Genomic DNA, 57,671 nt, shown 5'->3' with positions numbered 1-57,671 from the left:
CGGCTGTGCATGTCGAGCGCGGTGGCCGGGCACATGCGCGCGTTTGGCGAGGACGTGGTGCCCGCCAGCTATGCCGACCTCGACGCCGCCGACTTGATCGTGCTGGTCGGGTCGAACACCGCCTGGTGCCATCCGATCGTCTATCAGCGCATCCGCGCGCGTTGCGCGGCGGGCGCGACGCTGGTGGTGATCGACCCGCGTCGCACCGAAACCGCCGAGGAAGCCGACCTGCATCTCGCGATCCGGCCGGGCAGCGACGTCGCGCTGATGAACGGCGCGCTGGCTTGGTGTCGCGAGGCCGGGGCAATCGACGAGCGCTACCTCGCCAATCATGTCGCGGTGCCGGACGTTTTCTGGAAGGCGCTGGGCGACGGGCATGACCTGTGGTCGGTGGCGCGCACCTGCGACCTGCCCGCGGGCGAGCTGCGGCGCTTCTACGAGCTGCTCGCCGCCACGCCGCGCACGGTGACGATGTTCAGCCAGGGGGTGAACCAGTCGCTGGCCGGCACCGATCAGGTCAATGCCATCCTCAACCTCCACCTCGCGACCGGGCGGATCGGCAGGCCCGGCGCCGCGCCCTTCTCGATCACCGGCCAGCCCAACGCGATGGGCGGGCGCGAGGTCGGCGGGCTGGCGACGACGCTGGCGGCGCACCGCGACTTTGCGCCAGAAAACCGCGCAGTCGTGCAACGCTTCTGGGCGTCGCCGACGATCGCGCGCAAGCCGGGGCTGAAGGCGGTCGACCTGTTCCGCGCGCTCGGCGAGGGGCGGATCAAGGCGCTGTGGGTGATGGCGACCAACCCCGCGGTGTCGATGCCTGACGCCGGCCGCGTGCGCGAGGCGCTCGCCGCCTGTCCGTTCGTGGTGGTGTCGGACGTGATCGCGGACACCGATACGGGCGCTTTCGCGCATGTCCGCCTGCCCGCGGCGGCATGGGGCGAGAAGGACGGCACCGTCACCAATTCGGAACGGACGGTCAGCCGGCAGCGCGCGCTGTTCCCGCTCCCCGGCGAGGCGCGACCCGATTGGTGGATCGTGTCGCAGGTCGGGCGGCGGATGGGGTGGAAGTCGGCCTTCGCCTATGACCGCCCTGCCGACATCTGGCGCGAGCATGTGCGGCTGTCGCGCTACGGCGACGATGGCGGGCGCGTGTTCACGCTCCCGACCACAGGCGGCGGCAATGCCGGCTACGACGATCTCGCGCCGTTCCGCTGGGGTGGAACGCCGTTCGCCGACGGCCGCTTTGCGACCCCTGACGGGCGCGCGCGGTTGGTGGCGGTCGTCCAGAAACCGCTCGCCGCGCCGCTGACGAACTGGCCGTTGACGCTCAACACCGGGCGCTATCGCGATCACTGGCATAGTATGACGCGCACCGGGCTCGCACCACGACTGGCGCGGCACCGCGCCGAGCCGCTGGTCGAGGTCCACCCCGACGATGCCGCGCGCTTTGGCATCGCCGACGGTGGGCTGGCGCGCGTCGCGACCCCGCAGGGCGAGAGCGTCTATCGGGCGAGTATCGTCGCCACGCAGCGCGCGGGCGAGCTGTTCGTGCCGATCCACTGGACCGATCGCACGTCGACCGGCGGGCGAACCGGGCTGCTCCCGCGCCCACTCGCCGATCCGCATTCGGGGCAGCCGGGGTTCAAGGCGACCCCCGCCGCGATTGCGCCGGTGGCGACGCGCTGGCGCGGCTTCGCGCTGTTCGCGGGCGAGCCGGCGCGGCGGCCCGACGTGCTGTGGGCGACACGCGTCGCCGTCCCGGCGGGGACGCTGTGGGAACTGGCCGACGATCGCGCGCCCGATGGGCTCGATGCGTTGCTGCCGTCCGGCGAGCGGGTCGAGGCGGTCGATCCGGCGCGCGGCACCCGGCGCGTCGCGGTGCTGGCCAAGGGGCGGTTGGTCGCCGCGCTGTTCATTACCGAGAGCGGCGAGCTGCCGGCGCGCGACTGGCTGATAGAGCAATTGTCCGCATCATCGGCCGCCCCGACCGTGCTCGCGGGCCGCGCGCCGGGCGTCGCGGTCGAGCGCGGCGCGATCGTCTGCGCCTGTTTCGATCTCGGCATGCGGACGATCGTCGCGGCGATCCGCGAGCGGCGGCTGACCGATGTCGCCGCGGTCGGCGCCGCGATCGGCGCCGGCACCAATTGCGGCTCGTGCCGCCCCGCGCTTGCGCGGCTGATCGCCGAGGAGAAGACCGATGCCGCATGACGACTTCCCGCCCGCCAGCGTGTGGCTGGTCGGCGCCGGGCCGGGCGACCCCGAACTGCTGACGCGCAAGGCGGCGCGGCTGATCGCGGCGGCGGACATGATCTTCTACGACGCACTGGTCGGGCCCGCGGTGCTCGACATCGCCGCGCCGGACGCGGAGCGCATCAGCGTCGGCAAGCGCTCGGGCCGCCACTCGAAGGATCAGGCGACGATCGACGCGCTGATCGTCGCGGCGGCGCTGTCCGGACAGCGCGTGGTGCGATTGAAGGGTGGCGATCCCGCGATCTTCGGCCGCACCGCCGAAGAGGTCGCCGCGTGCCGTGCGGCAGGCGTGACGGTCCGGATCTGCCCGGGGATCACCGCGGCGAGCGCGGCCGCCGCAGCGGCGGGCACCGCGCTGACGCTGCGCGGCGAAGCGCGACGGTTGACCTTTGTCACCGCCCATGCGCGCGCCGGCGAAAAGCTCGTTCTCGACTGGGCGGCATTGGCAGCGGAGCAGGGGACGCTGGCGGTCTATATGGGTCGCGCCGCCGCGACGACAGTGGCACAGGGGCTGATCGCGGCGGGGCGCCGCGCCGACACGCCGGTGGCGGTGGTGGTCAACGCCTCGCTTCCCAGCGAGCGGATCATCCGCGGCAAATTGTCGTCGCTGGCGTTTCTGGTCGAGACAATCGGCGAGCGCGACCCGACCATGTTGCTGGTCGGCGAGGCGGTGCGGGCACCGGCGCGCGTCGCGGCGCGGCGTGGGGTCGAAGAGGTGGCGTCGTGAATGGCGCGCGGCGCGCGCTGGCGACGCCGGCGTGCGGCTGGCCGCGCTTTCTGGCCTATGCGGCGCTGTGTTGCGCTGCGTGCCTGCCGGGCATGTACATGCTGTAAAAACGGGCGGCGGGGTGACCCGCCGCCCGGAGAGGATCAGAACGAGAAGCGGACGCCCGCGTCGTAGCGGGGGCCGAAGTTCTGGTAGGTCAACAGCTGGTTGTCGAAGCGGCCGGTGGTGAAATACTTGGCGTTGAACAGGTTGGTGCCCTCGACGAACACCTGCACCGCCGGGGTGACGTTGACCGCGACGCTGCCGTCGAACTGGCCGTAATCGCGCACGAAGATCGGCTCGTTGCCCGACCCGCCCGCCAGCTGGCGCAGGAAGCGTTCGCGGCGGTTGTAGGCGATGCGCGCCGAGATGCCGTACTTTTCGTAGAAGACGGTGCCGTTCTGCGAATTGCCGATCCCTTCCGCCGCGAACGACTGGCCGATCTGGTTGACGTCGAAGTCGCGATTGGTGCTGACGAAGGTGGCGTTGGCCTGCACGCCGAAGCCGCTCAAAACGCCCGGCAACCAGTCGAGCGTATGCACCAGGTTCAGTTCGAGACCCTTGATCTCCAGCGACTGCGCGTTGCGCGGACGCCGCACGCTGAATTCGCCGAAGAACTGCCCACCGACCTGCGTGATCAGGCCACCGGCCGGCAACCGCACGCCCTGCGCATTGCCCGCGTTGAGGATCGGGAGCCGTTCGATCCCGAAGCTCTGGACGATGAAGTCGCTGATCTTCTTATAGAAGACCGCGGCGGACAACGTCGTCGTGCGGGTCGGATACCATTCGACCGACAGATCGGCGTTGTTGGCGCGATACGGCTTCAGCTCGGTATTACCGCCGTTGGCGCTCAGCGTCGCCGGGCGGAGCGTGTCGGTGTTGAAGGTCGGCGCCAGATCGCCGATCGCCGGACGCGTCAGCGTCTGATAGGCCGCCACGCGCGCCTGCAGCTTCGGTGTCAGGTTCAGGCGGACGTTCGCATTGGGCAGGAAGTTGCTGTACGACGACTGACGCGACACCGCCAGGCCGGACGTGCTGTCGAACACCCCGACATAGATCGTCGGATCGGTCGGCGGATTGCCGCCGGTCGGCGTCAGGTCGACCAGCTGCCGCTGCTGCCCGAACGAGCTCAGTTCGGTATATTCGTAGCGCGCGCCGACGTTGACGAACAATGGCATGCTGCCGATGGTCGACTCGAAATCGACGTCGGCATAGCTCGCATAGACCGTCTCCTTGACGCGTGCCGATGGCTGCGGGGTCACCGCATAGCCGTTGGCGCGCGCATAACGCGCCGCGGTCGTCCCGGGCGCCAGCTTCTGCGCGGAGTCGAGCGCCGAGGTGGCGGCCGCACTGGTCAGGAAGTTGAGATAAGCGCGCGGATCGAACGTCAGGAAGGTCAGCGGCACCGACCCGCTCTTCGCGCCGAGCGAGTTCATCGTGAACGACGACAGCAGCGACGGGTCGGCCAGCGTCGGATACCCGCAATAGATACAGCCGACGTCATCCGCCGAGGTGATCGGCACGTTGTTCTTGTCACGCGTGGTGCGCGCAAGCCCGAAGCGGAGCGCCTTGACGATCCCGCCTTCCGGCTTGAACTCGTTGTTCCAGCGGTATTCCGTCACCTTCTCGGTGATGTCGTTGCCGTTGACGCCCGCGATGTGCGTGCGGCCCAGCGCCGGGTTGGTCAGCACGCCCGCGCCGTAGCCGGAGGTCGAGCCGATCCCGCCGTTCTCGGCCTGCTGGAAGCTGTAGGTCGACGGCGAACCGATCACCGCGAAATACGACTTGCCTCCGCCGGCGTTCTTGGCGCGCGACCAGGTGGCGTCCAGCGTCATCTTGAACTGGTCGCTCGGCTTCCACTCGACATTGCCGCCTGCCTCCCACGTCGTCGTCTCGCGCACCGCGCCCGACGAGATGAAGTCGGCATTGCCGTTGGTGGTCAGCGAAGTGATCGTGCGGTTCGAGTCGATCGCCGCCGCCGTATAGCTCGACGGCTCGAACCAGCTGCCCAGCGCGCGGGTCGTCGAGTCGCTCTTGAACTTGTTGTACAGCCCGTCGACCGTGAAGGTCAGCGTGTCGCTGGCCTCATATTGCGCGACCAGCGTCGCACCCAGCCGGGTGCGGGCGTCGCGGGCGTTGCCCACGTCCTGGTTGCGCGGCGCGTAGACGTTGGTGAACAGCGGCGCGCTGGTCGGCCCGACGGTCGTGTTGGGCAGATAACCGCCGTTGCTGACCGAATCGACCGACGCGATGCGCTTCTGGTACGAGATCGAGCCGAGCAGGCCGAGCCGGCCGTCGGCGAACGTGTCGCTCAACAGGCCGAAGAGCTGCGGGGTGAACTTCTCGCTGTTCTTCTCGTACAGCGCCTTGGCGGTGAAGATCCCCTTGAAGCCCTGCAGGTCGAGTGGGCGCGGAGTCTGGATGTTGATCGTCGCGCCGATCCCGCCGCTCTGCAACGGCGCCTGCGCGCTCTTGTAGACCTGCGCACCGCTGATGAGCTCGGCCGGGATCAGGTCGAACGAGAACGAGCGGTTGAAATTGTCCGAGGCGAAGCTGCGGCCGTTGAACAGCACGGTGTTGAATTGCGGACCGAGGCCGCGGACGGTGACCGACTGGCCTTCGCCGTTGTTGCGGTCGATCGCGACGCCCGGAATGCGCTGCAGCGATTCGGCGACGTTGGCGTCGGGGAACTTGCCGAGGTCTTCGGACGAAATCGCGTCGAGGATGCCCGAGGAGTCACGCTTCTGCGCGGCCGCCGAGGCGATGCTGGCGCGGATGCCGGTGACCACGATGTCGTCGGCGGCGGGATCGCTCGAGGCCGCAATGCCGGTGCCCTGCGGCGGTACGCTCTCCTGCGCGAGCGCCGGCGTCGCGACGATCAACGCGCCGATAGCGCAGCCCATCCCCGCCGTGATATGCCGCAAACCGCGAACATGCCGGTATCGAGACGTCATCCTTTTCCTCCCAAATCACCCCGCCTTGAATCTGCGGGTTCGTAGCAACGTCTAGTAATATTATCAGACATCGGCAATATAGATGTTAAACGATTACGCACTTGGCGGGCGGGAGAGGGATTTGCGCAACACTGCCGATGATCCGGAGCGTGCGATCAGCCAGATCGTGGTGGTCGGCGGTGGCTCCGCGGGCTGGATCGCCGCGTGCCGGCTGGCCGCGGCGGCGCGGCGCAGCGGCAGCGACGTCGCCGTCACGCTCGTGGAGTCGGCGAAGGTGCCGACCGTCGGGGTCGGCGAGGGCACCTGGCCGACGATGCGCAACACGCTCGCCAAGATCGGTCTGTCCGAGACGGAGTTCGTGCGCGGCTGCGATGCGGCCTTCAAGCAGGGCGCGCGCTTCGTCGGCTGGGCGGACGGCGCGCCCGGCGACAGCTATTATCACCCGCTGAACCCGCCGGCCGGCGCGCCGGAGGTCGATCTCGCGCCCTATTGGCAGCGCCGGCCGGGCGGGGCGGACTTCGCCGAATGGGTCGATTACCAGGCGACGTTGTGCGACGCCGGACTGGCGCCGAAGGCGATCACCATGCCCGAATATGCGGGCCAGGCGAATTACGCCTACCATCTCGATGCGGGCAAGTTCGCGCGGCTGCTTCATGACCATGCCGTCACGACGCTGGGCGTCACGCATGTCGTTGGCGACATCGCCCGCGCCGAGATGGCCGACAACGGCGATATTGCGAGCGTGGTGCTGGCGGATGGGCGATTGATCGCGGGCGACCTGTTCGTCGACTGCTCGGGTTTCGCCGCCTTGCTGATCGGCGGCGTCTATGACGTACCGTTCCGGTCCTGTCGCGACGTGATGTTTGCCGATCGCGCGGTGGCGATGCAGGTGCCCTATGACGATCCCGACGATCCCGTCACCTGCCACACCGTCGCCACCGCGCAGACCGCGGGCTGGATCTGGGACATCGGGCTGTGGACGCGCCGCGGGATCGGCCATGTCTACAGCAGCGCGCACCAGAGCGACGAGGCGGCGGAGGCAACGCTGCGCCGGTATATCGGCCCGGCCGCGGAGAAGCTGTCGGCGCGGGTGCTGCGCATCGACGCCGGGCATCGCGCGCGCTTCTGGCAGAACAATTGCGTCGCGGTCGGGCTGTCGGCGGGGTTCGTCGAACCGCTCGAGGCGTCGGCGCTGATGCTGATCGAGGCGTCGATGGATGCGATCGCCGATCGCCTGCCGCGGACGCGGGGCGCGGTCGACACCGCTGCGCGCCAGTTCAATGCCGCCTTCACGCACCATTGGGCGCGGATCATCGAATTCCTGAAGCTGCATTATGCGATCACCCGGCGCACCGACAGCGCCTTCTGGCGCGACCATGCCGATCCGGCGACCTGGCCCGACGGGCTTGCGGAGCGCCTCGCCCTATGGCGCGACCATCCGCCCGCCGCGGTCGACTTCGATCATGCGCGCGAGGTGTTCGGCTGGCCCAGCTATCAATATGTGCTGCACGGCATGAACTATCCGACCCGCTATCCGCGTCCCGACGCGACCCCCGACGCCGCGCTCGCGCAGCGATGGATCGCGCGCAACGAGCGGGTGCGCGCCGAAGCGATGCAGCGGCTGCCGAAGCACCGCGATCTGCTGCGCGCGGTGCGCGAACATGGAATGCAGACGGTATGACGCGGCTGCGTGCGCTCGATCCGGCGCGGCACGGCGCGTTGCGCCTCGACCGGGCGCGTGGCGCGGCGGGACGGCGGCTGGTGCCGGTCGGGCGCGGCGAGATCGCACCGCTGGTCGCCGACATGCCGCTGTTGTTTGCCAAGGACGCGCAGACCGGGCGGTTCGAGCCGGTCGCGCTGCTCGGGCTGGTGGAGCCGGTCAATCTCTTCGTCTCGCCAGCGGGTTATCACGCCACAAGCCAGCCGGGCGCGGCGGGGCTGACCGCGCTACGGCTCGACGCAGGAGGCGTTGACGGGCTGGCGGTCGACGAAGCCGATCCGTCGTTGGGCACGACGGGCGAACCGCTGTTCGTCGACGGGCGCGCCGGTCACTGGCGTGCGGCACTGGACGCGGCGCTGTCCGACGTGACCGCCGGGCGCGCGTTGGCGGACGGCTATGCGCGGCGTGGGCTGCTCCGGCGACTTTCGGTGGTGCTCTCGATGGACGACGGGCAGGAGCAGGTGCTCGACGGGCTTTATGGTGTCGCCGAGGAGGCGCTCGCCGCATTGCCGGACGCGGACGTGGTGGCGATGCACCGCGCCGACGAACTCGCCCCGGCGGCGGTGCTGACCGCGTCGCTGGCGCAGGTCGAGCGACTGCGGCAATTGCATAACGCACGGTTTCCACAGCAGATCGCCGCGATCCGGCTGGCGATCGGCGACTGATCTGGCAGGCGTCAGAGGTCTGATCCTCGCGGTGCGCAGCCGGGCCGCGCCCTCTTCAAGGCGGAGGATGAATCGCTGGCGGCGAGCCTCCGCGCCCGCGCCGCATCGCCTGCGCCGACCCGCCAAGGGCAGCCCCATTCGAGGTCCGCTTCCGCCAAGCGGCGGTTATGTCAGGAGAGAATGGTGCTGCCGGTGAGGATTGAACTCACGACCTCAGCCTTACCAAGGATGCGCTCTACCACTGAGCTACGGCAGCACTTCCCACGTCGTCCGCAGGAGCGGGCCTAAGAGCCGAGACGCGCGGCGTTGTCAAGCGCGTTCGGTGGCGGTAGCGGATATTTCCGATGAGCGACCAGGACGAACGCGCCGCGCGGCTGGCCGCGCAACTCAGGGCCAATCTGCGGCGCCGCAAGGAGCAGGCGCGGGGGCAGGCCGAGCCGCTTCCGGATGCGAACGGCGGCGAAAAAGACCGGCCCTGAGCGCGTCGGGTCACGCCGGAAGCGGTGAACAGCGAGATTCGAGCCACGTGCGATCGGCTTCGTCGAGCAACGGGGCCAGTTCGCGCGCGACAATAGCATGGTATTCGTCGACCCAGTGTCGCTCCGACGCCGATAATAGCGCCGTGTCGATCAGGTCGGGATCGAGTGGTGCCAGAGTGAGCGTCTCGAACGCCAGCATCTCCGCCTCGCCGCCCGCGATCGTGCGCGGCACGACCAGCAGCAGGTTCTCGATGCGGATGCCATAGGCGCCGGCCTTGTAATAGCCGGGCTCGTTGGAGAGGATCATGCCGGGGCGCAGCGGCTCGGACGGGCCGGCGCCGGGGTAGCCGGGCTTGGCGATCCGCGCCGGGCCTTCGTGGACCGACAGGAAGCTGCCGACGCCGTGCCCGGTGCCGTGCGCATAGTCGAGCCCCGCCTGCCACAACGCACCGCGCGCGAGCGCGTCGAGCTGCGCGCCGGTGGTGCCGTGCGGGAAGACCGCGGTGGCCAGCGCGATATGCCCCTTGAGCACGCGCGTGTAGCGGTCGCGCATCTCCGGCGTCGGCGCGCCGATCGGGACGACGCGGGTCAGGTCGGTGGTGCCGTCGTCATACTGGCCGCCGGAGTCGATCAGGTAGAGCTGGCCTCGCTCGATCGCGCGGTTCGACTCCTCCGTGACGCGATAGTGCGGGAGCGCGCCGTTCGGGCCGGTGGCGCTGATCGTGTCGAACGACAGGTCGCGCAGCAAGCCGGTCTGTTCGCGGAAGCGGAGCAGTTGCGCGGCGGCGGACAGCTCGGTCTGTCCGCCGCGCGGCGCGGCGTCGGCGATCCAGCGCAGGAAGCGCGTCACCGCCGCACTGTCGCGCAGCGAGGCGGCGCGGTGGCCGGCGATCTCGACCGGGTTCTTGCACGCGCGCGGCACCACGGTCGGGTCGCGCCGCGCCAGCGTCGTGCCGCCGCCGGCCTCGACCGCGTCGAAGATCGCCGCGACGGTGAGCGCCGGATCGATCGCGACCGTCTTGCCGGCGAATTGCGCGAGGGCGTCGGCAAACGCCGTGCGGTCATGAAGCCGTACCGCATTGCCGAGATGCTCGCGCACCGCCCCGCCGAGTTTCTCAGGAGCGACGAACAGGTCGGCGGTGCCGTCGGCATGAACGATCGCGTAGGAAAGCGCGACCGGGGTATGCTCGACATCGCTGCCGCGGACGTTGAACAGCCACGCGATCGAGTCGAGCGCGGCGACGACGAACGCATCGGCGCGCTCCTCCCCCAGCCAGTCGGCGACCGCGGCGCGCTTGGTCGCGGAGGCGACGCCGGCCAGCGCCTCGGGCTGGACGATCAGCGGCGCGGGCGAGGGGACGGGGCGGTCGTGCCAGATCGCGTCGACCGGGTTGGCGGCCACCGCGACGAGCGTCACGTCCTTGCGCGCCAGCGCCGTCCGCCATTCCTCGATCGTGCCGCGCGGGTGCAGCCACGGGTCGTAGCCGATCCGCGCGCCGGCGGGGGCGTGACCGGCGAGCCAGCCGGCGACGCTGTCCTCCGGCACGCCGACATAGTCCCAGTCGGCGGCGTCGACCTGTTCGCGGACCTGGATCGTGTAGCGTCCGTCGGTGAAGATCGCGGCGTGCTCCGCCAGCACCGCCGCGCAGCCCGCCGAGCCCGCGAAGCCGGTCAGCCACGCGAGGCGCTGCGCGTAGCTGCCGACATATTCGCTCATATGTTCGTCGGTCAGCGGGACGATGAAGCCGTCGAGGGCGACGGTGGCGAGCTGCGCGCGCAGCGCGGCAAGGCGGTCGGCGTGGGTCGTCATGATTGGACGAGTGCCATAGCCGTGGGGCGTAGTCACGCGTGCGTCTGCTTTCGTCTTTGCCGCGCAGGCGCTTGCGGAGACGGGAACGGCGGAGGTTGAGCATCCGTCGCCCCTGCGAAGGCAGGGGCCCATGTCTGCGTCGTGCATCGGGCGGTTTGACACAGGTGCGTCGGGTCTCGTGTCAGATCCTTCGCGAGACGCCACAGCCATGGCCCCCTGCCTTCGCAGGGGCGACGGCTTTCTGTGGCAGTCGGGGAGCAAGCGGGGCTCCGGCCCGCGACGGGGGCGCGGGGTCGGCTTCCCGTCGGCGGTGAGCGGGACTTCGCAGCGGTCTTGCGAGGACGGGGATGAAGCAGGTTGAGCATCCGTCGTCCCTGCGAAGGCAGGGGCCTATGTCTCCGTCGTGCGGCGGGGCCGCTTGACACAGGCGCGTCGGGCTTTGTGTCCGAGCCTTTGCGGTACGGCACAGCCATGGACCCCTGCCTTCGCAGGGACGACGGTGAGCTACCGAAAACGCCTCCATCGCCTGACTCTTGAAGCGCGCCGCGCGTGCTGTCATCATGGCGTCACGCCGGGGCGCGAAAGCACGCGGCACGACCAAGCGAGGTAAGGGGGACGTTCTGACGTGTTCCATCCCGACCTGATGCGGCACCCGGACTCCTGTCCGACCCTGGTGCTCAATGCCGATTACACGCCGCTGTCTTACTATCCGCTCAGCATCTGGCCGTGGCAGACTGCGGTAAAGGCGGTATTTCTCGAGCGCGTCGACATCGTCGCGCATTACGAACGCGAGGTGCGCAGCCCCAATCTGACGATGCGGCTGCCGTCGGTGATCGCGCTGCGGCAATTCGTGAAGCCGTCGCAATTTCCGGCGTTCACGCGCTTCAACCTGTTCCTGCGCGATACTTTCGCCTGCCAATATTGCGGCAGCCACGTCCGCGACCTGACCTTCGATCACGTCGTGCCGCGCGCGCAGGGCGGGCGGACGACATGGGAGAATGTCGTCACCGCCTGCGCGCCGTGCAACCTGAAGAAAGGCGGGCGGACCCCGAAGCAGGCGGGAATGCCGCTGCCGATCGAGCCGATCCGCCCGACGAGCTGGCAGTTGCAGGAACATGGCCGTCGCTTTCCGCCGAATTATCTGCATGAGACGTGGCACGACTGGCTATACTGGGACGTAGAGCTGGACGCTTGAGGGAGTTTCGACCGACATGCGGGTGATGGTGGTGGTTGCAGGCGCGCTGGCGCTTGCCGCGTGTTCGCGATCGAAGGAGCCCAGCCCCGAGGAACAGGCGGCGCTCTCCAACTACGTGCCGCCGTTCGTAATGTCGCGGCTCGATTTCGGTGGCGTGGTGGAGCGGCGCTTCCGCCGCTATGACGTCAACAACGACGACAAGCTGACCCGCAACGAAGTGTCGCAGCGGCTGCTGCCGCGGTTCGACGAGATCGATCGCAACAAGGACGGTGCGATCTCGAACGAGGAATGGAGCGCGTGGATGATGGCGCGGTTCGACGCGCAGGACATCAACCACGACGGCACCGTGACCAGCGACGAGCGCGAACGCGCGCGCGAGATGAAGGAAGTCGATCTGCCGACCCCGGCCGAAGAACCCGCCAACGCGACGGCCGCGCACAACTAGCCGAGCGCAACTAAATGTCATCAAACGCGGTGTCCGGGCAGCAATCAGACGTTGACCCGGCCTGTGCGGCAGCGCAGCAAGGCCGCATGAGCACGCTGCCCCCGATCACGAACAATCCCGATGTCCGCTTTCTCGGCCGTGTGCTGGGCGATGTGATCCGCGCCTATGGCGGGGAGAAATTGTACGAGCGGACCGAGGCGATCCGCTCCGCCTCGGTCGAGCGGCATCGCGGCAACCAGCAGGCGTCCGCCGATGCCGAGCTGGGCGCGCTCGATCTCGACGAGACGCTCGATTTCGTGCGTGGCTTCATGCTGTTTTCGATGCTCGCCAATCTCGCCGAGGACCGGCAGGGGATCGCGGCGGAGGAGGGCGCGGACGTCGCGGCGGCGCTCGCGCGGCTGAAGGACGCCGGGGTTGGCGTGGATCGCGTCCGCTCCCTGCTCGAACAGGCGCTGGTCGCGCCGGTGCTGACCGCACACCCGACCGAGGTGCGGCGCAAGAGCATGATCGACCACCGCAACCGTATCGCGCAACTGATGGCGCTGCGCGATCGCGGGGTGGAGACGACGCCGGACGGCGACCAGGTCGACGAGGCGATCGTGCGGCAGGTGGCGCTGCTGTGGCAGACGCGCGTGCTGCGGCGCGAGCGGCTGTACGTGGTCGACGAGGTCGAAACCGCGCTGAGCTATCTGCGCGACGTGTTCCTGCCGGTGCTGCCCGCGCTCTACCAGCGCTGGGACCGCGCGCTGGGCGGGCGGGTGCCGTCGTTCCTGCGCCCCGGAAGCTGGATCGGCGGCGACCGCGACGGCAATCCATTCGTCACCGCCGACTCGCTGCGCACTGCGCTGGCCAAGGCGGCGCAGGCGGTGCTCGGCTTCTACCTCGAACAGCTTCATGCGATGGGCGCGGAGCTGTCGATCTCGGCGCATCATGCGACGGTTGATGCGGGCGTGCAGGCGCTGGCCGATGCGAGCGGCGATGCGTCGGAGACGCGCAGCGACGAGCCGTACCGGCGCGCGCTGTCGGGGATCTATGCGCGGACGGCAGCGACCTATGCGAAGCTGACCGGGCACGCGGCGCCGCGGCCGGGGCCGTTGAAGGGCGAGCCTTATCCCGATCCAAAGGCGCTGCGCGCCGATCTGATCGCGATCGCCAAGCCGCTGTCGGCGGGGGGCGACGGGCTGCTGGGCAGCGGCGGGGCAATCGGGCGGCTGATCCGCGCGGTCGACGTGTTCGGCTTCCACCTCGCGACGCTCGACCTGCGCCAGAACAGCGCGGTGCACGAGCGGGTCGTCGCGGAGATGCTCAAGGTCGCGGGGGTGTGCGACGATTATGCCGCGCTCGACGAGGATGCGCGGGTCATGCTGCTGCGGCAGGAGCTGGCGACGCCGCGCCCGCTGACGACGCGCTTCGCCGATTATTCGGAGGAGACCGCGGGCGAGCTGGCGATCGTGCAGGCCGCAGCGGATGCGCATGCCACCTACGGCGCGGCGGCGATCCGGCAATATATCGTGTCGATGACCAAGTCGGTGTCCGATTTGCTCGAAGTGCATCTGCTGCTGAAAGAAGTCGGGCTGTATCGGCCGGGGCCGCCGGCCAGTGCGGCGATCATGGCGGTGCCGCTGTTCGAGACGATCGAGGATCTCGAGGCCGCGCCGGCGATCATGAGCGAATGGTTCGCGATCCCCGAGGTGCGCGCGATCGCGACGGCGCGCGGGCACCAGGAAGTGATGATCGGCTATTCGGACAGCAACAAGGACGGCGGCTATCTGACCTCGACGTGGCAATTGTCGAAGGCGTCGACCGCGTTGAAGCCGGTGTTCGACAAGGTCGGTGTCGGGATGCAGCTGTTCCACGGGCGCGGCGGCGCGGTCGGGCGTGGCGGCGGGAGCAGCTTTGCGGCGATCCGCGCGCAGCCGCCGGGGACGGTACAGGGGCGTATACGCATCACCGAACAGGGCGAGGTGATCGCGGGCAAGTACGGCACGCGTGAGAGTGCGGCGACCAATCTGGAGGCGATGGCGTCGGCGACGCTGATCGCGAGCCTCGAGCCCGAGGCGCTGTCGAACGGCAACAACGCGACCTTCGCGGGCGCGATGGACCGGCTGTCGGGCGAGGCGTTTCGCGCCTATCGCGGGCTGGTCTACGAGACCGAGGGGTTCCGCACCTTCTTCCGCCAGATGACGCCGATCGCCGAGATTGCGGGGCTCAAGATCGGCAGCCGGCCGGCGAGCCGCAAACAGTCCGACGCGATCGAGGATCTGCGTGCGATCCCGTGGGTGTTCAGCTGGGCGCAGGCGCGGGTGATGCTGCCGGGCTGGTATGGCGTCGGGCAGGCGATCGCGGGGTTCGAGGATCGCGCGTTGCTGCGCGACATGGCGCAGGGCTGGCCGCTGTTCGCCGCGACGCTGGCGAACATGGAGATGGTGCTCGCCAAGTCCGACATGGGGCTGGCGGAGCGTTATGCCGGGCTGGTCGAGGACAAGGGGCTGCGCGACCATGTCTTCGGGCGGATCCGTGATGGCTGGCAGCAGACGCATGACGGGTTGCTCGACGTGACCGGGCAGGCGCATCTGCTGGAGAAGCATCCGGCGCTGGATGCGTCGATCCGGCTGCGGCTGCCCTATATCGAACCGCTCAACCTGTTGCAGATCGAGCTGATGAAGCGCCACCGTGCCGGCGAGGAGGACGGGCGCGTGCGGCAGGGCATCCTGCTGTCGATCAACGCGATCGCGACCGCGTTGCGCAATTCGGGGTAAGCGATCGACTGGCACGCGTGGTGGGTGTTCGCGGGTGCCTCGGTGGTGATGGCGATCATCCCGGGGCCGGGGGTCGCGAGCATCATCGGCTTCGCGTCAGTTCGGGGCGGCGCACCGCGCGCGCCTCGGTCGCGGGGATGGCAGTCGGCAACATGATCGCGACGACCGTCTCCCTGGCGGGCGCGGTGCTGCGCGCGGGCGTTGCAATGGCGGCGATGCGCGCGCCGCGTTAAGCTCCGGGCTCGTTCGTCATTGCGAGCGTAGCGAAGCAATCCAGGGCGTCATGGTGCGGCTGTGGATGGCTTCGCTGCGCTTGCAATGACGAGGATGATGCGGTGATTGCCATTCCGCCCCCACCGTGCGATATATAATCTTATTATTATGAGAGCGGGGGTGTCGATGCTGCTGAACCGTCGTGCGATGATTGGTGCCCTCGCAAGCGCGCCGTTCGCCACACCCGCGCTGGCGGCAAACAGCGACGATCCGTTGCTGTTCACCTATTTCGGCACCGGCAAGGATGAAGCGACCGGCCTGCGGTTTGCGACCAGCGATGACGGGCTGACGTTCCGCACCCTCGGCGGCGGGGCGAGCTATCTGCGTCCCGAGGTCGGCGAAGCGAAGCTGATGCGCGATCCGTTCCTGTTCCGCGACGCCGCCGACGACGCGCTGTGGCATCTGGCGTGGACGACCGCGTGGGAGGGGGTGACGATCGGCCACGCCACCAGCCGCGACCTGCGCCGCTGGTCGCCGCAGGTCGCGCTGCCGGTGATGGCGTCGGTGGCGGGCACGCGCAATTGCTGGGCGCCCGAGGCGATCTGGGACGCGACGGCACGGCATTATGTCGTGTTCTGGTCGAGCACGGTGACGGGGCGCTTTCCGGAAACCGAAGGCACGTCGGAGACCGGCTACAACCATCGCCTCTGGTATGTGAAGACGCGCGACTTCGCTTCGTTCAGCGCGCCGCAGGTGCTGTACGATCCCGGCTTCAGCGTGATCGACGGCACGTTCGCGCAGGGGCCGGGCGGCGCGCTGCACCTCATCGTCAAGGACGAGACGCTGCATCCGCCGCGCAAGCACCTGCGCAGCGTCGCGGCGGCGGCGCCGACCGGGCCGTTCGGGCCGCTGTCCGCACCGTTCACCACGTCATGGGTCGAGGGGCCGATGACCGCGACGGTGCGCGGCGAGACGCTGTGTTACTGGGACGTCTATCTGGAAGGCCGCTGGGGCGCGGCGACGACGCGCGACTTCGTGACGTGGCGGGACGTGAGTGCGGCATTGTCGATGCCGAAGGGCGCGCGGCACGGATCGCTGGCGCGCGTCCCGCGGCGGTTGATCGAGGGTCTGGCGGAAGGACCGGCCTGATCGCCGATTAGGTTAAGCGGTCGATCCGTGTTAAGCTCCTTTATCGTCGGTAGATCGCCCACAAGCGCCGACGGCTGAGAGACGCCCGCGCTCCCGCTTGTCACACGGGAGCCCGCGCATGGACCTCAACTACCTTTTCCACCGGCATCAGGTGTCGATGATGATGGCCGCCGCCGCACGCGGCAGCGAGGCGCGCATGGCGCATGTCCAGCTCGCCGGCCGCTATGCCCGGCAGATCGCCAGCGCGCAGGCCGGGATGGGCGCCGACCGGACGTTCGTCGCCGCATGAGCGACGAACAGCCGCGCGCGACGCGCACCTTCCGCGCCGCGCGGGTCCGCTACGATCCCGATCGCGCCGAGCGGCAGAGCAAGGTGACGCGGCTAGCGATCGAGCGGCTGGGGGCGTCGGCGGCGCTCCCGTTCCTCAACGCCGACCATGAAGGGCTGGGCGCGACGCCGTTGCACCTTGCGGGCGACAGCGTCGAGGCGTGCGCGCGAGTCGAGGCGCTGATCCGGGCGATGGGTTCCGACGCGGAGGTGGCGTGACGCCGCGCGGGCGGCGCGACGGGGCGCGGCGCGCATGGCGGTGAGCGCCCCGGCGCGCGACCAGGCCGCAGTGACGCTGGCGCGCGCGACCGCGTTCCTGCGCACCCAGATCGGCCAGCCATGGCTCGACCAATGCTGGGGCGAGGACGACCGGCTGGTGCGCTCGCGCGTGATCGGCAACTGGATCGGCGAGCTGGACCGGCTGCTGCACGTCTTGCTCGACGCGGCGGCGGATCATGCCGGGCAACCGGTGCGGGCACGCCAGCGCAACACCGGCAGCAAGCTGGTGACCTTCTGCGCCGAGGCGTCGTGGGGTGTCGAGCGGCTCGACGGCATGGCGCGGGCACGTGCGACCTTCCGCTATACGCAAGGGGCGGCGCGCCGTGCCGATGTGCGGGGCGGCAGCCATATGACGGTCGGCTGGTCAGGGCCGGGCGGCACGCTGCGCCGGTTTACGCTGGGCGAGCGGATACACTTGGGCAGTGAGGCGTTGATGGAGGTCTGCGACCTGTACGACGAACTGGCGGCGCAGGTCGTGCGCGTGCCGCCCGTGCAAGCCAAGGGGGTCGGTCATCAAGGAATATGAACGCTTCGAAGCGATCGCCGCGCAACACCGCCGCGATGCGCAGGAAACCACGCTGGATAACGTTCGCGAACGCTGCCAGCGATCCGAGGACGCGTGGCTGAAGATGGCGGCGCAGTCGCGACGCACCGAGCAGCGCCGCGTGGAGCGCGAGGCGAAGGTGGAGCTGGTCGCGGTTGGTTGAGGGAAGGCGATCGGGGGCAACCGGTTTGTCATTGCGCGTGTAGCGAAGCAATCCAGGGCCGGATCACGACGCCCTGGATTGCTTCGCTACGCTCGCAATGACGGTCGCATTTTTCAGGACGGGTGATCCGCCGTAAGCCGACGGAGGTTCTTGCACGCGGAGGCGCGGCGTACGCGGAGATTCATCCTTGCAGGCGCGGTGCTGCTGTTTTTCGAGGGGCATCATCGGCGACATGCGCGACACCTCTGCATGCTCTGCGCCTCAGTGTGACCTAACCACTTCTTCAAACGCCGGGCTTCCACGTCGGTCGGCCTGGGGCGTGATGACATCAACTTGATCCGTCACTGCGAGCGCAGCGAAGCAATCCAGTGTTGGACCAGGACACCTTGGATTGCTTCATTACGCTCGCAATGACGAACGGTATGTTCGACCTGACGTCATCATGATCCATGTAGGGCAGAAGCCGGGCCGCGGATCAAGTCCGGGGCGACGTTAGCCCTCCAGACTCTTCGACGCCTGTTCGAACAGGTCCTTGCTGATCCCCGGCGTCGCGACGATCCGTTCCAGCTCGGCGCGCATTGCCGCCGAGCGGACGGGATCGAAGCGCCGCCAGCGGCCGAGCGGCGGCAACAGCCGCGCCGAGGTCTGCGGGTTGAGCTTGTCGAGCGCCAGCAATTGTTCGGTCAGCCAGCGATAGCCCGCACCGCCCTCGGCATGGAAGGCGCGCTGGTTGACCGCGAACGCGCCGACCAGCGCGCGCGCGCGATTGGGGTTGGCGAGCGTGAAGTCGGGATGCTGCGCCAGTTCGGCGACCAGCGCGGGCGTGTCGTCGCGCGACGACAGTGCCTGCGTCTGGAACCATTTGTCGAGCACCAGCGGATTGTCGGCATAGCGGGTGTAGAATTGGTCGAGCGCGCGCTCGCGCTCGGGCGAATGGCCGCTCACCAGCGTCGATAGCGCACCCTGACGGTCGGTCATGTTGTCGGCCGACTCGAACTGCGCCCATGCCAGCGCCGGGGCGTCGCTCGCGCCGGAGGCGGCAAGATAGCCGAGCGCAACGCTGCGCAGGCGGCGGATGCCCTTGTCCTCGGGCGTATAGGCGTAAGGGCGGCGGAGCGCGGGGTCGCAGGCGGCGCGCCACCGCGCCTCCAGCTCGCGGCCGAGCGTGGCGCGCAGATCCTCGCGCGCGCGAAAGATCGCCTCGGGATCGACGATGCTCAGCTGGTCGCCGATGAAATTCTCCGACGGCAGCAGCACCGCCTCGGCGACGAACGCGCGGTCGAGCGTCGGATCGTCGAGCGTGTCGGCGACCGCATCGACCACCGCGCGCGGATCGGCCTCGCCCTCGACCGCGGCGGCGATCAGCGTGTCGAGCATCAATTGCTGCATCGCCTCGTAGCGCGCGAAGGCATCGTCGTCGTGGCGCGCGAGGAAGGCGAGGTCGGCGGCGCTGCGGTCGCTCTCGACGATCACCGGCGCGGAGAAGCCGCGGTTGAGCGAGACGACCGGGCGTTCGGTGACGGTCTCGAACGTTACGCTGGCGCTGGCGTCGGACAGGATCACGAGCTGCTCGTCGCCGAGCGGCTGGCCGGTGTCGCCGCCGAACAGGCGGATGCGCAACGGGAGCACCTGCGGCTGCTTGACCGGTTGGCCGGGCGTCTCGGGCACCTTCTGCGCGAGGTTGAGCGTCGCACGGCCGCTGCCGGGTTCGTGGACCAGCGAGGCGGAGACGCGCGGGGTGCCGGCCTGGCTGTACCAGAGGCGGAATTGCGTGAGGTCGATGCCGCCGCCCTCTTCCATGCAGGCAACGAAATCCTCGCAGGTCGCGGCGGTGCCGTCGAAGCGGTCGAAATACAGGTCGCAGGCGGCGCGGAAGCGCTGCGGCCCGAGCATCGTCGCCATCATGCGGATCAGCTCCGCGCCCTTGTTGTAGATGGTGGCGGTGTAGAAGTTGCTGATCTCGATATAGCTTTCCGGGCGGACCGGGTGCGCGAGCGGGCCGGAATCCTCCGGAAACTGCGCGGCGCGCAGGCCGCGCACGTCCTCGATGCGCTTGACCGCGGCCGAGCCCTGATCGGCGGAGAAGCCCTGATCGCGGTAGACGGTAAAGCCTTCCTTGAGGCTCAACTGGAACCAGTCGCGGCAGGTGATGCGGTTGCCCGACCAATTGTGGAAATATTCGTGCGCGACCACCGCGGCGATTGCGTCGTAATCGTAATCGGTGGCGGTGTCCGGATCGGCGAGGATGTAGCGGCTGTTGAAGATGTTCAGCCCCTTGTTCTCCATCGCGCCGAAGTTGAAATCGTCGACCGCGACGATGTTGAACACGTCGAGGTCGTATTCGCGGCCATAGACGCGCTCGTCCCACGCCATCGACAGTTTGAGCGCGCCCAGCGCATGGTCGGTCTTGGGCAGATCGGCGCTGCGGACCCAGATGCCGAGTTGTACCTCGCGCCCCGAGCGGGTGGTGAAGGTGCCGCGGTTGACCGCGAGGTCGCCCGCCACCAGCGCGAACAAATACGACGGCTTGGGCCACGGATCGTGCCATTCCGCCCAATGCGTGCCGTCGGCATTGTCGCCCTGCGCGACCGGATCGCCATTGGCGAGCAGCACCGGGAAGCGTGCCTTGTCGGCGGTCATCTTCACCCGGTAGGTCGCGAGCACGTCGGGACGGTCGGGGAACCAGGTGATGCGGCGGAAGCCCTCCGCCTCGCATTGCGTGCAGAGGTTGCCGCCCGAGGCGTAGAGCCCCATCAATTGCGTGTTGCGATCGGGGGCGATCTCGACCTCGGTCTCGACGACATGCGCGTCGCCGGAGAGCGGGACGACGAGCTGCTCGCCCTCGATCCGCCAGTCGTTGATCGCCTGTCCGTCGACCGTCACCGACAGCGGCACCTGACCCGCGCCGTCGAGGCGGAGCGGGGTGTCGTGATCGCCATTGCGGGTCACATCGAGGCGGGCGCGGACGCGGGTCGCGACCGGATCGAGCGCGAAGTCGAGCGCGACCTGCGGCACCAGCCATGCGGGCGGGGTATAATCGCTGCGGCGCGTGGCGGCGGGCGTGACGGGGGTGGTGCGGGCATCGGCCATGGCGCGGACTATGACGAAAACGCGGGCGTGGTTCCATGGGAAAGCCGCGCGATCGTCTCGACGGCAACCATCGTCGCTCGTAAGGTCAGCGATCCTTCCTCTTCCACTCGGGCGTGTCCATGTTTCGTTCGTTCGCTTTCCTGCCGTTGCTCGCGCTTTCCGCCACCACGCTCGCCCAGACCACGCCCGCCGCGCGCAACGCCGCGCTCAATGCGCCGCTGCCCGCCGATCAGGCGGCGATGAAGGCGCATGTGATGTTCCTCGCGTCGGATGCGATGAAGGGGCGCGACGTCGGGTCGCCCGAGTTCGACATCGCCGCGCAATATGTCGCCGCGCAATTCTATGCCGCCGGGCTCAAGCCGATGGGCGACGACGGCGGCTATCTGCAGAAGGTGCCGCTGACCGGCTACAAGATCGCGGGCGAGGGCAAGGCGTCGTGGACCGCGGCGGGCGGTGCCGCGGTGCCGCTGGCGTTCGGCAAGGACTTCACCCCGGCGGCCAATCCGGCGGCGAAGGCGACCAACGTCGCCGCGCCGCTGGTGTTTGTCGGCTATGGGCTGGAAGCGCCGCAATATGGGCTGGACGATTATGCCGGCGTCGACGTGCGCGGCAAGATCGTCGCCTATGTCGGCGGCGCCCCGGCGGGGCTGCCGAGCGAGGTGTCGGCGACCTTCGGCAGCGCGGCGGCGCGGCAGAGCGCGGCGGCCAAGCATGGCGCGGTCGGGGTGATCGCGATCGCCGACGTGCGCAAGGCCGGGCGCGGCGCGCCGTCGTTCGCGTCGGTGACCAAGGGCTATGCCGCCGAGCGGATCACCTGGGCGCAGCCGGACGGCACCGGTAGCGCGAGTGGCGCGCCGCTGCTCGGCACGCTCTCACCGGCGGGTGCGGCGAAGCTGTTCGGGCGCGCGTGGCCGGCGCTCGCCAAGGGCGCGGCGCGCAAGACGCTGAAGGTGCGGCCGGCGACCGCCGCGGGGACGCTGTCGATCGCCAGCGCCACCAATTTCCGCGCGATCCCGAGCAGCAACGTCGTCGGCATGATCCCCGGCAGCGACCCGATGCTCGGCAAGGAGACGGTGGTGCTGTCGGCGCATCTCGACCACGTCGGGGTCGGCAAGGCGGTGAACGGCGACACGATCTACAATGGCGCGCTCGACGACGGGATCGGGATCGCGAGCCTGATCGAGGCGGCGAAGCGCTTCAAGACCGCGACCCCGCCGAAGCGCAGCATTCTCTTCCTCGCGGTGACTGCGGAGGAGAAGGGGCTGGTCGGCAGCGACTATTTCGCGAACCACCCGACCGTGCCGATCGGCGACATCGTCGCCGACGTGAACCTCGACATGCCGATCCTGACCTACAAGTTCGAGGATATGGTGGCGTTCGGCGGCGATCGCTCGACGCTGGGGCCGATCATCGCGCGCGCGGTGGCGGGGATCGGCGTCGGCCTGTCGCCCGATCCGATGCCCGAGCAGGCGATCTTCGTCCGCTCCGACCATTATCGCTTCGTGCAGAAGGGCGTGCCGTCGGTGTTCCTGTGGCCGGGCGAGAAGGGGCCGGGCAAGGCGGCGATCGCGACGTTCATGGACAATTGCTACCACAAGCCGTGCGACGACCTGTCGCAGCCGATCCTGTGGGATCAGGGGGTGCGCTTCGTCGACGCCAATTACCGGATCGCGCGCGAGATCGCCGATGCGCCGCAGCGGCCGGTGTGGAACAAGGGCGATTATTTCGGGCTGCTGTTCGACGGGCCGATCGCGCCGTGAGTTTGCTTGCCAAGCGCGGCACGGCGACCGATGAAGGACGCTGGTCTGGGGAGCGACAGTGACCGACGCGCGTGACATCATCCGCCGCACGACGATCGAGCTGGGGCCGCTGCGGATCACCCGCGAATATCGCTGCGCGCCGCCGGGGCCGCATTATCCATTCTATGAGCCGGCGCGGGTGCGATCGGGCGGCGGCTGGCGCGCGGCCGGGGTGCTGGGCGTGGTGCTGGCGGTGAGCGCGGGCGGGCTGTCGATGGCGGCAACCCGTGCGCCGCCGGTGCGGACGCGGGCCTATGCGGTGAGCGTGCCGGTGCCGCAGCAGGTGATCGCGCCGCCGCCGCCGGTGGTGGAAGCGCGGGCGGTGCGGGCGGTGGTTCCGCGTGCGGTGACCGCGCCGGTGGTCAAGAAGGTAGTGGCCGACGAGGTGCCGCTGGGTAGCGGCAGCCGTACGGCGGCGATCGCGGCGGCGCTGCACAGCGGCGAGGTGCAGGAATGGTATGAGTCGGCCGGGCAGGTGCACGGCTTCGTCGTCGCAGGCGCGGCGGAGGCCGAAGGCGGGCGGACGTGCCGGGCGCTGTCGGTGCTGACGCGCGCGCCGGGTGGGGCGGATCGGGTCGACCAGCGGCGCGAGTGTTTACCGGCGGGGTAGGGCCTCGTCTTTACCGCGAAGGAGAGGTGCTTGCGCGAGGTCAGGGACAGATCGACGGTCAGGATTTCCGCAATCCTCGCCTGCGTTTGACGTGAACATCGCCTCGTTTGTCGCCCCGGACTTGATCCGGGGCCCCGCTTCTTTCTGGCGATCGAGGTAAGAAGCGGGATCCCGGATCAAGTCCGGGATGACGGGAAGTTCTGCGGAGGGGCAGCCTTCGCGGGGATGACGGTGGCGAGAGAAGAAGCGGGGCGACGGACCGCTGGTGCGTCGCCCCGCTGTCTTCGATCAGCGGCCGATGCTGGTGTAGCGGAAGCCGGCCGCCTGCACTTCGGCCGGCGTGTAGATGTTGCGGAGGTCGATCAGGATCGGCTCCTTGAGCAGCGACTTCACGCGCGGCAGGTCGAGCGCGCGGAACTCGTCCCACTCGGTGACGATCGCCAGCGCGTCGGCGCCCTCGATCGCCTGATACGGGCCGTCGCAATATTCGACGTTCTCGAGCACGAGCTTGGCCTGTTCGGTGCCCTCGGGATCGAACGCCTTCACCTTGGCGCCGGCATCCTGCAACGCCTGGATCACCGCGATCGCGGGCGAGTCACGCATGTCGTCGGTGTTCGGCTTGAAGGTCAGCCCCAGCACCGCGATCGTCTTGCCGCGCACGTCGTCGCCCATCGCATGGACGATCTTGCGGCCCATCGCGCGTTTGCGGTTGTCGTTGACCGCGACCACCGCCTCGACGATCCGCTGCGGCGCGTCATAGTCCTGGCTGGTCTTGAGCAGCGCCAGCGTGTCCTTGGGGAAGCACGACCCGCCATAGCCCGGCCCGGCGTGGAGGAACTTCGAGCCGATGCGATTGTCGAGCCCGATCCCGCGGCTGACGTCCTTCACGTCGGCGCCGACCTTCTCGCAGAGGTCCGCAATCTCGTTGATGAAGGTGATCTTGGTCGCCAGGAACGCATTGCCGGCGTATTTGATCAGCTCGGCGGTGCGGCGCGCGGTGACGAGGATCGGCGCGGCGTTGAGGTACAGCGGGCGGTAGACCTGCCGCATCACCTCGGTCGCGCGGTCGTCGCCCGAGCCGATCACGATCCGGTCGGGACGCTTGAAGTCGTCGATCGCCGCGCCCTCGCGCAGGAATTCCGGGTTGGAGACGACGCCGAACTCGGCGTTCGGTGCGGCCTCACGGATGATCCGCTCGACCTCGTCGCCGGTGCCGACCGGCACGGTCGACTTGGTGACGATCACGGTATAGCCGGTCAGCGCCTCGCCGATCTCCTTGGCGGCGGCGTAGACGTAGGACAGATCGGCATGGCCGTCGCCGCGGCGGGTCGGCGTGCCGACGCCGATGAACACCGCGTCCGCGCCCGCGACCGCTTCCTTGAGGTCGGTGGTAAACTTCAGCCGGCCCGCCGCGACGTTGCGCGCGACGAGGTCTTCGAGGCCGGGCTCGTAGATCGGCATCTTGCCGGCCAGCAGCCGGTCGATCTTGCCCTTGTCCTTGTCGACGCAAATCACGTCATGGCCGAAGTCGGCAAAGCATGTGCCTGAAACCAGGCCGACATAGCCCGAACCGATCATGGTAATGCGCAAGACGGACGCTCCCTTGAATGAACCGCCCCCGGGCGGCATCCCAGCCTTGCCCGCTAGCGACTCGACCGCCCGTCTGGCAAGCGTTCAGGTGGTTGCAATTGGCACACGTCCGCTTGCTGCAACCGGAATCGCGGTGGTCCGCGCCGTCGCCACGACGGTCTTGCGCCAGCGGCGGCGGCGCCACGCATTGACCGCCGTGATCGCGGCCGGCCACAGCAGCGTCAGCACGACGTCGGAGATCGTGTCGGACCATGACCATTGCGAACTGGCGGCGAGCCAGTCCATCACCTCGTTCCCCAGTTCGGCGGCGAGCACCATCTGGAGCGCGACGATGCCGCCACGCCGTTGCCGCACCACCAGCAACGTCGCGAGATAGATCGCCATGCCGACATGGACGTGCAGCAGCTCCGCCGATCCGGCGCGGGCGACGATCTGGTCGATCAGCGACTTGTAGAGATGCACGATGTCCATCGGCGTTTTGTGGCGAATATAGGTTGATGAAGCGTGATCGACGGACGCGGGCCGGAACCGCGAACGGTTCCGGAGATTGTCGCGGGTAATGATCGAATCCCCCGCGCAGGTCGGCGTCCTGACCTTTCACCGCTGCATCAATTACGGCTCCTATTGGCAGGCGCGCTGTCTGGTCGAGGGGCTGCGCGCGCTCGGGCATGACGCGCGGCTGCTCGATCATCACAGCGACGCGGTGGTCCGCGCCGAATGGCGGTGCGCGTTGCAGCCGACGCTGCCGGAGCGGACGCACGCCGCCGACCTCGGCGCGTACAAGGCGAAGGCGCGGCGGTTCGTCGAGGCGATCGAGCAGCTGCCGCGCTCGGCAACCTTCGCGCTCGACGATCCGGAAGGGCTCGCACCGCTCGATGCGGTGGTGGTCGGGAGCGACGAGGTGTGGAATTTCCGCCACCCCTGGTATGCCTCGACCCCCTTGTTCTTCGGCGAGGGGCTGCGCGCGCCGCGGCTGGTGTCCTATGCCGCCAGCTTCGGCAACCATGATGCCGCCGACGGGATCGGTGACGTGTGGGTGGAACGGCTGCGGCGCTTCACCGCGATCTCGGTGCGCGATGCCAATGCGCAGGCGCTGGTCGGTGGGGCGCTGGGCGCGACGCCGCCGCTGGTGCTCGATCCGGTGCTGCAGTTCGGCGACCGGGTGCCGCGCGGCGTGCCCGACGCGGACCGCTACGCGCTGGTCTATGGCCATGGCTTTCCCGACTGGCTGGCGGCGGCGATGCGGCGCTGGGCGCGGCGGCATGACGTGCGGCTGCACAGCATCGGCTATCGCAACGACTGGGCCGATACGCAGGAGATCGACGCCGGGCCGGCGGCGTTTGCCGACCGCGTGGCGGGGGCGAGCGCGCTGGTCACCAACTTCTTCCACGGCTGCGTCTTCGCGCTGGTCCACGGCACGCCGTTCGTGACCGCCCCGTCTTCCTACCGCTTCAACAAGGTGCGCGACCTGGCGGCGGCGCTCGACGCGCAGCGGCATATCGTCGCGCCGGAGACGCCCGACGCGCTGTACGACACCTTGCTGACCGCGCCGCATGACGCGCGGATCGGCGAACGGATCGCCACCCTGCGCACGCAGTCGACCGCCTTCCTGGGCGCGGCGCTTGGCTGAGGCGCTGCGCCCGGACGATATCGTCGGCGCGGGGCTGTGCATCGGCTGCGGTGGCTGTGCCGCGGCGATGCGGATGGATCGTGACGGATTGTGGAAGCCCGAACCGGGCACGCCCGGCGGCGCTGATTTCCCGGCACGATGCCCGTTCTCGCCGGACGCGGCGAACGAGGATGTGCTCGCCGCCGAGCGCTTCCCCGCCGCCCCGGCGCACAGCGAGCTGCTCGGGCGGTTCGAATCGACGTGGGTCGGGCATGTCGCGGAGGGCGACGTGCGCGCCAACGGCAGCTCGGGCGGGATGGTGAGCTGGGTCGCGGCGGAGTTGCTGCGCACCGGCGCGGTCGATGCGGTCGCGCATGTCGCGCCGGTCGCCGATCCGGGAGCGGACGGGCGCTTCTTCCGCTACCGGCTATCGCGCGACGGCGAGGAGATCGCGGGGGGCGCCAAGTCGCGTTATTATCCGGTCGAGCTGTCGGCGGTGATCGCGGCGATCCGCGCCACGCCGGGGCGCTACGCCGTGGTGGCGGTGCCGTGCTTCATCAAGGCGCTCAACCTGTTGCGGCGCACCGACCCGGTGATCGCCGAGCGAGTGACGCACCTGCTCGGGCTGTTCTGCGGGCACCAGAAGAGCGCGCGGCTGGTCGACAGCTTCGCGTGGCAGCTCGATACGCCGATCGCGCGGGTGCGCGCGGTCGATTACCGGATCAAGGACGCCACGCGCCCGGCCAATTGGTATCGTGCGCATCTGACGCTCGACGACGGCAGCGCGCGCGCCGAGGATTGGTGGCATCTCGCCGATGGCGACTGGGGCGCGGGGTTCTTCCAGAATCCGGCGTGCGACTGGTGCGACGATGTCGTTGCCGAGACCGCCGATGTCGCGTTCGGCGATGCATGGGTCGAGCCCTATTCCTTGGACGGGCGCGGGACCAACGTGGTGATCGCGCGCTCGCCGGCGGTTCATGCGATGATCGCGGGCGCGGTCGCCGACGGGCGGCTGGCGCTGACCGAGGTCGATGCGGCGTTCGTCGAGCAGACGCAGGCGGCGGGCTTCCGGCATCGTCGCGAGGGACTGGCGTACCGGCTGACATGGCGGCGCGGCGGTGATGCGCTGCGACCGGTAAAGCGCGTCGCGCCCTCGGCGGCACTGCCGGCACGGCGCAAGCTGGTCTACCGGATGCGGCACATGATCGCCCGCGACAGCCACCGGATCGCGCGTGCCGCGCTGCGCAGCGGGCGGCCGTGGCTCTACACGGCGTGGGCGCGCAAGGTGCTGGCTGTGTACCGCGCGGTCGCATGGTCGCACGGGCGGCTGGGCGCGTGGGTCGACCGGGTGCTGCCGGAACGACGGGCACGCTGAGCGCCGACCGTCGCCCCGGGGTCCGGTCCGGGGCGGCGGGGCGGCGTCTTACACCAGAGCGCGGAAGACCGGCTTGCGGCGGCGGCGCAATGCGGCGCCGATCACGCCGAAGCCGGCGAGCATCATCGCCCAGGTCTTCGGCTCCGGCACCGCACCGGTCAGCTTCACATAGTCGTCGGCGCCGACCTTGAAGCTGTAGATCATGGTCGGGATCAGCGTCTTGCCCTTCGGGCACGAGGCGCCGAGCTTGACCTCCGCACTGCCGCCCTTGCCCGCCAGACCGCCGGTGCAGACGTCGAACTGCTCGCCGCTGCCCGATTGCGTGACCGAATAATCGTTGTCGGTGACGACGATCAGCGAATAGCTGCCGTCCGCCAGCCGCGGGCCGAACGAAAAGCCTTCGATCTTCTCGGGGACCGGATAGCCGGCAGCCTTCAACGCGGCGGCGATGTCGAGGAACGGGGTCGCGCTCTTGGCGACCGGGGTGACGCCGGCCGGCAGATCGTTGGTGCCGGCGAGGCTGACGTCCTTGACGTCGGTGGCGTTGGTCAGGTCGACCTCATAGACGCGCTTGTCGCCGACCTGCTTCTTGCCGTTGGGATCGTCGACGCCGAAGCCGCGATTGTCGCGCTCGAGCACCAGCAATTTGTTGTCGCCGACCGCCTGCAACGACGAGACGCCGATCGAGCGACCCTGCTTGTCGGCGTCGAACTGGTTCTTGGTCAGCCCGGCGTTGATCTCGTCGACCGAGGCGAGCTGATAGACATATTGCTTGGTCTGCTTGCCCGAGGCGACGTCGAACTCGACGATGCGGGTGTTGCGGCTGTAGACGCCGTTCGCCGCGCCGTCCGGCGCGCGGCCTTCGTTGACCAGCGGGTCCTGGAGGATCGCATAAGCGGTCTTGCCGTCCTTGCTGACGGTCAACCCCTCGAAGCCGCGATTGTCCTGCCGGCCGTTCACGATCGTGCCCGCACCGCCGACATAATCGACTCCGCCCTTCTGGTCGTGCGGGACGAGGTTGGCGGGCACCTCGAACGCGCGGACGAACTGGCCGTCGGTGCGGAACTCATAGACCGACGGGCCATATTCGTCGGAGACGAGGAAATTGCCGTTCGGCAACCGCGCCAGCCCCTCGGGATCGAACGAGCGGCCGAGGTCGGCGACGCTGCCGTTCAGCAATTGCGGGTTGAGGCCGTTATAATTGTTCGCGCCGTCATGGTAGAGGACGGTGTTGGTCAGCGTGAAGCCGTTGATCCTGCCGCCCGCGTCGATGTCGAGCGTGAAGCCCTGCATCCGCGGGGTGTAGGACAGTACGCCGCCGCCCGGCCCGCGATCGGTGGTGCCCCAGAAGGTGCCGGTGCCGGCGTCGTAGCTGAGGTCCGATCCGAAACCGCCGAGACGATTGTCGCCGACATTGGACAGGCCGGACAGATCGGGACCATTGCCAACCGAGAAGGTCGAGATGAGCGTCACCGCTCCCGCCGACACGGGGGTGAGTGCGGCGATGGCGGCAGCGGTAAGCAAGGCGTAAGGGCGCATCGGGTTAATCTCCTGTTAACCGTTGCGCTGGCGCCTCGCTGTTACGTGGTCGTGACGATCGCGGGACGGTCTGACGACAGAGATGCGCCTGTCCCGCTTTGGAGCGAGCGGGTCAGCGCGCGCTGCGCAGATGCTCCGCCAGCCGCAGGGTCTGCGCGAGCAGCGTCAGCGTCGGATTGGCGAAGCTCGAGGTCGGAAAGCTCGCCGCGCCGGCGATGAACACGCCGCGCGTCCCGAAAAGCTCGGCATTGGCGTCGCACACGCCGTCCGCCGCAGTCGCCGCCATACGCGCGGTGCCGATATGATGACCGCCGACCGGCACCGGATGGTCGCTCCACGCCTGCGCCTCGTCATCGGTCAGCGTGATCGTCGCCAGGCCGCTGCGGTTCACCGCCGCCGCGATCACGCGCACGCCCGCGATCATCCGCGCGCGGTCCGCCGCGGTGCAGCGCCAGTCGATGATCGCGCGGCGCATGCCCGCGCCGTCGATCTCGTTGCCGAGCATCACGCGGCTGTCGCGGTGCGGCTCCTGCTCGCCGTTGAGGTCGAGCGGGTAAACGCCGCCCGGTTCGGCGAGCAGCACGCTCGGCAGCTTGCGCTGCGCGAGGATGCGGCGGCGCGTCCAGTCGAGCGCAAACCCCGCCAGCCGCGGCGCGCCGAGCAGCACGTTGCGGAAATGCGCGGCATGGAACGACGCCGACGAGCCGCCGCGCTGCGCACGCGCGTCATGCTCCAGCGCGGTCATCTTGCGCGCATATTCGGGAACGATCATGTTCTTGGCGAGGTACATCGCCGACAGCACGGGATGGCGGTGCGCGGGGTCGACGATGCTGGGGTGCGCGGGGCGCAGCACCATGTTCGCGAGCCGCTCGCGCCGCTGCGCCTCGGGCGACAGCCACAGATAGCGGCGGCAATAGATGCCGTCGTGCGAGCGGAAATAGTCGAAGCGGTCGTGCCCGGCGGGCGGGTGGAAGGCGATCGAGCCGAGCGTACCCTCCAGATGGCATTGGTAATAGCGCCCGACCAGATCGTGCTCGTTGCCGAGCCCGCAGCCGCGCGCCTCGTCGCTGGCGAGCAGCAGCCGCGCGGTCTCGATCCCGCCCGCGGCGATGACGACGCGCGGTGCGGCGACCGTCACCTTCGCGCCATCGGGCAGGCGCAGGCGGACGCCGCTGGCGACCGCGCCGTCGTCGGCGGTGAGGATCTGGTCTACGGGCGCGTTGGTGAGGACGCGCAGCCGCGGCGCGGCGGCGAGCCGCTTGCGATACCAGCCGCCGAAATCGGTCGGGTGGCTGAACCGCTCGACGCGCTCGGTGATCGCATCGCCGCCGGTGCCGGGAAGCGCGGGATCGGCCTCGCGCGGGTCGGCGGCGGCGGCGGTGACGTCGAGTGCCCCCGCCTCGGCGAGCGCCATCGCTTGCGGGTAGAAGCGCGCGATCTCTTCGTGCGCGATCGGCCAGCGCGCGGCGGGCATCCAGTCGCGCGTCTCGAAATCGATCGGATCGAACGGAATGCAGCGCCCGCCCCATACCGCGCTGGTGCCGCCGAACTGGCGGCGTCGGTACATTTCGCCGGGCGAGTGCGACGCCGGGGAAACCGTCTGCGCGCGCAGGAAATCCTGCCCGGCCTTGTCGAACTTGTCGCCACCGGCCTCGACCAGCATGACGTCCCAGCCGGCATCCTCCAGCGTCAGCGCCAGCGTGATCCCGGCCGGGCCGGCGCCGACGATCACCAGATCGGCCGCGATCCGCGCGGGCAAGGCGGCGCGGCGCGCGTCGACGATCATCGCGCCGATCCCCGTGCGATCGCAGCGAGTGCGCGCAGATGCTCGGGTTTGCCGGTGCCGACCACGGTGCAATCGACCGTGGGATGGGCGATCGCGCGCGCCACCGCCTGCGCGGGGGTAAGGCCGGGTTGCAGCGTCACCACCTCGCGCGCGAGCACCAGATGCCCGCGCGCGCGGATCGTCTCGGCGCGCTTGCCGAGCGCGGTGAGCACGTCCCACGGCAGCTCCAGCACGTCATAGCCGGGCTGGTCGAGCGCGGCGTCGAGCGTGGCGAGATCGTCGCACGACACGCCGATCCGCAGCGCCTTGCCGCTGGCGCGCGCGGCGACCAGCGCCAGCGCCAGCTCGGCGTCAGCGGCGACATGCGCGGGCGGGCTGTGGAGCAGGAACGCCTCGACGCGATCGGTGCGCAGCCGCCTGAGCGACGCCTCCAGACTGGCGACGATCACGCGCGGCCGCCAGTCGGCGCTGATCGCATCGGCGCGCTGCGCAGTCACCGCGTTGCCCGCGCCGCCACGCCGCGCGAGCACCGCGCGGATCAGCGGTTTGGCGGTGCGCAGCAGCCGGTATTTGGCGGAAAAGGTCTGCCCGCCCTTGGTGACGACGAACGCCGCGTCGCGTCGCCCGGCGATCGCACGGCCGATGATCCGCTCGCTGTCGCCCTGGCCATAGATGCTGGCGGTGTCGAGCAGCGTGACGCCGAGGTCGAGCGCGGTGCGGACCAGCCGCTCGCTGTCGGCGGCGGGGGCGGGGTTGGCGAAGGAGCCGAACTTGCTGCCGCCCAGCCCGAGGCGCGAGACGGCGGTCACTGGCCGGCGACCCGGTAGCCGCGCACCCAGTCGATCTTCATCCGCGCCGGCCATTTCTGATCGGCGGTCGGCGCGCCCGGCCAGGTGCCGCCGATCGCGAGGTTGAGGATCATGTAGAGCGGCTGGTGATAATCCCTGTTCGGCGCGCGGCGCACGACGCGGTCGTCGAAATACCAGACCAGCTCCTTGGGCGTCACCATCATGCCATAGGTATGGAATTGCGACAGATCGGTGCCGCTCTGCCACGGCATCCCGTCGCCCTTCTTCTGGTTGTTCGGCAGGTCCGGGAAATAGGTGAAATAGAGTTTGCCGGGCTCGCCGATCGATTCGAAGATGTCGATCTCGAGCGGGCCGGGCTGCTGCTGCTTGCCCTGTTTCACCGCCGGCACCGGGAGCAGCCAGAAGGCCGGCCAGATGCCCTTGCCGCTCGGGAAGGCGACGCGCGCCTCGACATAGCCGTAAGTGAAATGGAACGACCGCTCGCTGGAGATCATCCCCGACAGATAGGGCAGGTGGTTGGTGATCGGATCGGCGCGGAACGGATTGGGGCGCGCGGCGATCGTCAGCACGCCCGGCTGCCACTCGAACGCCGACATGCCCTCGGCGGGATCGCCGTAATATTCCAGTTCGCCGTTCGGGACGAGCGTGCGCGGCTCCCAGCCCTTTTCAGCGCGGGTCGGCTGGACGCCGAACCAGTAATTGGTCTTCCAGCGCCCCTTCGGGTTCTTCTCGGCGTGCCAGAAATCGGGCGCGCGGTCGAAATCCTCGGCGAAGGCGGGACGCAGCCGCGCGCGGTCGAGCGCCGCACCGCCGTTCGGGGTGGCGGACCAGCCCGCCCAGATCGCCGCCGCGAGCAGCGCCATGCGCACGATCATTTCCACACCGAGCCGCCGCATGCGCGGATATAGGCGGCGGTCTGCCGCGAGATTGCCTTGCGCTGCGGCCGGTCGTTGCGTTTGCGCCAGTCAAGGAATTTGCGCACCGCGCCGGTGACGCTGGCCTGGCCGCGCTGGCGCATCAGCAGATAGGGCGTGAAGAGCGCGGCGTTCACCAGCACCTCCGGGAAAGGCATCCGGAGATAGCTGATGATATATTTGTTCGCCAGCCGCTGCGTCTGGACGCGCTTCTTGGCGTCGCGCCCGGCGGGATGCTCCAGCTCCTCGCAGCTGATCGCGGGGTCGTAGCGGATCCGCCAGCCGGCATCGATGATCCGGTACGACAGCTCGATCTCCTCCAGCCCGTAGAAGAAGTCGGGCAGGAAGCCGCCAACCTCGCGCAGGCAGGCGGTGCGGAACGCGACGCACCCGCCGACGAAGCGGAAGGTGAGGAACGGCTGGGTGAGGTCGACGTCCTTGCGGGTGTGCGGGATCAGGTCGACGCGGCGGCGCGTCTCGCCGCGGACGTGCTTGCGCACGGTGATCGCGCCGAGGCGGTCGTCCTCGTCGAAGCGCGCGGCGAACAGGTCGAGCATGTCCGGCGTCTCGACCAGCACGTCGTCGTCGAGCAGCACGATGAACTCGCCGCGCGCCGCGTCGAAGCCGTCGTTGCGCGCGTGGACGCCCTTGTTGAACCCTGAGAAGAGATACTGGCAGTGCGGGAAGGGATCGAGCAGCGTCTCGCGCGTGCCGCGCTCGGCATTGTTGTCGACGAGGATCAGCTCATAATCGTCGCGCGCGCCGAGGCGGTCGTGGAGCCGGGTCAGCGTGTCGGCGAGAATCTGGTCGCGGGCGTAGGTGAGCACCACGACGGAAAAGCGGATCGTCATGCCGTTGGCTCCGATGAAACAAGGCGGCCGAGCGCGTGGCGCTCGGCGATGGTGAGCAACAGGATATTGGCGAGCTGGCTGACCGCGATCGCAATCGCCATGCCGGGGATGCCGTGCGGGATCGCGAGCACCAGCGCGGCGAGCGTGACCAGGGCAGTGGCGGCGCGGGTGACGAACATCGTGCGGCTGGCGCGCAGCACGATCAGCAGCGTCTCCGACGGCTGGTTGAGGCAGAACAGGAAGAAGGCGGCGCACAGGAGCTGCACGTTCTGTTCGACCCCGGCATACTGGCCGTGGAAGACCAAAGCGATCAGCGGATGCGCGAACAGCGCGACCAGCGCGAGATAGCCGCCGGTCAGCACGATCAGCGTGCGGCGCGTGTTGCCGATCGCGCTCCGCAGCCCCGGCCCGCCATCCTTTGCGAGCGCGGCGGCGGCGCGGGGCTTGTCGGTCGAATCGATCGCCGAGACGATGCTGACCGCCGGGTTGGTGAGCGTGCGCGCCGCGGTGAACACCGCCGCCGCGCCGGGGCCGAGCAGCGCGCCGATCAGGATCACGACCGTCGCGGTGCTGTAGACCGTATAGGGAAAGATGTTGAGCGCCAGCCAGCCTGCGAACCGGCCGTGCGGGGCGAAGCGCCGCCACGCGCGCGACGCGGCGGGGGCGGCGGGGCGGAGCAGCAGCAGCGCGAACAGCGTCGCCAGGGTCGCGGACACGCCCCAGGCCAGCGCACCGGCGACCGCATCGGGGCGGATGGTGGCGGCGACCAGCGCCCCGCCGATCAGCGCGACGAAGAACAGCGCGGAGACCAGCGCCGCCAGCCACGCGCGCTCCTGCTTGTAGAACCACCGGCGGACGAAATCGGCAGCGAGCAGCGGCGGAGTGATCCCCGCGCCGAGCAGCAGCGGTTCGGCGAGCCAGCGTTGCGCGGGCAGCGCGACCTGCACCAGCGCCGCGATCGCGACCAGCCCGACCGCCAGCACCAGCGCCGCGGCGACGTTCAGCCACCACCAGTCGGAATGGTAGCGGCGATCGTCGGCGACGTCGCCGTGGTCGCGATGCTCGGTGACATAGGGCAGCGTGATGAGCGAGCGGTGGAAGCCCGCGACGAAATAATAGGCGCCGATCGCGACCCCGACCGCACCGAACGCATCGGGGGCGAGGTGGCGGCCGAGGATCGCGCTGGCGGCGATGCTCCCGAGGCCCTGGAACCCTTGGTCGGCCAGCGCGAACAATCGCGCCAGCCGCCGGTCGCGGAGCCGCCCGGTCAGGCTCTGGAGAGGGAAAGAGGCCATCGGGCGGCGTGCTGGTGATCCGGTGGATGCCGGATCACGACTGCGCGTAATAGTCCTTCATGTAATCGGCGTAGCCCGACGGATCGCCGAAGCCGGACTGCGACTGGACCTTGAGGTTGACCATCGTCAGCGCGACGCCGGTGACGCCCGCGCCGACCGATGAGATCTGGTGCAGCGCGGCGCGCGCGGCGCGCGCCGGGGTGTAGCGCCAGCGGACCAGCAGCGCGAGCGCGTCGAAGTGATGCGCGAGCACGCGGGTGTCGGCGACCGCGAGCACCGGCGCGGTATCGACCACGACATGTTCGTAGCGGCGGCGCAGCTCGGCGAGCAGCGCGCTGAACTCCGGTGTCTCGAAGATGTGCGACGAGGTTCCGGCGGTCGGCGCGAGTGGCAGCACCTCGAGCCCGGTCTGCTCTTCGCGCACGATCACGTCGTCGAGCGTCGCGGTGCCGGCCAGCACTTCGCCGAGCCCGATACGCGCCTGCGGAGCGAGCGCGACCGACACCGAGCGGCGGCGCAGATCGGTGTCGAGCAGCAAGGTGCGCGATCCGCCGGTGGCGAGCACGCGCGCGACCGAGGTCGAGGTCGTGGTCTTGCCCTCCTTGGGCAGCGCCGAGGTGATGCCGAGGATCTTGCCGCCCTGCACCGACGCGGCGGTGAAGCTCAGGCTGGTCGCGAGGTTGCGATACGCCTCGGTATACGCGGACAGCGGGTGGAGCAGCGTCGCCTCGGCGGGATCGCTGGTGCGCGGCTTCTCGATCGAGCTGGCCGGGGTCGGCACGCTGTTGAAGTAATCGACCCCGAGCATCGTCTCGATATCGTCGACCGTGTCGAGACCCTGCACCCAGCGCTCACGGACATAGGCGATGGCCAGACCGATCGCGAGCCCGAGCACCGCGCCCATGAACAGCAGCACCGGAACGTTCGGCGAGCTGGGGGTCAGCGGCAGCGACGCCGGGGCGGCGATGCGGCTGTCCGGGCGGACGATCGACTGCTGCGCGTTCTGCTGCGTGCTGGTGTTGAGCAATTGCTGATAGGCGTCGCGCGCGTTCTGTGCGGTGCGCTGCAGATCGGCGAGCTCGACCGAGGCACGGACGTTGCCGGCGAGGCGCGCCTGCGCGGCGGCGAGGCTCGCCTCCAGCGAGGCCGTGGTCGATCCGGCGGCCTGCGAGGCATTGCCCGCCGAGCGCGACAGGTCGCGCATCTCGCGGCTGAGCTGCGCGTCGATCGCGTCGAGTTCCTTGCGTGCATCGGCCAGCGCCGGATAGCGCTCGCCATAACGCGACTGGAGCGCGGCGACGCGCGCCGCGACCTGCGCGCGCTGCTGGCGCAGCGACGACATGGTGGCGGTGCTGTACGGGCTGTTGGTGCCGCCGCCGACGATCGTCGAGCCGCTGGCGCCGCTGCGCGCGCGGGCGGCGGCCTCTTCGGCGCGCGCCGAGGCGAGCGCGCCGCGGATCGAGGAAATCTCCTGCTCGGCGGTCACCGAGTCGGGAAGGCCGAGCAGGTTGTTGCGGACCCGGAAGGCCGCCACCGCGGCATCGGCCTGCTCCACCTTGCGGCGCAGCTCGTCGAGCTGGCCGTTGAGTCGCGAATCGACTTCCTTGTATTCGGATGCCTTGGTTTCGAGATCCTCGGCCATGAACGCCTGCGCGAAGGCATTGGCGATCTGCATCGCCTTGAGCGGGTTCTTGTCGGTATAGCCGACCTCGAACAGCGAGGTGGTGCCGACGCGCGCGGCGTTCAGGTTGGTGAGCAGCGCCCCGGCGATCGCCTGCTTCCCGGTCGCGGCGTCGGTCGCGAAATCCTTGGCGGCGGCGCGCAATTCGGGGTCGCGGTCGAGCTTGAGCTGCTCGACGACGCGGGTCGCGACGGGCAGCGACTTCATCGTCTGCACCTCGGCGTCGATCTTCGCGTCGCGCGCAAGGTCCGACAATTGCGTCTGCGGCGCGCCGGCGACCGCGCTCTGCGGCGTATATTCGAGCTGCGCGGCGGCGGTGTAGCGGCGCGGCAGCACCTTGCTGATCGCCCAGGCGGCCACCACCATCCCGACGACGCACGCCAGGATGATCGGCAAATGCCGCTTCAGCCGCGAGAAGAGGCCGGCCAGATCCTGGCGTTCCTCGGCCCGCATGTTCGTCGCTTCCGCCATTGCTTACCCTTTTGTTCTGCCTTCGCCGCGGCTCAGCGCCGCAGCGTCAGGCTCAGCCCTGCGCGTAGTTCGTTGAAGCGTTGTCCAATCTGCGCGCCGCGGCTGTCGCGATTGGAATAGTCGATCGACGGCGTCAGCACCATCGACCGGTTGAGCGTATACAGCGCGCTCGCCCCGACATGGTACAATGTGTCGTTGCGGTCGATGCGCGAGAAGTCGTCCTTTTCCAGATCGGCGCGTGCGATCAGGATCAGGCTGCGCAGCAATTCGTGGTCGATCTCCGCGGTCAGCCGCGCGGCGACATAGCCCGGCGAGCCCGGCACGATCGCGTCGCGCACGTCGCGGCGCGCGGTCAGCGTGATCGTGGTCAGGTCGGTGACCAGATAATCGACCTGCGCGTCGAGCGCGAGGCCGTTGAGATCCTGGATCCCGGCGGTGTCGTAATGCCGCGTCAGATAGCCGACGCCGAGCCGGGTGCGGATCAGCGGCGTCAGGTCGAACGCCGCGCCACCGATCACGCGCAGTTCGTCGCCGCTGCGATCGAAGTCGAAATCGACCACCTTGTAGTCGTGGAGCGTATAGATGCCCTGCACGAACAACGAGGTGACCGGCGAGATATTGTATTCGGCGCGCGCGGTCATCCGCGTGGCGGTGCGATCCAGATAGTCCTGGTCGATCAGCGAGCCGTCGAGCGCGCGCGTGTCGCTGTAGTTCAGCCGCGTGACGTTGACGTCGCCGATCAATTGCAGGCGGTTGAACGCCCAGGTGCCGCGCAGCGACGCCACCTGCCGGTCGAGCGGCACCGACGCCGCGGCGAAGCGCGGAAAGTCGCCGGAGAGCTGCGTGATGTAGATGCGGTCGGCGTTCACCGCCGCGCGCAGGTTCGAATCACCATAGATGTCGAGCCGGCTTTCGACGCCGATGTCGTAGCCGTCCTCGTTCTTGATCGGATAATCGAGATAGCGGCGGAACGTGCCGCGTGCGTGCGCCAGCAACTGGTGCCGCGACCAGTCGCTGCGCGCGTCGATACGCGGCGCGATCGTCGCATAGGCGTCCGACACGGTATCGGTCGTCGCACCGAAGACGTTGCTGGTCGCGTTGGCGGCCATATCGATCTGCGGAAAGACCAGGAACGCGCCGGCATGGACGCCCAGCGCCTGCAATTCGGGATGCGGGCGCTGCAAGACCGTGACGCGGTCGGTGTCGGGCAGGTCGAAGGGGATGCCGGTATCCAGCACCGAGCGCGACGTCTGGGCCTGCGCGGCCGGCACACCGACCGCGAACAGCGCCGTCGCCGCGAGCAGCCGCGGCGCGACACGATGCCACCGCCGGGCACGACGGTCAGAGGCAGGCGACATGCGAGCCATCACCGATGTCAGAAGAATCGTTCGGCGAAGCGGATCGTGTCGCCCGGCCGCACCGCCATCTCGGGCGTCGCCTCGACCTTGGTTTCACCGCCGCCGGTCTCGGGGCGGATGAAGACATGGTTCTTCTGCGCGCGATAGGTGTAGCCGCCCGCCAGCGCCACCGCGCCTTCCAGCGTCATGCCGGTCTGGTACGGATACTGGCCCGGCTTGTTGACCTCGCCGAGGATATAGAACGGACGATAGGTGACGATCGAGCCCGTCACGCTGGGATTGCGGAGATAACCGTCGGCGAGCCGGTCGCGGATCAGCGCGCTGACCGCGTCGATCGTCATGCCCTGCGCCTTGATCGTTCCCGCCAGCGGCACTTCGATCGTGCCATTGGGGTTGATCGCATAAGTGCGGGTGAGATCGGGTTCGCCATAGACGGCGAGCGCGATCTGGTCACCGACGCCCAGCTGATAGGTCGCGTCCACCGGGGTCGCCCGCTCGCGCCCCAGCGCCGACGCGGGTTGCAGCGGCAGATCGCCGCCGCGTCCGGCGCAGCCCGACAGCAGCGCCACTGCCGACAGCATCATCGCCAGCCTCGTCATATTGATGGTTCCCCCGGGTGTATGCCGCACGTGCGAAGTGGCGACTTGGTAAGCGATGTTGCTTCAAATGCAAGTGATCTTCCGAAGGGTTAGGGACGGTCACGAGCCTTCTTGCAGGAATATCAATACCCGTTATGGCTCAAAGGGCACAGCAGGGGGCAAGTGGTGGAGGTCGCTCCGCTATCTGCGCTGTAAGAGGGGACGGCGAGACGCTAGCATGATCTGGATCTACGCCACCGCCGCCGGGCTGTTGCTGCTGCTGGCGGCGCATCCATTCATCATCTACCCCGCCACGCTGCGTCTTTTTCGTCGTCGTCCCTTGTCGCAACTGTCTCATGACGGGACAGAGCGGCCGTCGCTGGCGATCTGCATGTCGGCCTATAACGAAGCGCGTTCGATCCGCCGCCGGCTGGAACGGTTGATCGAGGCGGCGGACGCTTACGGCAATGCGACGATCCACGTTTATGCCGACGGGCCGCAGGACGGCACGATCGAGATCCTGCGCGAGTTCGCCGACCGCATCGACCTGGTCGTCTCGCACGAGCGCAACGGCAAGACCTATGGAATGAACCTGTTGGTGGAGCGCTCGACGTCCGAGCTGCTGATGTTCACCGACGCCAACGTGATGCACGGCCGTGACGTGATCGCGCCGCTGGTCGCACCGTTCGCGGATGCCAGCATCGGCTGCACCAGCGCGCGGCTGGATTACGACAATGCCGACGACAGCCCGGCCGCCGCGACCGGCGCGGCTTACTGGCGCGCCGAAGAAGCGATCAAGGCGATCGAGAGCGAGACGGTCGGGCTGATCGGGGTCGATGGCGCGATGTTCGTGCTGCGCCGCGGCCTCCACCGGCCGCCGCCGCCGCACCTGATCGACGATCTGTACGTGAGCCTCGTCGTGCTGGCGCAGGGCAAGCGGCTGATCACCGTCACCGACGCGCTGGTCCACGAACGCAGCGCCACCGAGGCCGAGGAAGAGCGGGTGCGCAAGCGGCGGATCGCGTGCCAGGCGATCAACGTCCACCGCGCCTTGTGGCCGCAGCTGCGGCGGCTGCCATGGCCGGCGTTCTACGGCTATGCCTCGCACCGGATGCTGAAATGGGTGACGCCGTTCCTGCTGGCCGGCGCGGGACTGTGCGCGCTGCCGGTCGCGGTGGCGCTGTTCGGCGCGGGGCCGATCCTGGTGCTGGCGATCGGCGGCGCGGTGGCGCTGGCGGTCGGGAACCGGCTGCGGATCGGGATCGCGCAGAAGATCGTCGCCGCGCTGCTGAGCCTGCTGGGCGTCGCGCAGGGCGTGGTGGATTCCGTATGGGGCGGAAAGACCTATGCGGTGTGGCAACCCGCGGAGTCGGTGCGCGACTGAGGTGGGGCGAGTTGCCGTTACGGGCGCGAATCTTTAGGAGGCGGTGCAGCATAGAGGCGCCGGCCCCGGCGCGAACCGAGGAATGACAGCATGAGCGGCCGCACCGATCCGATCCTGGTCACCGGCACTGCCGGCTTCATCGGCCATGCCGTCGCGCACCGCCTGCTCGACCGCGGCGAGCGCGTGATCGGCGTCGACATCGTCAACGATTATTACGATCCCAAGCTGAAGGAGGCGCGGCTCGCGACCTTCCAGGGGCGCAACACCTTCGCCTTCCACCGCGCCGACATCGCCGATGCCGAGACGATGGCGAAGATCATCCGCGAGGAAGGCGTGCGCCGCGTCGTCCACCTCGCCGCGCAGGCGGGCGTTCGCTACAGCCTCGAAAACCCGTTCGCCTATGAGCGGTCGAACCTCGCCGGGCATTTGTCGATCATGGAAGCGTGCCGTCACGCCGAGGGGTTCGAGCATCTCGTCTATGCCAGCTCCAGCTCGGTCTACGGCGACAAGCCGATGGGCGGCGAGGGCTTCACCGAGGACGAGGCGGCGGTCGATCCGGTGTCGCTCTACGCCGCGACCAAGCGTGCGTGCGAGCTGATGAGCCAGTCCTATGCCAAGCTGTACGGCTTTCCGCAGACCGGCCTGCGCTTCTTCACCGTCTATGGCCCGTGGGGGCGCCCGGACATGGCCTATTTCTCGTTCACGCAGAAGATCATGCGCGGCGAGGCCATCGAGGTCTACGGCGAGGGCAAGATGGCGCGCGACTTTACCTATATCGACGATATCGTCGACGGAATCGTCGGCGCGCTCGACCATCCGCCCGAGGCGGGCGGGCACCGCGTGCTCAACATCGGCGACAGCCATCCGGTCGGGTTGATGGAGATGATCGAGGCGCTGGAAGACGCGGTTGGTCAGAAGGCCGAGAAGGTGATGCGCCCAATGCAGCCCGGCGACGTCACCGCCACCTTTGCCGACGTCTCGAAGCTGCACGCGCTGACCGGCTATCAGCCCAAGGTAATGCTGCGCGAGGGGTTGCAGCGCTTCGCCGAATGGTATCGCGGCTATTACGGGCCGACCGCCTGACGCTTTTCACCCGTCGCCGCGGGGCGACGGGTCACCGCGACATCGTGATCCGGAACAACTCGCCCGGCGCGCCGGTCAGCCCGATCTCGTAGGTGACCCAGCGGATCGCGAACGCCAACGCGACGAGCGCCACGGTGGCCAGCACGTCCTGGCGAACGAACGTCACCTTCTCGCGCGCCTGCCCCAGCGACAGGCAGAGGTAGCGCAACGCTTCCGCCAGCACGGTCGCGCCCGCCGCGGCGGCGATGCCGTAGCGCGCCAGTCCGAGCGGCAGGAAAACGATGAGCGCGAGCAGCTTGGCGGAATTCCCGAACGCGCTGTAATGCGGCTTGCCCAGCCCGAGCATCAGGTTCTCGTTGAGCGTGCTGAGGATCATCAGCCAGGCGGCCATCGCGACCCATGGGATCAGCTGCGCCGCCTCGTGATAGCGCACGTCGTAGATGCGGATGATCAGATCCGACGACGCGATGAAGCCGGCGATCGCGACCAGCGCCGCCGCCTGGAACTGGAAGCGGCGGTGGGCGAGCTTGCGCTGCAGTTCGGCGCCGCGCACGGTGGCGGCGGCGATGCTGGGAAAGATCAGCTCCGCGCCGAGCTTGACGCTGAACTGCGAAAAGACGTCGGCCAGCCCGCGCGCGATGCCATAGATGCCCAGCGCGGCGAAGCTGACGTATTTGGCGAGGATCAGCCGGTCGAAATTGACCGCCAGAAAATAGACGATCGACGAGATGAACACCCATTTGCCGAAGCCGATGATCTCGCGCGCATAGGTTCCGTCGATCATCAGCCGGTGCTTGATGTCCGGCTTGATGAAATAGGAGGCGATCGTCGGCACGATCGACGCGATGATATTACCGGTGAGCAGGCCCCAGATGTTCGGCGCGATCCACGAGCACGCGATCAGCGCCACCGACCCGATCGCGATGAAGGTCACTTCGTATTTGGCGGTGCGGTCGAGCGCGAGTTCCTTGATCGCCAGCGGCAGCCCGATGGAAGTGCAGCCGGTCAGCACGAAGAAAATCGTCATGAACGGCAAAATCTTGTGCAGCGTCGGATCGTCGTAGAACTGGCCGATCAGCGGCAGCAGCAGGAAGGTCACCGCGCCCAGCCCGAATCCGCGCAGCACCTGCAGCGTCCAGGCGGTGTTGTAGAAGCGCGGATCGGTGGCGTTGCGGCTGCTGACGACGTTCTGCGAGATGCCGATGTCGGTGAACAATTCCAGACCGACGCGCAGCGAGGTGAGCAGGATCATGATCCCGAACAGCTCGGGCGCCAGGATACGCGTCAGCACCAGATTGGTGGCGAAGCGCAGGACCTGAACGATCATATAGCCGGTCGTCGCCCAGCCGAGCCGCCGCAACAGCGCCTCGGGCACATGGACGCGCGCCAGCAAGCGGGCGCGCAACGTGGAAGTTTCGGCCATGAGCCCGTGGTTATCCGTCTGAAGTGTCGCGGCGGCTAAACACGCCGGGTGGCGAACCGCAATCGCAAAGGTGTGTGCCGAAAAGGAGCGGCGACGCTCAGGGCGCCGCGCTGCCCTTGGCGGTGGCGGGGGCAGTAGCGGGGGCGCGGGCGGCGGCGGCGCCCGGCCGCGGCGGGATCGCGACCAGCCGGCGCGGCGTGGTCCAGGAGAACGTGCCGGTCTGCTTCAACTGCCGGCCGTTGCCGAGATCGCCGCCGCTGCACGACAACAGCTTGTTGATGCAATGCTCGATCCACACCGACATGACGTCGTCGTCCCACGCGCCGAACCAGTCGGCATGGAAGGTCGAGCCGGCGGGCATCCGCCCCATGCCGGGCATCTCGTCGGAGGAAAGATACCAGTCCTTCGCGCCCTCCGGGCCGACGCTGAACCACGCGATCATCGTGAAGCCGGGGATGATGTACGGATGGCGGCTGTCGCAGCGGAGATAGCCCCAGCTTCCATAGCCGGCGTGGCCGACGTGATCGCGGTGATTGGGGCTGTCCAGCCGCTTGCCGTCCCAGCAGTTCGGCGCGCCGATCGACGCGCCCAGCCGGTTGCCGGTCGGGCAATTGGCCGCCGCCTCGGTGATCGTCGTGTAATGGCCCGGCCTGGCGGTCGGCCCGTCGCAGTTGAACGAGCCCCCGCCGGTCGGCTTCCCGTTGGACACCATGTCATAGCCGAACACGAATCGTAGCCCGCGCGGCAGCGGCACGCATTCCTTGCCCTGCCGCTGGCATTCGGGCGAGGTGACCGGATAGCGCTTGTAATAGATCACCACATAATCGGGGCGGACGACATGGCCCTTGCCGTCGAGCATCGCCGGCATCCAATAGGCCGAACGATTGAGCGTGTTGACGCAGGTGCTCTCGCCGGTGGTGCGCAGGCTCTTGTAGGTGCTGGCCGCATTGCCGCCGGTGTTGCCGAACCATTGGTGCAGGTGGCTCTTGCCGGGCTGGTTCGGATAGACGATCGGATCGTCGTAGCTGATCTGCCCGGGCTCGCACATGAAGCGGAACGCACCGACATTGTCGGGGGCGGCGGTGGAGGGGATCGCGCCGGTGCCCCATGACGGGGTGGTCATCGTCGCGACCCGCCCGGTGGACGGGATCGACGCCGGCACCTCCAGCACGTCCTCGCTGAGTTGCGGGCGGACCTGGTCACCATGCTGGCTGCCGACGTTGTGCGAGCCATGACCCTTGGTGGTGGCGGCGACCTCTTCCGGTCCCCGCAGCTCGTAGGCCGCTTCGTCGGCGCGCAGCAGCGAGCGCTGCGCCGGCGTCGCGGCGGCGCAGCCGAGCAGCGACACGGCGATGATAAGACGGCGATACACGGTCGGTCTCCAGCAGGCCGCGCCCTTATAGGCGAAGCGCGGCACCGCGACAAACCGCGCGACGCCGGCGCTCAACCGTAGAGCCCGAGCGGGCCGCGCCCGTTGCTCGACCATGTGCCCCAGTTTGGGACGACATAGGGCAGGTCGGCATCGCTGACGCCGTGCCATTTGAGGATCGCGCCGAGATATTCCTCGGTGGCGGTGGTCGGCAGGAAGCGGCCCTCGCTGCTGATGTCGTCGGCGCCGCCCAGCGTCGGGTCGGGGTAGCGGCCGAACACGCCACCGGCGGTTACTCCGCCGCCGATCACCAGATGATTGTTCCCCCACGCATGGTCGGAGCCGAGCTGCGCATTGCCGCGATAGGTGCGGCCGAAGTCGCTCATCGTGAAGGCGGTGACGTTGTCCTGAAGCCCGAGCGCCTCCATCGCCTTGTAGAAGGCCGACAGGGCGAGCGCGAGATCGCCGAGCAGATTGGCGTGCGTGCCCGCGACGACGTTGCCGTAGTTCACCTGCGCGTCATGCGTGTCATACCCGCCCTGCGAAACGAAGAACGACTGGCGCGTATGCCCGAAGGTGGAGCGCGCCTCGATCATCCGCGCGACGCGCTTCAGCTGCTGCGACACGTCTGAGGTGAGTGCCGCGCCGGTCGCGGGATCAACGAAGAACGCCTCGACGCTGCCGGTCGTGCCCAGTACTGCGCTGGTCGCGGCGGTCATGGCATAGGCGTCCTTGATCGTGTCGGCGGTGGAGGCGGTGACGTCGTCGAGGCCGGTGCCGCCTGCGAAGCTGTTGATCGCCGCGTCGATCGCGCTGTTGTTGCTGCCATAGCGCGACAGCACGCCCTTCGACGGCAGGACCAGCGGCTGCGCCTGCTGCCCGATTAGCGCGATGTTGTTGCCCCCGAACGAGATCACCGGGGGCACGCCGCTCGCGCCCATCCGGTCGTGGAGCCGGCCCATGAAGCCGTCGCGATTGGTCGTCTGCGCGCGCAGTCCCTGCCAATGCTCCTGCTCGTCGGAATGGCTCATCAGGTTCGACGGGCGCAGGTCGGGACGGCTGAGATAGGTCGCCTTGGTCAGCGGCGCGGCGAGCGTGCCGGCGTTGAGCACCAGCGCCATCGCACCCTTGTCCCAGATCGGCGCGAGGCTGGCCATCGCCTTGTGCAGCCCGAACCCGCTGCCCGCCAGCGGCACGACGCCCGACGGCGGCAGCGCGACGGTCTGGCGCGAGCTGACATAGGCCGAATAGGCGGCGCCGTCGGTGGGGACGAGCATGTTCCAGCCGTCGTTGCCGCCGAACAGGAACACGCCGACCATGGCGCGGAAGCCGCTGCCCGGCGCGCCATAGGCGACGCCGCGGCCGAACATGCCGAGCGCGGCGGCCGCGCCGGCGCTCATCGCCATCTGGTGGAAGTGGCGGCGGGAAATGTGCGTCATGAACCGTGATCCTCAGCGATCGACGAGGAAATTGGGGCTGGTGGCGGCGATGTAGAGCAGCGCCTGCGCGCGCTTGCGCGCCTGCACCTGCGGATTGCCGTTGGTGATCGACAGCGCCGCGGTGCGAAGCGCCTGCTTCTGCGCATCGGTCGCGGTGTTGTTGAGCATCAGCAGATTGACCACCGCGACCAGCCGGTCGGGATCGGCGGCGATCGCCTCCCAGCCACCCCAGAGCGGCGCGGTGTTGGCCGAGCTGCTGGTGTTGTTGAGATAGTTGTTGAAGTTCCAGTCGCCGCGATTGAAGTCGCCCTTCAGCGTCCAGTCGTAGACGAGGTTCTGGAGCGCGACGGTGCCGCCGGCCGAGAACAGCTTCGACGCCGGACTGACCAGCCCGTTGCTGCGCGGCAGCGGATAGTCGGGCGGGTAGAAGTTGAAGACCGACGGCGCCTGGAACACCGGCTGGCCGAGCGCCACGTCGCGCATCGTCATCGCGGCGCCGTCGGTCTGGAGCCCGCTCGCGCGGACCAGCCCCATCATCACCAGCACCGGCTCCTTGACCTTGCCGAACCCGCCGCCGCGCGGTTCGTCGCCGCGCGCCTCCGGATCGAGCAGGATCGCGCGCACCACCGCCTTCAGGTCGCCGCGGACGCCCTTGCCATTGTCGGTGAACACCGACCCGATCCGCGCGACATAGGCGGGCGAGGGGTTCGACTTGACGAGATGCTGGATCAGCAGCCTCGCGATCCGCGGCGGCGTGCTGGGGTTGTTGAACGCCGCATCGAGCGCGATGCGCACGCTTTCGGCCGGCGCCGCGCCCGCCGGGACGGTCGCGCCGAGGAACGACTTGGCCTGCGAGTCATAGGCCCAATTGACCTGTCGCACGACCATCGGCTGCGAGAAATCGTTGCCGTTCCAGTCGGTGCGCCCGCCGTTCTTCGCATAGGTCCAGCCGGTGAGCGCGCGCGACAGGCCCTTGATGTCGTCGGGACCGTAATTGGGCACCAGCGCACCATTGCCGGCGAGCACCGGCGTGCCGTCGGCGTTGAGCTGCATCGGCCCCATCGTGAACAATTGCAGCATCTCGCGCGCATAATTCTCCGACGGCGCGCTCCGGATGCTTTCGGCCATCGACAGATACCAGCCCATCGCGCCGTGCATCGTCACCTTGCCGAGCAGATCGCGGTAATTGCCGAAGGCGCCGTCGAGCAGCATCTGCTGATAGGAGGCGATGCCCGACGTGCTGTTCACGCCGTTGCCCGAGATCACGAGGATCTGCGACAGGGCGAACGCCACGCGCTGGCGCAACTGGTCGGGGGCGAGCGCGGCGTCGGCATAGAAGCGCGCCGCGACCGGCACCCGCGTAAAATTGTTCTGCCAGCAATTGGCGATCGTGCGGTCCGAGCAATAATCGTTCGGGACCCATTTGACGAGATCGGTGTAGGTGCTGCCGCGCACGCGGAACTGCTCGTCGATCCAGCCGGGGATGCCCAGTTCGGTGATCCGCGCCACCAGTTGCGGGGTCGGGCCGAACGACGCCTGCCGCGCGAGGCGCAGCACGTCGACCGGCACGGCGTTGGCGCCGTCGACTGTGGTGACCGGCTGGTTGAACGCGCTGAGCCCGGTCGACCACGGCGTGCTGCTGCCGTTGGCGGTGAACAGCGCGAGGAACCGCCAAAAGGCATCGACGATCGACGTCGCCAGCTCGCTGGCGCGCGCCGCCAGATAGGAAAGACCGTCGCTCGGCGCGGCTTCCTCGGGAAGCTCGATCGCCGGGGTTGGCGTCGGCGTCGGCGCGGGTGTGACGACCGCGGGGGTCGGCGTCGGTGAAGGCGCGGGGGTCGGCGTCGGGGCGATGACGACCGGGGTCGGCGTTGGCGTCGGCGTCGCGGTGGGGACCGGCTCCGGGAACGGGCTGACCGGGGTGGTTGGGGTCGGCGTCGGGGTCGGCGTCGGCGACGGCACCGGGGTCGGCGTGGGCGTCGGCGTGGGCGTCGGGGCCGGGGTGGGGGTGACGATCACGATCCCGCCGTCGGTCGGCGTCGGCGTCGGCGTCGGCGATGGCGCAGGCGCGACGCCGGGACCGGCGCTGCCCGAGCCGACCGACGGGGTAGGAGTCGGTGTCGGCGCAGGAACGACGACGACCGGCGTCGTCGCGGTGCCGCCTCCGCTGCTTCCCCCGCCACCGCCACCGCCGCAACTCGCCAGCGCGAGCGACGCGGTCGCCAGAAGAAGATGTGTCCGTACCCGCGTCATCGCCACGACCGTCTGCCCGAATCTGAACTGTCGCCGCCGTTGTGGCGGATGGGCAGCAGCTACGCGGATCGATTGAAGACGAGGTTAATGGCACTGCAGTAAAAGTTGATGATCCGACGCCATCCTGCCTGTTGTGGGGGCGTAACAATCACGGCGCCGGGCAGTGGAACGTGACTTACGTCTTCTTAATATCTCGCGCTTATCATCGCGCTACGACGCAAAGATTTTAGGGCAGGCGGGATCATGGAAGCGAGCAGCGGGCGTACGACGGTCGAAGACGATGTGTCGGCGGCGCTGCGCCGGGCCTTCGGCTTTGCCGGACTGTTCGGGCTGACCGCGCTCGCCGCGATCGCCTGCACCGCGCGCACGCCGCAGCCCGTCTCAGGGCTCGCGGCCGACCGGCTGATGGCGCAGGAGGCGCTGTGGCGGACGGAGGCGAGCGGCGCACCGACGATCGCCTTCCCCGCGGCGCTGCTCGGACGGCGTGCCGATCCCAAGATTGCGGCGCTGCTGGGCGAGGCGCAGCACCAGCTTGCCGCAGATCGCGCGGCGGCGGCGGCGCGGCGCGCCGCGGTGTTGCAGCGGATCGCGGAAGTGCGCGCCGATCGCGACCTGCGCGAGTCGCAAAGCGCAGTGCTGTCGCTGAAGATCAGCCAGACCTATGCGCGTGCGCAGCAGCGCGGGCCGGCCACCGATCAGGCCGCGCTCCGCCACGATTTGCTGCTGCTCCGGATCCAGGCCGCCAAGGCGACTGGCGATGCCGCGCTGGCGAGTCGCGAGCTGAAGGCGCTGGACGGCCGGATGATGACGCTGGCCAAGGCCGAACATGCCCGCGCCAAACAGCGGCTGACCGCGGTGCGCGACCAGCTGCGCGGAGGATGAGGCACGCCCGCCGCCGTCAGGCCGCGGGGTGGAGGATCAATAGGAGCCGCGCTGGAACAGCACGCTCGGCACGGTATAGGCGATGATCTTGACGTTCATCGCACACGACCGCGCGCGGCTGTAGGTGACGTCATAGGCCACGCGCCGCCGGTAGGAGACGTCGTTGCGTCCGCCGACCTGCCACAGCCCGGTGATGCCGGGGCGCACCGCGCAATAATGTTCGAAATACCGGCCATAGCGGCTGATCTCGCCGACGACGATCGGCCGCGGGCCCACGAGGCTCATGTCGCCGCGCACGACGTTCCAGAGCTGCGGCAGCTCGTCGAGGCTTGTCTTGCGCAGGAAACGGCCGATACCGATCACACGCGGATCGTCGCGCAGCTTGTGGTCCCGCTCCCATTCGGCGCGCGCTTCCGCGCTGGTCTCGAGCAGGTTGCGCAGGCGCGCGTCGGCGTCGACCACCATGCTGCGGAACTTGAGGCACGGGAAGGAGCGGCCACCGCGACCGATCCGCTGATGCGCGAAGATCACCGGGCCGGGATCGAGGATGTAGATCACCGCCGCGACGATCGCCATCAACGGCGCGAGGATGATTAACGCGGTGACGGCGAGGGTGACGTCGAGCACGCGGCTGGCGATATCGTCCAGCCGCTGCCACTTCGCATTATCCATCATGCCGTTCGCCACGCCGGTCCGTTCCGGCGCAACCATTACGGTCGCTTCATGCACGGCTTCGCTCCCTGACGTTACGCTGCATCGCAACAAATAGATCAAACCGAGGAAAATGAAAACCGGAAGAAAGTTACCCTTTCTTCACCTCACCCCGCGATCGTGCCGATCCGTCGTGGCGGTGGTTAAATTAACGTTTACCCAATGGGTTCCGCTCGGGCGGCGAGCCGTGGCTTGGGTGGGACGGGTCGACGGAACGGGAGGGAACACGTAGTTGCCCGTGGTGCTCCACCATGGGGCACCTGCCCGAAAGGGCCGCTTGTTTGCGGTGCGGCGCTCGCCTAACGGCCGCGTCAGGAGCCCCGACGCGCTTGAATCATCGTGACGACATTGACGGCTTGCGCGCGCTTGCGGTCGTGCCGATCGTCCTGTTCCATTTCGGGGCAGGACTGTTGTCGGGCGGTTATGTCGGGGTCGACGTCTTCTTCGTCATCTCCGGGTTCGTGATCGCGCGCAGCATCGCCGGCGACGTCGATGCCGGGCGGTTCAGCCTCCGCGCTTTCTACGTGCGCCGCGTCTGCCGCATCCTGCCGGCACTGGTCGCGACCGTGCTGGTGACGACCGCGGCGGCGATCTGGTTGCTGCTGCCCGAAGACCTCGTCACGCATTTCCGCAGCGTCGCCGCGATCGGCGGCTTCTCGTCGAACATCTTCTTCTGGCGCTCGTCGGGCTATTTCGAAGCGGCCGCACAGACCCGGCCGCTGCTCCACAGCTGGTCGCTGGCGGTGGAGGAGCAATTCTACTTCTTCGCCCCCGTACCGCTGGCGCTGCTCCACCGGCGGCGGCCGGGCTGGTGGTTGCCCGCGATCCTGATCGTCGCGGCGGGCAGCCTCGCTGCCTCGGTGGCGATGGTGTTCACCGCGCCGACCGCCGGCTATTTCCTGCTGCCCAGCCGCGCCTGGGAGTTGCTGCTCGGCGCCGCGGTCGCGCGCGCCAGCGCCGCGCCGACCCAGCGGCCGGCGGGGCGCGAGGCGCTGGCGGCGCTGGGGCTGGCGATGGTCGCCGGCAGCATGGTGTTGCTCGACGAGAAATCGGCCTTCCCCGGCTGGAACGCGCTTTTCCCGTGCATCGGCACGGTGCTCGTGATCCTGGCCGGCACCGGCGCGGGGCGGCTGCCGGTCGTCAACCGCCTGTTGGCGACGGCCGCGCCGCGCGCGATCGGGCGCATCTCCTATTCGCTGTATCTGGTCCATTGGCCGATCGTGGCGCTGTTCCAATACCGGTCGATGCGGCCGCCGACCGCGATCGAGGGCGCGGCGATGCTGGTCGTCAGCATCGCGCTGGCAGCGCTGTCGTGGCGATTCGTCGAGGAGCCGGTGCGCCGCTACGCCTATCGGCTGCGCGCGTTGCCGCGCGCGCAATGGCGGGTGATCGCGGTCGGGCTGGCGGGCTCGGCGGCGCTGGTGGCGGCCGGACTGGCCGGCGCGGCGGCGGGAGGCTGGCCAGAGCGCTTTCCCGGCTACCGCCCCGTCGCGATCAGCGGGCAGGAGCAATGGGGCGGCGCGACCTGCTTCAACGAAGACCCATCGCAGCCGATCGCATGGCGCGCCGATCGCTGCACGCGCACGCACGGCCGCGGCGGCCGCGTCCTGCTTTGGGGCGACAGCCATGCCGCGCATTATGTGCCGGGGCTGGTCGCCGAACAGGCGGCGCTGGATCGCGAGCTGCTGCAATATACGTTCGCGGGCTGCCCGCCGATCTTCGCCTATTTCTCGGCGGCGCGGATCGGTTGCTCGCGCTCCAATGCGCGCGTGCCGGCGCTGATCCGGCGCTATGGCATCACGCAGGTGGTGATCGCCGCTCGCTGGGAAGAGGTGCCTTGGCGGACCCTGGCGCAACTGCATGCGACGGTCGCGGCGTTGCAGCGGCTGGGCGTGCGCGTGACGGTGGTCGGCCAGTCGCCGATCTTCGGCGTGACGCCGCAGGCGTTCGACTATCTGTCGGGCCAGGCCGGACATCCGGTCGGGGTGGCGGTGCCGCGGCTCGATCCCGACGTGATCGCGCTGGTCCGGCGCGAGGCGGCCGGCGCGGACTATGTCGATCCGCTGGCGTCCCTGTGCCCGGCGGGAGCGTGCCGCTATCGCACGGGATCGACGTGGCTCTATGCCGATGACGGACATCTGTCCGCCGCCGGATCGCGACGGGCGGCGCGCGCCTTCCTGGTCGCGGCGGTGCGTCGCCGCTGACCGGCCTGCCTCAGAGCAGGCCGGCGACGACCTTGACGATGCCGAGCCACAGCATCGCGGAGCCGCCGACGATGACGGTCAGCCGCACCGCCCCCGGAAAGCGCCGGATTTCCGGCTCCGGCGCGGGTTCGACGAACGGTGCGCTGGTCGTCATCTGGATGACGGTGCCGCCACGGAAGGTCTGCATGACATCGGCGCGGCCGAGCGGCTCGAAGAACTCGCAGCCATAGCCGCCGGCCACCTGCCGCACGACCCGCGCGCTGGCGCGCCCGCGACCGGGCAGGCCGATCGTCACCGTGCTGCCGATCTCCAGCCGCGAATCGGTGGCGACGCTGAACCCGGTTTCGGACAGGTCGCGGACATAGACGTCGGTCGCCGTCGACCGTGCGTCACGCAGCGTGGAGGGTTGATTGATCGGCTGCCGCTCGGCCGTGCGGCGGTCGTCGGAATCGCTGGGTAGCAATATTGCCGGAATGAGCATCGCCGCGCCTTTCGCTAAGCATCAGGGGATTAGGGCGGACAGGGCTACCAGCGGGTTAATGCGCCGCCGTTTTTCTGTCCGCGGAAACAAGATCGATTGCGATCGTTCACCGCCGTGCAAGATTTCTGTGCCGTTCCGGGACGGGGGCACGGAAACGACGGTAAATGGAGGGGCCGATGCGCTTCGATCGGACGGAACGAATTGCCGCAAGCGGTGTGCCTTTGGTCTTCGATCGCTTCGGGTTGATCGGCCCGTTCGTCGCCGAGGTGGTCGATCCATTGTCGACGGCGCGCGGGCTGCTGACCGGATTGATGCTGGCGGCGCTCCTCTGGACGATGATCGCGGCGCTGGTGATCTGACTTCGCGCGCGGCGGCGCGGGGGGAGGCGCGCGTCACGATCAGTTCGGGACCGCGACGACGTGCGGCTTGGCGGTCCAGGTAAAGCCGCTGAACATCTTCAACTGCTTGCCATTGCCCAGATCACCGCCGTTGCAGCTTAGCAGCTTGTTGATGCAATTGTCGGTCCACATCCGCATCACCGCATCGTCCCACGCGCCGAACCAGTCGGCATGGATGGTGGTGCCCGGGCGCATCATCGGCATCCCCGGCATTTCGTCCGAGGCGAAGTGCCACGTCGACTTGCTGCCGTTCCACGTCCCGGACGTGTCGAGATCCGCGTCGACGGTGTACCACGCGCCCAGCGTGAACGACGGGATGACATAGGGGTGCGTCGCCGGGCATTTCAGATAGCCCCAGTCCCCATAGCTGGCTGACGCGACGTGCGTCCGGTGATCGGGGCTGTCGAGATTCTTGCCGTCCCAGCAATTCGGCGCGCCGATGACCGCGCCGAGCTGGTTGCCGATCGGGCAGTTCTTCGCCGCCTCGACGATGTCGTTGTAATGGCCCGGTACCGATGTCGGCCCCTGGCAATTGAACGAGCCGGTCCCGTATTTCGTAGACATGCTCGCCATGTCGAAGCCGAACAGGAAGCGCAGCCCGCGCGGCAGGTCGACGCACGCCTTGCCCATGCGCTGACACTCGGGATCGTCCTTCGGCAGACGCTTGTAATAGATGCTGACGAAGTCGGGCCGGACCACCCCGCCCTTGCCGTTCAGCATCGCCGGGATCCAATAGGCGCTGCGGTTCAGCGGGCTGTTGCAGGTGCTGTTGCCGGTGGTGCGCAGGCTTTCGTAGGTCGAATTGGCATTGGCCAGCGTGTTGCCGAAGAACTGGTGCAGGTGCGAGCGACCCGGCTGACCGGGGAAGACAACCGGATCGTCGCGAAGCTCGTGGCTGGGATTGCAGATGAAGCGGAACGCGCCGACCACGTCGGGCTTGCCGGAGCCGGGGATCTCGCCGGTGCCCCAGGACGGAACCAGCTCGGCGTTGACGTCGAAGTTGCTGGGGATCTCGGGATAGCTGTCGGCGACCGACAGGCTGCCCGGCGTCACCGCGACCGAGGTGGGGGTCGGCGTGGGGGCCGGTGCCGGGGTCGGCGTCGCGGTCGGGACGACCGTGACCGGCGCCGCCGCGCCCGGCGCGGCTGTCCCGCCACCGCCACCGCCGCTGCCGCCGCCGCACGACGCCAGCGCCAGCGCGCCGGCGAGTTGCGCGAGTGACCGGCCGGTGCGACGCGTCAGCGTGCCCGGTGCCGCATGACGCAGCAGCGACTTCATCAGATTGCTCCATGCCCGGAGTGGCCGGACGATCGTCCGGTCGGGATGGCTCTTTCTACCCTGCGGTGGTTAGGGGGCCGTGAAGCGGCATGGTTACGGTGCGGTAAACATTGGGCGTCGCGAGCACGCGGGTGGCAGGTGCCGGTGCGTCCGACGCATCATCCGGTGCGGGCGCGCGCGCGCACCTGCACCGGCGGGACGGCGATCAGCCCGCGCGGCGTACCAGCCGGCGCTTCAACCGCCGCGCGAGCTGCGCGGCCTGACGCAGCCCGGGCCAGCGGTCGAAGAAGCGCAATTCGGCGATGTCGGTGCGCGACGGGCGCTGGTCGGCGATCGGCGGGACCGCGAAATGCGTCACGATTTCCGGGTGCGCACGGCGATACCAGACATAGGCGCCGTCAATCGGCGGATGGTCGTCCAGCGCCAGCAGTCCGCGCAGATAGGCGGCGAGCGCGGGGACGATCTCGGCCCGGAACCCCATGCAATGTGCGCCGATGATGTCGCTGCGCTGCAGGTCGTCGGGCTGCGCGGCGTAATGGCCGCCGTAGAAGATCTGCCAGTCGGCGGGTAGCGTGGTGTCGCGCGCCGCGGCGGTGAAATCGACGTCATCCTCGAGGATCAGCACGCTCGCGCCCTGCGCCGCGGCGTCCTCGAGGATCGTCAAATGACTGTAATAGACGCCGCGCGCGCCGATCGAGGTGAAGGTGCCCGCGTCGTCGAAACGGCACGCGTCGAAGAAGGCGAGGCGCGGGTCGGCGTCGGCTCCGATTCGCCGCAGCTCGCCGATCATCTGCGCGCGCCGGTCGGTCCGGTGCTTGAGGTTGATGATGCGGACTTGGTCGAAATCGTCGAACAGCATCGTCTCAATCCTTGCCGAAGCGCCGCACGAGCGGGAGCACCGCAGTGGCGATGTCGAATTCGCGTTCCACCTTCGCGCGCGCGGCGATCGCCAGCCGGTCGCCGAGGTCGGGTTCGCCGCGGAGCCGCGCGATCGCGCGGCGCAGGTCGTCCCAGTCGCCGGGGCGAAACAGCAATCCCTCGACACCGTCCTCGATCAGTTCAGGAACGCCGGCGACGCGACTGCCGACCACCGGCACGCCGATCGCCATCGCCTCCATCAGCACGATCGGCAGCCCTTCCATGAAGCTGGGCAGCACGAGCAGGTCGGCGCGCGCGATCGCGGCGAGCGTCGCGGCCTCGTCGAGGCGGCCGGCGAAGCGGACGCGATCGGCGAGCCCGTATGCGGCGACCGCGGCCTCGATCTCGCCCAGCATCGGGCCGTCGCCGACGAGCGTCAGCGTCACATCGAGCGGCGCGATCGCGTCGAGCAGCCCGAGATGCCCTTTTTCCGCCGACAGCCGCGCGACGCAGACGATCTCACGCCGCGCGCCGGTGCGCGGCGGCGCGGCGGGGAGCCGCGGCAGGTCGAGCCCGCAACGCACGGTCGCGAATTTGTGCCAATGCGCGGGGGCGGTGACGCGCATCGCCTGCGCGCGCCCGAACCACGACACGCAGGCGGCGAAATCCGCCGCCTCCAGCTTCGCGCCCAGGGTCAGCCCGGCGGGATAATCGGTTTCGGAAATGCCGTGCAGCGTCAGGCTCCACGGCAGCCCGGCAAAGCGCGCCGCCAGCATCCCGACCGTCGCGCCGGCATTGGCGAAATGATTGTGAACATGCGTGATGCCGTCCTGCCGCAGCAGGTGCGCGAGCACCACGGCCTCGGCGAAGTGGAACAGCGACCACAGCATCGCCTTCGCGCCCGGCGCACGGTGACGCAGCGCGAGCCGCAGCAGGGTGAACCACGCGCCGGGACGGGTCGTGATCGCGCGGAGGTGCGCACCGAGCAGCGTCGCGATCCGCATCGGCAGCACGAAGCGGGTGGTGTCGAAGGACGCCTTGTCCTCGGGCGCCTTCAGCTCGGCGGGCGAGGGGCGGCGGACGCTATAGGTGCGGATGTCGACGCCGTGGCGGCGCAGGCTGTCGACTTCGCGGCGGATGAAGGTGTGCGACGAGGCCGGATACTGGCTCACGACATAGGCGATGCGCGGGTCGGTCATTTGTAGGTGATCGCCGATGTATGGTGACGCGCGCGCCGGTAGCGGATCACGCCCTGCAGCTCCGGGAATTTGGCGAGCATCGTGAAGAAGGCGTGCGGCCACCCCATGCCGCGCGGCTGCCCGCCGCGCAGCGCGATCCGCGCGACCTGCGCGGCGAAGGCGGCGACCGGCAGCAGCAGGAAGGCGGGGTGGACGAGCAGCGCCAGCGTGACCCCGACGAACGGGACGATCCCCGCCCAGAGCTGCGCGCGCTTCACCTCGTCGCGGTAGAGCGGCTGCGGAAGCGCGGCGGTGGCGTCGCGGGCCTGCGCATAGCCGAAGCCGGTGCGCACCCCGCGCCACCACCATTGCTTGAAGCGCAGCATCGCGGCGTCGTGCCGCGTCATTTCGGCGTCGATCCGCCAGACCCGCCAGCCGGCGGCGCGCAGCCGCGCGCACAATTCGGGCTCCTCGCCGGCGGTCAGCGTGTCGGTGAAGCCGCCGAGCGCGCGGACGGCGGCGGCGCGCATCAGCGAATCGCCCCCGCACGCGTCCGCCTCGCCGACCGGCGTGTCCCATTCCATGTCGCACAGCCGGTTGTAGACCGAGGCGTCGGGGAAGCGCTCGCGCCGCCGTCCGCAGACCACCGCGACATCGGGATGCGCGTCGAGAAAGGCCGTGGCGGTCGCCAGCCAGCCGGCGTCTAGCTCGCAATCGCCGTCGACGAATTGCACCAGTTCGACCGCCGGGAGCGCCGCCAGCCCGGCATTGCGCGCGCGGGCGGCCGTAAACGGCAGGGCGAGATCGAGATCGACGACCGTTGCGCCCAGCGCGCGCGCGCGCGCGGCACTGCCGTCGGTCGACGCCGAATCGACATAGACGACCGCCGCGCCGCTGCCGTCGAGCGCGCGCAGGCAGCGGATCAGTCGCTCGCCCTCGTTGCGCCCGATCGCGACGATGCCGATCCGGGGCGGCGCATTGGGGGGCGTGATGAGGGAAGGAAAGGTCATGCAGCCGCAGCGGTCGTCCAGTGAGCGTTGCGAATCAATCCGGATTGATCCACCGGCCATGCCTCTAGCATCGCACGGGTTAAATTCGAGCGACCACGGAGCACATGCGTGCGGGATAAGGACATGACGATGCGGATTCTCTTTGCCCTGCCCGGCTTTCACCGCTTCGAGCGCGGCGCGGAGATCGCCTTGCTGTCGCTCGCCGCCGAGCTGGGGCGGGCGGGCGAAGAGGTTACGGTGATCGGGTCGGGCGATGCGCGTGCCGGCACGCCGTATCGCTTCCTGCACGCCGGATCGGTGCGTCGCGAGCGGCTGGAGAAATTGCCGCGCGTCCCGGCGCTGCGCAGCGACACCGGCTGGGAGGAGGCGACCTTCGCGCCCGGGCTGCTGCGCGCCTATCGCCCCGCCGACCATGACGTGACCGTCACCTGCTCGTTCCCCTTCACCAACTGGGTGCTGCGCCGCCCGGTGCTCGGCGGTCGTCGCCCGCCGCACGTCTTCGTGACGCAGAACGGCGACTGGCCCGCGATCTCGAACGATTCGGAGTTCCGCACCTTCGGCTGCGAGGGGCTGGTGTGCACCAATCCCGATTATTTCGAGCGCAACCGCGACCGCTGGCGCTGCGCGCTGATCCCCAACGGCATCGA

46 protein-coding genes, 1 tRNA gene and 2 pseudogenes (2 of these 49 running past the window's edge) are annotated in these 57,671 nt (G+C 69.0%); 23 read left to right on the top strand and 26 right to left on the bottom strand.

All coding sequences use genetic code 11. The annotated features are described in order from the left end of the window. On the top strand, positions 1–2,208 hold the 3' portion of the coding sequence (locus tag FHS97_RS10575; RefSeq protein ID WP_184036973.1) for a nitrate reductase. It extends 378 nt beyond the left edge of the window; the window shows 2,208 of its 2,586 coding nt (coding positions 379–2,586); its start codon lies beyond the left edge, outside the window; its stop codon occupies positions 2,206–2,208. Next, positions 2,198–2,977, top strand: a complete 780-nt coding sequence (gene cobA / locus FHS97_RS10570) for a uroporphyrinogen-III C-methyltransferase (protein ID WP_184036971.1) — start codon at positions 2,198–2,200, stop codon at positions 2,975–2,977. Before FHS97_RS10575 ends, cobA begins: the two co-directional genes overlap by 11 nt. Positions 2,978–3,120: 143 nt before the next feature. On the opposite strand, the gene FHS97_RS10565 is transcribed toward cobA, so the two are convergent. After that, positions 3,121–5,919 carry a TonB-dependent receptor gene (locus FHS97_RS10565; protein ID WP_184036968.1) on the bottom strand — a complete coding sequence of 933 codons (2,799 nt, stop codon included), beginning with the start codon at positions 5,917–5,919 and terminating at the stop codon, positions 3,121–3,123. Between the two features lie 172 nt (positions 5,920–6,091). Here FHS97_RS10565 and FHS97_RS10560 point away from each other — a divergent pair, with 172 nt between their 5' ends. Further along, complete coding sequence (locus FHS97_RS10560; RefSeq protein ID WP_246346591.1) at positions 6,092–7,651, top strand: tryptophan halogenase family protein; 1,560 nt, start codon at positions 6,092–6,094, stop codon at positions 7,649–7,651. Beyond that, positions 7,648–8,355, top strand: coding sequence for a SapC family protein (locus FHS97_RS10555; RefSeq protein WP_184036960.1), 708 nt, complete (start codon positions 7,648–7,650; stop codon positions 8,353–8,355). Before FHS97_RS10560 ends, FHS97_RS10555 begins: the two co-directional genes overlap by 4 nt. A gap of 181 nt (positions 8,356–8,536) precedes the next feature. Here FHS97_RS10555 and FHS97_RS10550 read toward each other — a convergent pair. After that, positions 8,537–8,611: transfer RNA gene (locus tag FHS97_RS10550), tRNA-Thr, on the bottom strand. Between the two features lie 88 nt (positions 8,612–8,699). On the opposite strand from FHS97_RS10550, the gene FHS97_RS17635 reads away from it, so the two are divergent. Then, a complete protein-coding gene (locus FHS97_RS17635; protein ID WP_281391718.1) occupies positions 8,700–8,834 on the top strand; it encodes a hypothetical protein in 135 nt (44 codons plus the stop codon). A gap of 10 nt (positions 8,835–8,844) precedes the next feature. On the opposite strand, the gene FHS97_RS10545 is transcribed toward FHS97_RS17635, so the two are convergent. Then, positions 8,845–10,644, bottom strand: coding sequence for an aminopeptidase P family protein (locus FHS97_RS10545; RefSeq protein ID WP_184036956.1), 1,800 nt, complete (start codon positions 10,642–10,644; stop codon positions 8,845–8,847). Between the two features lie 625 nt (positions 10,645–11,269). Between FHS97_RS10545 and FHS97_RS10540 the strand changes: the two genes are divergently transcribed. The 8 genes from FHS97_RS10540 to FHS97_RS10505 all read left to right on the top strand — a co-directional run bounded on the left by FHS97_RS10540 (position 11,270) and on the right by FHS97_RS10505 (position 17,537). After that, positions 11,270–11,839 (top strand): HNH endonuclease, encoded by a 570-nt coding sequence (locus FHS97_RS10540; RefSeq protein WP_184036953.1) that lies wholly within the window; start codon positions 11,270–11,272, stop codon positions 11,837–11,839. 16 nt (positions 11,840–11,855) lie between these two features. Further along, positions 11,856–12,284 (top strand): EF-hand domain-containing protein, encoded by a 429-nt coding sequence (locus FHS97_RS10535; RefSeq protein ID WP_184036950.1) that lies wholly within the window; start codon positions 11,856–11,858, stop codon positions 12,282–12,284. An 86-nt stretch (positions 12,285–12,370) separates the two neighbouring features. After that, on the top strand, positions 12,371–15,043 hold the full coding sequence (gene ppc, locus FHS97_RS10530; RefSeq protein ID WP_184036947.1) for a phosphoenolpyruvate carboxylase: 2,673 nt from the start codon (positions 12,371–12,373) through the stop codon (positions 15,041–15,043). A gap of 17 nt (positions 15,044–15,060) precedes the next feature. Further along, a complete protein-coding gene (locus FHS97_RS10525; RefSeq protein WP_221233250.1) occupies positions 15,061–15,276 on the top strand; it encodes a hypothetical protein in 216 nt (71 codons plus the stop codon). Between the two features lie 166 nt (positions 15,277–15,442). Then, positions 15,443–16,405, top strand: a complete 963-nt coding sequence (locus tag FHS97_RS10520) for a glycoside hydrolase family 43 protein (RefSeq protein WP_184037265.1) — start codon at positions 15,443–15,445, stop codon at positions 16,403–16,405. Between the two features lie 118 nt (positions 16,406–16,523). Next, positions 16,524–16,694 carry a hypothetical protein gene (locus tag FHS97_RS10515; RefSeq protein ID WP_184036944.1) on the top strand — a complete coding sequence of 57 codons (171 nt, stop codon included), beginning with the start codon at positions 16,524–16,526 and terminating at the stop codon, positions 16,692–16,694. After that, positions 16,691–16,951 carry a hypothetical protein gene (locus tag FHS97_RS10510; protein WP_184036941.1) on the top strand — a complete coding sequence of 87 codons (261 nt, stop codon included), beginning with the start codon at positions 16,691–16,693 and terminating at the stop codon, positions 16,949–16,951. Before FHS97_RS10515 ends, FHS97_RS10510 begins: the two co-directional genes overlap by 4 nt. Before the next feature lie 34 nt (positions 16,952–16,985). Beyond that, positions 16,986–17,537: a hypothetical protein gene (locus FHS97_RS10505; protein WP_184036938.1), complete on the top strand. Its 552-nt coding sequence runs from the start codon at positions 16,986–16,988 to the stop codon at positions 17,535–17,537. 673 nt (positions 17,538–18,210) lie between these two features. Here the strand turns inward: FHS97_RS10505 and pepN are convergent. After that, a complete protein-coding gene (gene pepN / locus FHS97_RS10500) occupies positions 18,211–20,808 on the bottom strand; it encodes an aminopeptidase N (RefSeq protein ID WP_184036935.1) in 2,598 nt (865 codons plus the stop codon). A 119-nt stretch (positions 20,809–20,927) separates the two neighbouring features. On the opposite strand from pepN, the gene FHS97_RS10495 reads away from it, so the two are divergent. Together FHS97_RS10495 and FHS97_RS10490 are read left to right on the top strand one after the other, a co-directional pair. Beyond that, positions 20,928–22,568: a M28 family metallopeptidase gene (locus FHS97_RS10495; protein ID WP_184036932.1), complete on the top strand. Its 1,641-nt coding sequence runs from the start codon at positions 20,928–20,930 to the stop codon at positions 22,566–22,568. 58 nt (positions 22,569–22,626) lie between these two features. Beyond that, positions 22,627–23,217: a hypothetical protein gene (locus FHS97_RS10490; RefSeq protein ID WP_184036929.1), complete on the top strand. Its 591-nt coding sequence runs from the start codon at positions 22,627–22,629 to the stop codon at positions 23,215–23,217. Between the two features lie 288 nt (positions 23,218–23,505). On the opposite strand, the gene FHS97_RS10485 is transcribed toward FHS97_RS10490, so the two are convergent. Then, positions 23,506–24,807, bottom strand: coding sequence for a UDP-glucose dehydrogenase family protein (locus tag FHS97_RS10485; protein WP_184036926.1), 1,302 nt, complete (start codon positions 24,805–24,807; stop codon positions 23,506–23,508). An 84-nt stretch (positions 24,808–24,891) separates the two neighbouring features. Next, entirely contained in the window at positions 24,892–25,278 is a 387-nt protein-coding gene (locus FHS97_RS10480; protein ID WP_184036922.1) for a hypothetical protein, read from the bottom strand. Between the two features lie 88 nt (positions 25,279–25,366). Here FHS97_RS10480 and FHS97_RS10475 point away from each other — a divergent pair, with 88 nt between their 5' ends. Together FHS97_RS10475 and FHS97_RS10470 are read left to right on the top strand one after the other, a co-directional pair. Continuing rightward, complete coding sequence (locus tag FHS97_RS10475) at positions 25,367–26,437, top strand: polysaccharide pyruvyl transferase family protein (protein WP_184036919.1); 1,071 nt, start codon at positions 25,367–25,369, stop codon at positions 26,435–26,437. Continuing rightward, positions 26,430–27,791, top strand: a complete 1,362-nt coding sequence (locus tag FHS97_RS10470) for a Coenzyme F420 hydrogenase/dehydrogenase, beta subunit C-terminal domain (RefSeq protein WP_246346590.1) — start codon at positions 26,430–26,432, stop codon at positions 27,789–27,791. Before FHS97_RS10475 ends, FHS97_RS10470 begins: the two co-directional genes overlap by 8 nt. Positions 27,792–27,839: 48 nt before the next feature. Here the strand turns inward: FHS97_RS10470 and FHS97_RS17715 are convergent. From FHS97_RS17715 to FHS97_RS10425, 10 genes and pseudogenes are all read right to left on the bottom strand, one after another. Then, positions 27,840–27,947, bottom strand: a pseudogene (locus FHS97_RS17715) (PEPxxWA-CTERM sorting domain-containing protein); the annotation flags it as partial. A gap of 186 nt (positions 27,948–28,133) precedes the next feature. Then, positions 28,134–29,330, bottom strand: a pseudogene (locus FHS97_RS10465) (esterase-like activity of phytase family protein); the annotation flags it as partial. Positions 29,331–29,442: 112 nt separating this feature from the next. Next, a complete protein-coding gene (locus tag FHS97_RS10460) occupies positions 29,443–31,116 on the bottom strand; it encodes an FAD-dependent oxidoreductase (RefSeq protein ID WP_184036911.1) in 1,674 nt (557 codons plus the stop codon). Further along, positions 31,113–31,925 (bottom strand): aldo/keto reductase, encoded by an 813-nt coding sequence (locus tag FHS97_RS10455; RefSeq protein WP_184036908.1) that lies wholly within the window; start codon positions 31,923–31,925, stop codon positions 31,113–31,115. Before FHS97_RS10455 ends, FHS97_RS10460 begins: the two co-directional genes overlap by 4 nt. Beyond that, complete coding sequence (locus FHS97_RS10450; protein ID WP_184036905.1) at positions 31,922–32,788, bottom strand: glycoside hydrolase family 16 protein; 867 nt, start codon at positions 32,786–32,788, stop codon at positions 31,922–31,924. The genes FHS97_RS10455 and FHS97_RS10450 overlap by 4 nt, the downstream gene beginning before the upstream one ends. Before the next feature lie 8 nt (positions 32,789–32,796). Then, complete coding sequence (locus tag FHS97_RS10445) at positions 32,797–33,690, bottom strand: glycosyltransferase (protein ID WP_184036902.1); 894 nt, start codon at positions 33,688–33,690, stop codon at positions 32,797–32,799. Beyond that, positions 33,687–34,985, bottom strand: coding sequence for a lipopolysaccharide biosynthesis protein (locus FHS97_RS10440; RefSeq protein WP_184036899.1), 1,299 nt, complete (start codon positions 34,983–34,985; stop codon positions 33,687–33,689). The genes FHS97_RS10445 and FHS97_RS10440 overlap by 4 nt, the downstream gene beginning before the upstream one ends. Positions 34,986–35,019: 34 nt before the next feature. Then, positions 35,020–37,137, bottom strand: coding sequence for a GumC family protein (locus FHS97_RS10435; protein ID WP_184036896.1), 2,118 nt, complete (start codon positions 37,135–37,137; stop codon positions 35,020–35,022). A gap of 32 nt (positions 37,138–37,169) precedes the next feature. Then, positions 37,170–38,495 carry an outer membrane beta-barrel protein gene (locus FHS97_RS10430; protein WP_184036893.1) on the bottom strand — a complete coding sequence of 442 codons (1,326 nt, stop codon included), beginning with the start codon at positions 38,493–38,495 and terminating at the stop codon, positions 37,170–37,172. 17 nt (positions 38,496–38,512) lie between these two features. Beyond that, positions 38,513–39,094, bottom strand: a complete 582-nt coding sequence (locus FHS97_RS10425; protein WP_184036890.1) for a polysaccharide biosynthesis/export family protein — start codon at positions 39,092–39,094, stop codon at positions 38,513–38,515. 217 nt (positions 39,095–39,311) lie between these two features. Between FHS97_RS10425 and FHS97_RS10420 the strand changes: the two genes are divergently transcribed. Beyond that, the gene (locus tag FHS97_RS10420; protein ID WP_184036887.1) at positions 39,312–40,457 is read left to right on the top strand and encodes a glycosyltransferase; all 1,146 of its coding nucleotides are present in this window, start codon (positions 39,312–39,314) and stop codon (positions 40,455–40,457) included. Positions 40,458–40,547: 90 nt separating this feature from the next. Then, on the top strand, positions 40,548–41,540 hold the full coding sequence (locus FHS97_RS10415) for an NAD-dependent epimerase/dehydratase family protein (protein WP_184036884.1): 993 nt from the start codon (positions 40,548–40,550) through the stop codon (positions 41,538–41,540). A 31-nt stretch (positions 41,541–41,571) separates the two neighbouring features. Here FHS97_RS10415 and FHS97_RS10410 read toward each other — a convergent pair whose 3' ends face one another. The 4 genes from FHS97_RS10410 to FHS97_RS10395 all read right to left on the bottom strand — a co-directional run bounded on the left by FHS97_RS10410 (position 41,572) and on the right by FHS97_RS10395 (position 48,024). Then, a complete protein-coding gene (locus FHS97_RS10410) occupies positions 41,572–42,963 on the bottom strand; it encodes an oligosaccharide flippase family protein (protein ID WP_184036881.1) in 1,392 nt (463 codons plus the stop codon). Between the two features lie 97 nt (positions 42,964–43,060). After that, entirely contained in the window at positions 43,061–44,335 is a 1,275-nt protein-coding gene (locus tag FHS97_RS10405; RefSeq protein WP_184036878.1) for a DUF1996 domain-containing protein, read from the bottom strand. Between the two features lie 71 nt (positions 44,336–44,406). Further along, positions 44,407–45,771 carry a DUF1501 domain-containing protein gene (locus FHS97_RS10400; protein ID WP_184036875.1) on the bottom strand — a complete coding sequence of 455 codons (1,365 nt, stop codon included), beginning with the start codon at positions 45,769–45,771 and terminating at the stop codon, positions 44,407–44,409. A 12-nt stretch (positions 45,772–45,783) separates the two neighbouring features. Next, complete coding sequence (locus tag FHS97_RS10395) at positions 45,784–48,024, bottom strand: DUF1800 domain-containing protein (RefSeq protein WP_184036872.1); 2,241 nt, start codon at positions 48,022–48,024, stop codon at positions 45,784–45,786. 243 nt (positions 48,025–48,267) lie between these two features. On the opposite strand from FHS97_RS10395, the gene FHS97_RS10390 reads away from it, so the two are divergent. Continuing rightward, entirely contained in the window at positions 48,268–48,906 is a 639-nt protein-coding gene (locus FHS97_RS10390) for a hypothetical protein (protein ID WP_184036869.1), read from the top strand. A 36-nt stretch (positions 48,907–48,942) separates the two neighbouring features. Here FHS97_RS10390 and FHS97_RS10385 read toward each other — a convergent pair whose 3' ends face one another. Further along, positions 48,943–49,635, bottom strand: coding sequence for a sugar transferase (locus tag FHS97_RS10385; protein ID WP_311770325.1), 693 nt, complete (start codon positions 49,633–49,635; stop codon positions 48,943–48,945). Between the two features lie 311 nt (positions 49,636–49,946). Here FHS97_RS10385 and FHS97_RS10380 point away from each other — a divergent pair, with 311 nt between their 5' ends. Then, entirely contained in the window at positions 49,947–51,821 is a 1,875-nt protein-coding gene (locus FHS97_RS10380) for an acyltransferase family protein (RefSeq protein ID WP_184036866.1), read from the top strand. Positions 51,822–51,831: 10 nt separating this feature from the next. On the opposite strand, the gene FHS97_RS10375 is transcribed toward FHS97_RS10380, so the two are convergent. Then, positions 51,832–52,302 (bottom strand): PilZ domain-containing protein, encoded by a 471-nt coding sequence (locus tag FHS97_RS10375; protein ID WP_184036863.1) that lies wholly within the window; start codon positions 52,300–52,302, stop codon positions 51,832–51,834. Positions 52,303–52,478: 176 nt separating this feature from the next. On the opposite strand from FHS97_RS10375, the gene FHS97_RS10370 reads away from it, so the two are divergent. Beyond that, positions 52,479–52,661 (top strand): hypothetical protein, encoded by a 183-nt coding sequence (locus tag FHS97_RS10370; protein WP_184036860.1) that lies wholly within the window; start codon positions 52,479–52,481, stop codon positions 52,659–52,661. Between the two features lie 39 nt (positions 52,662–52,700). Here FHS97_RS10370 and FHS97_RS10365 read toward each other — a convergent pair whose 3' ends face one another. The 4 genes from FHS97_RS10365 to FHS97_RS10350 all read right to left on the bottom strand — a co-directional run bounded on the left by FHS97_RS10365 (position 52,701) and on the right by FHS97_RS10350 (position 57,024). Then, complete coding sequence (locus tag FHS97_RS10365; RefSeq protein WP_184036856.1) at positions 52,701–53,978, bottom strand: DUF1996 domain-containing protein; 1,278 nt, start codon at positions 53,976–53,978, stop codon at positions 52,701–52,703. A 205-nt stretch (positions 53,979–54,183) separates the two neighbouring features. Next, on the bottom strand, positions 54,184–54,837 hold the full coding sequence (locus FHS97_RS10360; protein WP_184036854.1) for a glycosyltransferase family 25 protein: 654 nt from the start codon (positions 54,835–54,837) through the stop codon (positions 54,184–54,186). 4 nt (positions 54,838–54,841) lie between these two features. After that, the gene (locus FHS97_RS10355; protein ID WP_184036852.1) at positions 54,842–56,035 is read right to left on the bottom strand and encodes a glycosyltransferase family 4 protein; all 1,194 of its coding nucleotides are present in this window, start codon (positions 56,033–56,035) and stop codon (positions 54,842–54,844) included. Continuing rightward, positions 56,032–57,024, bottom strand: coding sequence for a glycosyltransferase family 2 protein (locus tag FHS97_RS10350; protein ID WP_184036850.1), 993 nt, complete (start codon positions 57,022–57,024; stop codon positions 56,032–56,034). Before FHS97_RS10350 ends, FHS97_RS10355 begins: the two co-directional genes overlap by 4 nt. A gap of 129 nt (positions 57,025–57,153) precedes the next feature. Between FHS97_RS10350 and FHS97_RS10345 the strand changes: the two genes are divergently transcribed. Next, on the top strand, positions 57,154–57,671 hold the 5' portion of the coding sequence (locus FHS97_RS10345; RefSeq protein ID WP_184036848.1) for a glycosyltransferase family 4 protein. Its footprint extends 580 nt past the window's final position; the window shows 518 of its 1,098 coding nt (coding positions 1–518); it begins with the start codon at positions 57,154–57,156; its stop codon lies off the right edge, out of view.

The sequence above is a fragment of the Sphingomonas endophytica genome (genome assembly GCF_014199415.1).
GTDB lineage: Bacteria > Pseudomonadota > Alphaproteobacteria > Sphingomonadales > Sphingomonadaceae > Sphingomonas > Sphingomonas endophytica.
The sequence above is the reverse complement of the archived record's forward strand: the minus strand, read 5'-3'. Positions and strand labels throughout refer to the sequence as shown.

Excerpts from the sequence above, each read along its gene's own strand:
- cobA (WP_184036971.1), top strand. The coding sequence starts at position 2,198 with ATGCCGCATGACGACTTCCCGCCCGCCAGCGTGTGGCTGGTCGGCGCC.
- FHS97_RS10565 (WP_184036968.1), bottom strand. The coding sequence starts at position 5,919 with ATGGGCTGCGCTATCGGCGCGTTGATCGTCGCGACGCCGGCGCTCGCG.
- FHS97_RS10555 (WP_184036960.1), top strand. The coding sequence starts at position 7,648 with ATGACGCGGCTGCGTGCGCTCGATCCGGCGCGGCACGGCGCGTTGCGC.
- FHS97_RS17635 (WP_281391718.1), top strand. The coding sequence starts at position 8,700 with ATGAGCGACCAGGACGAACGCGCCGCGCGGCTGGCCGCGCAACTCAGG.
- FHS97_RS10545 (WP_184036956.1), bottom strand. The coding sequence starts at position 10,644 with ATGACGACCCACGCCGACCGCCTTGCCGCGCTGCGCGCGCAGCTCGCC.
- FHS97_RS10535 (WP_184036950.1), top strand. The coding sequence starts at position 11,856 with ATGCGGGTGATGGTGGTGGTTGCAGGCGCGCTGGCGCTTGCCGCGTGT.
- ppc (WP_184036947.1), top strand. The coding sequence starts at position 12,371 with ATGAGCACGCTGCCCCCGATCACGAACAATCCCGATGTCCGCTTTCTC.
- FHS97_RS10520 (WP_184037265.1), top strand. The coding sequence starts at position 15,443 with ATGCTGCTGAACCGTCGTGCGATGATTGGTGCCCTCGCAAGCGCGCCG.
- FHS97_RS10515 (WP_184036944.1), top strand. The coding sequence starts at position 16,524 with ATGGACCTCAACTACCTTTTCCACCGGCATCAGGTGTCGATGATGATG.
- FHS97_RS10510 (WP_184036941.1), top strand. The coding sequence starts at position 16,691 with ATGAGCGACGAACAGCCGCGCGCGACGCGCACCTTCCGCGCCGCGCGG.
- FHS97_RS10505 (WP_184036938.1), top strand. The coding sequence starts at position 16,986 with ATGGCGGTGAGCGCCCCGGCGCGCGACCAGGCCGCAGTGACGCTGGCG.
- pepN (WP_184036935.1), bottom strand. The coding sequence starts at position 20,808 with ATGGCCGATGCCCGCACCACCCCCGTCACGCCCGCCGCCACGCGCCGC.
- FHS97_RS10495 (WP_184036932.1), top strand. The coding sequence starts at position 20,928 with ATGTTTCGTTCGTTCGCTTTCCTGCCGTTGCTCGCGCTTTCCGCCACC.
- FHS97_RS10480 (WP_184036922.1), bottom strand. The coding sequence starts at position 25,278 with ATGGACATCGTGCATCTCTACAAGTCGCTGATCGACCAGATCGTCGCC.
- FHS97_RS10475 (WP_184036919.1), top strand. The coding sequence starts at position 25,367 with ATGATCGAATCCCCCGCGCAGGTCGGCGTCCTGACCTTTCACCGCTGC.
- FHS97_RS10460 (WP_184036911.1), bottom strand. The coding sequence starts at position 31,116 with ATGATCGTCGACGCGCGCCGCGCCGCCTTGCCCGCGCGGATCGCGGCC.
- FHS97_RS10450 (WP_184036905.1), bottom strand. The coding sequence starts at position 32,788 with ATGGCGCTGCTCGCGGCGGCGATCTGGGCGGGCTGGTCCGCCACCCCG.
- FHS97_RS10445 (WP_184036902.1), bottom strand. The coding sequence starts at position 33,690 with ATGACGATCCGCTTTTCCGTCGTGGTGCTCACCTACGCCCGCGACCAG.
- FHS97_RS10440 (WP_184036899.1), bottom strand. The coding sequence starts at position 34,985 with ATGGCCTCTTTCCCTCTCCAGAGCCTGACCGGGCGGCTCCGCGACCGG.
- FHS97_RS10435 (WP_184036896.1), bottom strand. The coding sequence starts at position 37,137 with ATGGCGGAAGCGACGAACATGCGGGCCGAGGAACGCCAGGATCTGGCC.
- FHS97_RS10430 (WP_184036893.1), bottom strand. The coding sequence starts at position 38,495 with ATGTCGCCTGCCTCTGACCGTCGTGCCCGGCGGTGGCATCGTGTCGCG.
- FHS97_RS10425 (WP_184036890.1), bottom strand. The coding sequence starts at position 39,094 with ATGACGAGGCTGGCGATGATGCTGTCGGCAGTGGCGCTGCTGTCGGGC.
- FHS97_RS10420 (WP_184036887.1), top strand. The coding sequence starts at position 39,312 with ATGATCTGGATCTACGCCACCGCCGCCGGGCTGTTGCTGCTGCTGGCG.
- FHS97_RS10415 (WP_184036884.1), top strand. The coding sequence starts at position 40,548 with ATGAGCGGCCGCACCGATCCGATCCTGGTCACCGGCACTGCCGGCTTC.
- FHS97_RS10410 (WP_184036881.1), bottom strand. The coding sequence starts at position 42,963 with ATGGCCGAAACTTCCACGTTGCGCGCCCGCTTGCTGGCGCGCGTCCAT.
- FHS97_RS10400 (WP_184036875.1), bottom strand. The coding sequence starts at position 45,771 with ATGACGCACATTTCCCGCCGCCACTTCCACCAGATGGCGATGAGCGCC.
- FHS97_RS10395 (WP_184036872.1), bottom strand. The coding sequence starts at position 48,024 with ATGACGCGGGTACGGACACATCTTCTTCTGGCGACCGCGTCGCTCGCG.
- FHS97_RS10390 (WP_184036869.1), top strand. The coding sequence starts at position 48,268 with ATGGAAGCGAGCAGCGGGCGTACGACGGTCGAAGACGATGTGTCGGCG.
- FHS97_RS10375 (WP_184036863.1), bottom strand. The coding sequence starts at position 52,302 with ATGCTCATTCCGGCAATATTGCTACCCAGCGATTCCGACGACCGCCGC.
- FHS97_RS10370 (WP_184036860.1), top strand. The coding sequence starts at position 52,479 with ATGCGCTTCGATCGGACGGAACGAATTGCCGCAAGCGGTGTGCCTTTG.
- FHS97_RS10365 (WP_184036856.1), bottom strand. The coding sequence starts at position 53,978 with ATGAAGTCGCTGCTGCGTCATGCGGCACCGGGCACGCTGACGCGTCGC.
- FHS97_RS10360 (WP_184036854.1), bottom strand. The coding sequence starts at position 54,837 with ATGCTGTTCGACGATTTCGACCAAGTCCGCATCATCAACCTCAAGCAC.
- FHS97_RS10355 (WP_184036852.1), bottom strand. The coding sequence starts at position 56,035 with ATGACCGACCCGCGCATCGCCTATGTCGTGAGCCAGTATCCGGCCTCG.
- FHS97_RS10350 (WP_184036850.1), bottom strand. The coding sequence starts at position 57,024 with ATGACCTTTCCTTCCCTCATCACGCCCCCCAATGCGCCGCCCCGGATC.